Origin of the sequence: uncultured Marinobacter sp., assembly GCF_947259545.1 — a bacterium.
GTDB lineage: Bacteria > Pseudomonadota > Gammaproteobacteria > Pseudomonadales > Oleiphilaceae > Marinobacter.
Map to the genome: position 1 here is coordinate 229,059 of NZ_CAMYMK010000009.1, position 57,671 is coordinate 286,729.

The following is a 57,671-nucleotide window of genomic DNA, read 5'->3' on the forward strand; positions in this document are numbered from 1 at the left end:
CATCGCTGATGGCCTGGCGCAGGTCGTCGGCTGACAGCCGCGTGGGCTGATGGTCCACGGCTTCCAGGGCGTTATGCAGGGACTGGTTCAGGTACACCAGCATCAGTACCCCGATCTCCACGGCCACCCCGGCCAGGGCAATAAAGCCGACCGCCACGGCCACGGACAGGTTGTAGCCCAGCAGGTACATCAGCCAGATTCCGCCGATCATGCCGAATGGCAGTGTGCCGAGGATGATGCCCACCTCGGTCAGGTTACGGAAATTCAGGTACAGCAGGATGATGATAATGGCCAGGGTCAGTGGCACCACCATGGTCAGGCGTTCCTTGGCGCGCTGCATGTATTCGTACTGGCCGGACCAGGTCAGAGAATAGCCTGCTGGTAATTCGACCTTGTCCCGCACCCGTTCCTGGGCTTCGGCAACCCAACTGCCCAGGTCCCGACCCTCGATATCCACCAGGGTCCAACCATTGATGCGGGCGTTTTCCGACTTGATCATCGGGGGGCCCTGGTCGATCCCAATGTCCGCCACGTCCGCCAGGGCGATGCGTTGACCGTTGGGGGTCACCATGGGCAGCAGGCGCATCTGTTCCACCGAATCCCGGTAGCCCTGGGGGTAACGCAGGTTGATGGGGTAGCGTTCCAGGCCTTCCACGGTGCTGCCCACGTTCATGCCACCAATCGCGGTGCGAACCACCGACTGGATGTCTGCGATATTCAGTCCGAAACGGGCGGCAGCGTCCCGCTGTATATCCACCTTGATGTAGCGCCCGCCGGCCACCCGCTCGGAGAAGGCCGAGGCGGTGCCGGGTATGTCGGACAGCACCCGCTCCAGTTCTTCCCCTATGCCCTGGATCACCTCCAGGTCCGGGCCGGCCACCTTGATGCCGACCGGGGTCTTGATGCCGGTGGAGAGCATGTCGATGCGGGTCTTGATGGGCATCACCCAGGCGTTGGTCAGGCCGGGTAGTTTGACTGTTTCGTCCAGTTCCTGGCGCAGGGATTCCGGTGTCACGCCGGGCCGCCACTGATCCCGGGGTTTGAACTGGATAAAGGTCTCGATCATGGTCAGCGGGGCGGGATCGGTGGCAGTTTCGGCACGGCCAATCTTGCCGAACACGGTCTCCACTTCCGGAATACTGGCGATCAGCTTGTCGGTCTGCTGCAGAATCTGCCGCGCCTTGCCGATGGAGATACCGGGATAGGTGGTGGGCATGTACATCAGGTCGCCCTCGTCCAGGGGCGGCATGAATTCACTGCCCAGTTTGTTGGCCGGCCAGAAGCCGATCACCAGCACCACCAGGCCGCCAGCAAGCATCAGGGCTGGCCGCCGCAGGGCCCAGCCGATCACCGGCCGGTACAGGGTGATCAGCAGCCGATTGATGGGGTTGCGGTGTTCGGGCAACACCTTGCCGCGGATGAAATAACCCATCAGCACCGGCACCAGGGTAATGGCCAGCCCCGCGGCCGCTGCCATGGCATAGGTCTTGGTGAAGGCCAGGGGCGCGAAGAGCTTGCCTTCCTGGGCCTGCAGGGTGAATACCGGCAGAAAGCTCACGGTGATGATCATCAGGGAGAAGAACAGCGCCGGCCCGACCTCGCCAGCGGCCCGTGACATCACGGCCCACCGGTTTTCCGGTGTCAGCGGGGTTCGCTCCATGTGCTTATGGACGTTCTCCACCATCACAATGGCCCCGTCCACCATGGCACCGATGGCAATGGCAATGCCGCCAAGGGACATGATGTTGGCGTTGATGCCCTGGGCATGCATCACCACAAAGGCCGCGAGGATGCCCACCGGCAGGCTGACAATGACCACCAGCGAGGAGCGCAGGTGGAACAGGAACACCGCGCAGATCACGATGACCACCAGGAACTCCTGCAGCAGCTTGCCGTACAGGTTGTCCACCGCGTTGTTGATCAGTGTGGAACGATCGTAGGTGGGCACCACTTCCACACCGTCCGGCAGGCTGGTCTTGATGTCCTCCAGGCGTTGTTTGACGCCCTCGATGGTTTCCAGGGCGTTCTCACCGAAACGCATCACCACAATGCCGCCGGCCACTTCCCCTTCCCCGTTCAGTTCGGCGATACCCCGGCGGATCTGGGGGCCAAGCTGCACATCTGCCACGTCCTTCAGTAACAGGGGTTTGCCATTGTCATTGACCCCCAGGGGTACCTGGCGCAGGTCGACCTCGTTCTGCAGGTAACCGGTGACCCGCACCATGTATTCCGCCTCGGCCATCTCAACCACCGAGGCGCCGGTTTCCTGGTTGGCGTTGTTGATGGCGGCGTGAATGCGCTGCAGGGTAATGTCGTGAGCCCGCAGCCGGTCCGGGTCCACCACCACCTGGTACTGTTTGACCATGCCGCCCACGCTGGCCACTTCGGACACCCCGGGCACGGTTTGCAGTTCAAACTTCAGGAACCAGTCCTGAATGGCCCGCAGTTCCGACAGGTCATGCTGGCCACTGCGGTCCACCAGGGCGTAGGAATACACCCAGCCTACGCCGGTAGCATCGGGCCCCAGCTCCGGTTTGGCGGCATCGGGCAGTTGCCCGGCCACCTGGCTCAGGTATTCCAGCACCCGGGAGCGGGCCCAGTAGAGATCGGTGTCGTCATCGAAAATGACGTAAACAAAGGAATCGCCAAAGAAGGAATACCCCCGGACGGTCTTGGCGCCTGGCACCGACAGCATGGCGGTGGTGAGGGGGTAGGTCACCTGGTCCTCGACCACCTGTGGGGCCTGGCCCGGATAGGTGGTTTTGACGATTACCTGCACATCCGACAGGTCCGGTATGGCGTCAATGGGTGTTTCCCTGACGGAATAGAATCCCCACCCGGTCAGAATCAGGGTGGCAAGCAGCACAAAAAATCGATTATGAAGCGACCACTGGATAATGGCGTTAATCATGGGCTGAATCCGGTCTGGTGACAGTCGGGAGCGCGCTTACGGCAGCGCCCCCGGCGCTATCACTATTGTTTGCTGATGGCGGTCACTTGCTGTCCTTTCTCCGCCGGTCTCAGGGTGAAGGTAACGGAGTCATCTTTTTTCAGTCCGTTCATATCCACCTCGGGTGCCACGGAAAATCCCATGGTCATGCGCGGCCAGTTCAGCTCCGGAATGGGCTCGTGGTTCAGGGTGATCTTGCGTTTTTCGGTGTTGATCGCGGTGATCACGCCCCGGCTCTGGACCGGGCCTGTGGACTCTTTTGTGTCCATGCCGGACATGGATTTCATACCGGTTTCTGCCACTGCCAGCACAGGGCTCAGGGTTAATCCGAATACAGCAGCGATCATGAGGGTTTTCAGGTTCATGGTTTTCTCCAGTGGTTAATGCGCGTCTTGCGCAGGTTCAATACGTTCGATGAGATAGCCTTCCGGGGTTTCAAGGAATTCAAAGCGGACTGTCTGGTCGGGGGCCAGGGCACCGGTATCCACCGAGTCGGCAAGAGCAAACGCCATGGTCATGGCGGGCCAGCTCAGTTCCGGTATGGGGGCATGATCGAGGGTGATTGAGCTGCCTTCGCTATCCAGCTCGGTGATCCGGCCAACGCCTCCGATCAGTTCTGACGGCGAGCTGTCTGACCCGGTGTCACTGCTGCTTTGCTCATCCCCTTCAAGCCTTAACATGGCGGCTTCGAGGCTGGTTTCGGAGTCGATCAGGAATTGCGCGGACACCACCACCTGCTGACCCTCTGTCAGTCCCTCGCGAATGACCACCCTGTCCCCGGCTTCCTGGCCGGTTTTTACGGGCACCGGGCGGAAGTAGCCATCCTCTTCGGCCAACAGCACATGCTGGCTGTCGCTGCGCTGGATAAGTGCCGGGCGTGGGATGGTGATCAGGTCATCGCCGATGGGCGCGTCCATGGTGAGGTTCACGAACATGTTGGGACGTAGCCGGCCGTCGGCGTTGGGAACGCGCACCCGTGCCCGCAGGGTTCGCGTGCTGGCATCCAGCTCCGGGTAGACGTAATCAATGGTGCCCTGCCACTGGGTGCCCGGCATGGCGGGTGTAGTAAATTCGACCGCCTGGCCGGCCATGACCAGCCCCGCCTGACGCTCGAAAAACTCGGCGATCACCCAGACCGAATCGCGGCTGCCAATGGCCATGATCTCGGTATCCGGGCGCACATACATGCCGGTGCGGACTGGCAGAGCGGCCACGTAACCGGAGCCGGGGGCGAATACGGTGATGCGTTCCCGGACCTTGCCGGTTTTTCTCAGATTGGCAATCTGGCCATTGGTCATCCCCAACGCCCGCAGCTTTCCGCCTGTTGCCGTCGCCTCTGAGCCGCGCCTGAGACGTTCGGACATCAGGAATTCCTGCTGGGCGTTCACCAGCTCCGGCGAATAGATCTCATACAGCGGCTCGCCCCGGCTGACTTTCTCTCCCAGCGAACGAACGTGCAGCACCTCGACCCAACCGGCAATGCGGCTGTGCACGTGGATCAGCTCGTCCTCGTCGTCGGTGACATAGCCTACCGTGCGAACCGGAATGGTGACCGGCCCGCGGGAAACGGTCCGGGTTTTAACGCCCAGGTTGGCCCTGACTGCGGCGTTGATTTGCACCCCGCCATCGTCTCGCCCGGTGTCCTTTTCCTCATATACCGGCACCAGGTCCATGCCCATGGGGGACTTGCCGGGCTTGTCACGGCGGTAATCGGGGTCCATGGGGGCGACCCAGTACAGGGGGTCTTTCTGGGTCGAATCCTCAGCGGATGTGCTGGAGTCGTTGGATTGGGCCATTGGCATTGTTTGCTGACTTGTCAGCCAGCCAAGACCAAAGGCAATAGCGATCACTATCGCCACCAGGGCAATGCGCATTGATGTTTCCTCGTTTAAAGCTCATAAGCACCCATCCGTGGCTTTCCAGACGGGCGAATCCATTCAGAAGACTCGTATCAGGCTTGGGAGGAATTCGGGGGAGGCGTCAGGGTGTCCAGGACAATGCTGAGATAGCGATCGTGGGAAGGAAGGCTATTGAGCTCAGAGGATGATCGTGTGGGCACATTATCCTTTGCGGAGACCAGCGCCGAGATCATGGTGCTGCAACTGCCGAGGCTGGCCGCGAGGTTGCAACCTGCCGGTGTCATGTCGCCACAGGCCGTGCCCTGTTCAGAATGCATGGAAGCGTTGTGCTGCTCATTGGCACAACAGTCCATCATCGCCATGTGCATGGACCGGGCGGAGGGCTCGGTCATTTCTTGTGCAGATTGACCAAACGCGTGTACAGGCAGCATCACCATTGCCAGTAACAGCAGATTTATAACGGTTTTATGGAGTGCTGTGTGTGGCAAGTCAGGTTTTCCGGCTGCTTGAACAGAGTTTTAGTACGGACAGGGAATATAAAACCTGTGAGTTGCATACAGGTCAAGTGAATATTTATCTGTAACAACCCCGCATCCCCTGTGTCTCCCATAGGAACGGAAAGAAATTGCCATTGATGTGTAACGCCTTCCGATCTGGTGTGTCGATGTGGGAGTGCACTACAAATCAAGGCAAGTTCAGGGTGCAGAAGTTCACGGTACAGGAGCGTAATCCGATATGACTCGACACTACTGGATGGGTGGCAAGCGCACCTACGAGCAGGACCGTTTTTTCGAATCATCACTTGATAAAGCCCGCTGGCAGGCCGGGGATGATCCGCAGGAGTGGGATGCCTGTTGGTACACCGGTATGCCGGACCCGGAATACTTCGCGAAGGTCGGGCCTGACCGCAAGATCAATCACATTCCGGGAAACAACGCCCTGACGGTTAAGAGCCGGCTCTATCAGAGCCTGGTCACGCTTCGGGAGCGGGTGGCGGTTCAACAGCGCGGGGCGTCTCATCTGACAGACCGGCTGCAGTTCGTGCCCCGGGTTTTCTCCATGCCTGAGGATTACCATGAGTTTCAGCAGGAAGCTTTTGACAACCCGTCCAGTCGCTGGCTGCTCAAGCCCAAGAATGCGGCACGGGGCAAGGGCATTCAGCTGGTTCAGGATCCGGCGAACATTCCGCTGGATTCTTCTTGGATGGTCCAGGAGTACATCGGTAATCCCCACACCATGCGCGGGCGAAAATACGTACTGCGCCTGTACGTCGCCATCACTTCCGTCACGCCTTTGCGGGTTTATCTCTATCGTCAGGGATTTGCCAAGCTTGCCTCTGAACCCTATGACGAAGAAAACGCGGACAATCCTTACAGTTACCTCACCAATCCGGATATTAACGCCCTGAACCTCGATGCCGAGGTACCGGTGGAGTTTGTAGATCTGGCGCGATACCGGGAGTGGCTGAGGGAGGAGGGTCACGACGATGACGTTCTGTTTGCCCAAATTGAAGACCTGGTCGCCCTGACCTGCCTCTCCGCAGTGGAGGCCATGCGGGAGAGATCGAGGGCAATCGGCGCGGATACCCGGGGGTGCTACGAACTGCTTGGTATTGATTGTCTGGTTGATGACCAGCTCAAACCCTGGATTTGTGAATGCAACCTCAGCCCGTCGCTGGAAGTCTGCGCCGGTCCCGAAAGTGGTGGCGAGATCGAAGAGGATATCAAAGGTTCACTGGTGGCGGATCTGGTCAGCCTGGTGGGATTGAACGGCAAGACTGAACCCGATCGTGCAGACACCCCCGAGCAACAACTGATCGCGGAAACCGGGGCAGAGCTGTCGCGGGCGGGGAATTTCAAGCGTCTGCTGCCCTCGGACACCCCGGCTCGTTACCTGCCTTTTTACACCCTGCCGCGCATGGAAGACTGGGTTCTGGCAAAGGCCATCTCCGGTGAGCCGCTCACGCAACCGACGCTCAGGCGGCGTTACGCCGAGGACATGATCAGCGACGATTGTGTGTACGTTTATGACACCCGTCTTGGCCATCTCAGCGCCCTGAATGAGACCGGTTCTCTGATCTGGCTGATGGCGACAGACGGCGCCGCGCCAGATGACATAGCGGATGCCCTGAATGACTCGATTGATCCCGGAGCGGCGGACCGACCCGATATCTGGGCCATTCGCCGGGACGTCTGGAATTCGCTGGCGGACTGGGCCGCCAATCAACTTCTGGTGCAGGATGCCCCCTCTGTTTTTTCCGTCAGTACTGTCCCGCGCGCTGTCGAAGCGCGAGTCCCTGGCAAGACTGTGCAATTTTCACGGGTCCTTGAGTGCGGGGCCTTCCGGATCGAACTCTGCACAGACAGCGAGCCCCTGGTTGACCGGATAGAGCCCCTGCTTACGCCGATGGTGAGCGAATCGCCGCAGGGGGCTGAATCCCGATTGGAAATCGTCCGTGATACACCGGGATACACGCTGATTCTGGACGGTAAGGTCGTTCAGTCACGGTTGGCACTCTCCCGGGTGGCACTGGCGGTGATGGTGTGTCTGACCCGACAGGCAGCGGATAACGGCGAGATTGTTCTCGATGCTGGCCTGATTGCCTCCCCGGATGACCCCGACAATGCCGTCCTGGTGGCCAACAGCGACCGGGAGCTGGGTGATCTGCCTGCGCTTGAGATGGCGAGCCGTCTCGACGCCGGGTTCAGTCGTGCCATCAGAATTCCGGAGGATGTAGGCGGGCTTTGTTCAGTGCTGGGACTACCGGCCCAGGTGCCCGAGTTAAAAGCGGATGCTGCCGGCAAACCGTACGCATCGCCGATTCATCACCTGGCAGACGGTAGCGGCATGATGCTGCAGGCAGCCTCTTCCGGACTGGCCGGAGAAACGCGCCGGATTCAGACAGTGCTTATCCCCAGCCACGTCTCCCTGCGGGAGAAGACGGGTATCCGAAAACTCTCTGTGAGTGAGGCCATGCGCCATCTTATTCCCGGCTGCTGTGGGGCTGACGGGCAGCCTTTGGGATCTGCGGGATTCTCACGTCTGGCGGACTGGCTGGCGGGCATCGATCGATATCTGGTGGATGCCAATCACCTGGAAACCGCAGTGGCGAATTTGCCACTGGAACAGGAAACGCAGGGAGTGAGTCACTCTGCCTGAAAAGAATCCGGGCAAATTGCCCGGTGTTAACCACCGAAACGGATAGAGAGGAAAGACTATGTCCAGAGATATCCAGAAAAGACAGTTGTTGCGAAAACTCGCCAAGGGGATCAGCTACACGGGCCCGATCCTTGCGGTAGTTGTTGGTGCGTCGGCTTTCAGTGCCTCGGCCGCTGACGTCAATGCGGAAAGTGAATACCTGATGCTGGCCGCCGGAGAAGCCGAGGCTGAAGGGAAAGCCCACGGCGAAGGTGAAGGCGAAGCCAAGAAAGGCTACGGCGAGGGCGAAGGTGAGGCCGAAGGAGAAGGAGAAGGAGAAGGCGAGGGAGAAGGCGAAGGTGAAGGTGAAGGTGAAGCGGAAGGTGAGGCCGAGGGCTGACCCGGACTGCTTTCACCGGATCAACAGGCAGTGGCCCGGGCAGGGAATGCCTTCCTTGCACCGGGGCCCACTGGCCCTCCCCGGATATGACGTTGTCGAGATACGAATCAACCCAGATGATGCGGGTGAACAAAAATGCTGAATTCAAGTTCCGAATCCATCAATTGCGACGATCTTGTTGCTGAGAATGCATACGCGATCCGTCAGCTAACGGACTTTCTCGCGGTGTTGCCCGGACAGGTGTACCGACAAACCTTCGGGGCGAAGAAGCAGCACGTGATTGGCAAGCACGTACGTCACATCATTGACCATTACATGGCTCTTCTGAGAACTGTGGATGAGCAATCTCCCGGGTCACTTGATTACGAAAACCGACAACGGGAAGAGCCTCTCGAACTGGACAAACATGCGGCCTGTAACAGGCTCCTGGCGATTGCTAGCTCGCTCGGCCAGTTGATGGCCGCCCGGCACCGAACGTCGGTCCTGATGCGCCATGTCAGCGATGACCATGATCGTCTGGTATCCACCAGTATTGATCGGGAGCTGGTGTTCCTTGCCAGCCACACCGTTCACCATATGGCCATTATTGCCATGCTGGCGGAACAGGAGGGTGTTGAAGTCAGCGAAGAATTCGGGGTGCACCCATCGACATTGCGACATTTGCAGAAATTGAATATGGCGAAGAGTGCGTGACCAGGTAGGACCAACAAACGATAACGACCGGAGGGTGATCAAATGTCGACTGATACAAATCGTACGGAGCTCCTGCGAAAGCTTTCCCGAAACCTGATGGTGTCGGTACCGGTGATGACAGTTGTAGCGATGGCCGGTGCGACGGCGGTATCAGATAACGGATTCAGCTTGATTCCGTCAGCTGAAGCCGCACAGGGAGAAGCCGAAAGTGAAGCAAAAGGCGAGGCTGAGGGTGAAGCCAAAGGTGAAGCTGAGGGCGAAGGAGAGGCCAAGGGAGAAGCAGAAGGCGAGGGTGAGGCAGAAGGTGAAGGAGAAGCGGAGGGGGAAGCTGAAGGTGAGGGAGAGGCCGAAGGCGAAGGTGTCTCGGAAGCCATGAAGCAAGCTGTGCGGCGGCCCGAGGGTTACCAGCCTTATGAGGGTGATGCCGATTCACTGGCTAAAAAGGGTGAAACCCTGTTCAACGACACTACCCTGTCGTCCAACGGGTTGGCCTGCGCTACCTGCCACACCAACGGTGCCGGCTACGCCGATACTTTCTCGAACGACTACCCCCATTTTGTGGCAATGGGAAAATCCGACTTCGGCATGGACATGGTCCATCTCGATGAAATGGTCCAGATCTGCATGGTGGCGCCGATGGCTTCGCAGCCGCTGGATTGGGCGTCAGAGGAACTGGCTGCGCTCACCGAGTACATGCGGATTGAGCAGGAAAAGTTCAGAAATAAGTAGAGCCACAATTTGTTGTTGGTCGGGAACCAACCTTTCGGGTGGAGCTAGTCTCCACCCCTTTTTCTGATCTCGTCTTCGATCAGCCACAAACGGTCCTGGCCCCAACAGCTGACGCTGCCATAATGGAAGCTCGGAACCCCCCAAAGCCCGTGGCTGTACATCGCCTTGCGGTTATCTTCCGCCCAGTCGCGCCAACTCTGATCGGTGAGTATGGGGCGGGCCTTGTGCCAGTCCAGTCCCGAGCGTTCGACAATGATTTGAAGGCCACGATCGGTTTCAGAGCGGATGCCCTCTGCGTTAACTGCCCGGGCATAAGTGCGCATGTACTCGACTTCCCGTCCCTCAGCACGGGCGTACTCAAAAAGCGCATAGCATCGTTCAACTCCGGTCCCTAATGGATCGGCAACGAATCCGTAGGGTATGCCCAGTTTGGTTGCTTCGCGTTTGGTGTCCTGAAAGATGTACCACTTCTTGGCGTCGGGTACCGCCTGTCCGCGCATTAGCATGGGCAGAACCGGGCGTAATTCAAGGGGAAGATTCCAGGCCTTTGCCAGCGTAATGGCCCTTTCCAGGCCAAGGTATGAGTATGGGCTGCGGATAGAGAAGAATACTTCCAGCGCGTCGTTCCGGGCGGGGTGTGACTGATCCAGAGGCTTTGCGTTCTCTCCGAGATCCGTCCAGGTTCGGGTCCAGGAAGGGCCTGGTGTGGAAGAGCGTGAGAGGCCTTCAACGATCAGCAGGTTTTCCAGGTGGTCGAGCCGGTCAATACCCCAGAACCATTCACCCCGAAAATGCAGCATGCTGCCCTGGTAGTGACCAAGAGCGCTCAGTCGCTGCTCATTGATCTGCAGTCTCTCTGCCAGATCTGGCTGTGATAATGAAGATTCTCTGGCTATCTCGATCGCTTCTCCTCTCCAGAGAGCACGCAAGGCATCGCGGGCAGGCGTCAGGTATTCCCCCCTGTCTTCCAGGTTCAGTAACTGATCCCGGCAGGCGGTGAAATCTTCCTCTGTAGGGTGCTTCGACAGGTTCGGGCCTTCCAAACCGTAGAGGGAAGCGACTCTGCTTGCGTCCGTGATCGCCCAGTCCGCCCACATGGCCGGCTCCGGGAACATCTCCTGTGGTTGATGCCAGACCGTCTGGAATCGAAACCGAATATCGTACCGCTGTTTCAGGTCGGGCAGGGCCTGCAGTAAAACGAAACTGAAAGGATCCCGGGGATTGATGAAAACATCGACGACCTCCCCTTCCTTTTTTCGGAGCGCGTTCAGGCGGTGCACCCGCTGACGGAGCCCACGGGTTGTCGGGCTGGAGAGAATGCGCGCTATCCACGGCACGATGTCGGCTTTTTCGGGAGCTCTCATGTCAGTTTCTTTTATCGTTATTGTTGAGTGGTAACAAGAATACGGGTTTCTGGTCTGTAACAACCCTATTCCCGGAGTGTCGATAGTACGTGGGTCGGGTTTATTCTCCAAACGGGGGGCGTGCGATGAAATCGCAGGGAGGGACTGAGTCAGGTGTCGAACTCAGCAATGGTGCCATCTCCCGTCGGCGCGATGATTATTGGCATTCAATCCTGGAGTGGGGACATCAGCTGATTGCCTGTCGCCTGTGCCGGAATCTCACCATGGCGGCGTTTGTTGCCATCCTGGTCATTGAATCCATCATCCTCGTTCCCTCCTACCGTAACCACGAGGAAAATCTCCTGCGTCAACATGCCACGCTGGCAAGTCAGGCCCTTACCACCTTTCTGGCAACCAAGTCTGGCGAAGTGACGACGGGCTCCTTGAGTCTGCTGCTTGAAAGTTCCCGGATTACAGGTATTGAGTTAATGGTTGGTGAGCACTGGCTAACGACTGGCGAGCCTGTGATAGAGCCAGGGGATGCCGCGGGAAGGTTGAGGGACCTCTCCCGCGCCGACGCAAACCGACTGGATCTTGCCTGGGAGTCAGGGCAATGGCTGGGGGATTATCCGGTCAGGGCTCGAATCAATATTACTGGAGTTTCCGGGGAGCTGACATCATTTGTCCTGCGAATACTGGGACTTTCCCTACTTATCGCCGTCTTTGTGACAGTAGTGACCATGGCCGTCGTTGACCGCATGATGTTGTCCCCGTTGTTACGGTTGCGCAGCCGTATCGTCAGAGCCGGTGCGGATGCAGAACATCCGCTTATGTACGTCCGAAAGCCGGAGCGCTGCGACGAATTTGGTGAAGTGGAGGCGACCTTCAATCGCATGCTGAAACAGAATGCCTCATACCTGAACCGATTGACGGCCCTGAACCAGCGTCTGGATCAGCTGTTGACGGAGCGCACGCGTTCGCTCAGACGGACAGAGCAGGAACTGCACATCCGCAGTCTGTATGACCAGCTGACGGGGCTGGCCAACCGCTCCCTGTTCGAAGAATGTCTGACCCGGTCTTTGGTAGAGCCGACTATGGCGGATGCCAGGCCGTCTGCCTTGGTTGTCCTCGGTCTTGATGACTTCCAGGCATTGAACGGTCTGGCGGGGCACGAAATCGGGGACCGGGTACTGCAGGAGATTGCCCGTAGACTGGCCAGGTTCAACAGTGAACCTGGTTGTGTGGCTCGTCTTGGCGGGGACGTGTTCGGGTTGTTACTGACGCCTGAACAAGGTCCGGAATACGATCAGCTAGAAGCGGAGATTGCTGCCGTTATTCGTAGCTGTATGGCTCCTGTGTGTGTCGCGGGCATGAAATACGAATGCGATGTCAGTGCCGGTGTGGCAGTGACGCCCGTTGACGGTATGGATGCCGGAACTTTGCTGGGCCATGCCGAGATTGCCATGCACCGGGCAAAGAAATCGGCAGATCTCAAGATTCAGTTTTTCGCGTCGGACCTGGGCGAGCAGGTTCAGCATCGGCAGGATATGGTCAAAGACTTACGCGGTGCCCTGGAAAACGAGCAGTTTGCACTCCACTACCAGCCACAGTTTGATTGTGCGGGGCAATGTGTTGGCTATGAAGCGCTTTTACGCTGGTATCACCCGTTGCGCGGTATCGTGTCTCCTGACGAGTTTGTGCCGCTTGCGGAAGAAATCGGCCTGGTTGTCCCGGTGGGGCGGTGGGTTATAGAGCAGGCCATCGGGACCATGAAACGTTGGGTAGACGATGGCTTCCAGGGCCGGATGGCGGTGAATGTTTCGGCTCGTCAGCTTACGGATCGATCCCTCGTCGAACATATCGCCAGTGTGCTTGAATTCCACAATCTGGCTTCCGATTATCTGGAAGTGGAAATCACGGAAACCGCACTCATGAAAGACGTTTCCCTGGCCCTGGAGATTCTGGAAGGATTTCGCTCGCTGGGAATTCAGCTGGCGGTGGATGACTTTGGTACCGGCTACTCTTCCCTTGCCTACCTTAAGGCGTTACCCGTCAAACGCATCAAGATTGATCGGGCATTTGTTACCGGATTACCGGATAACGAGCAGGACGAGGTGTTGTGCCGGACCATGATTTCCATGGCGCATAGCCTGGGATGCCAGGTGATTGCAGAAGGTGTGGAAACCCGGGCGCAGGCGGACTGGTTGATCGCCTCAGGGTGTGATGAGCTTCAAGGCTTTTTGCTGGGTAAGCCGGAGCCGGAATTCTATTGGTCCTCCCAGTCGATGGTCCTGTAGTCAAAGTCGGTTTCAATGGTGGGTTTGATGATCCGGAAATAGGGAGAGGCGTCGAAATCCCTGGGTGTGAACAGGGAATGGTGACGGATACGGAAGCGCTCTATAACGCAATCCTCACAGTCCGGGTCGTCTGCGGGGAGCGTTCTTACAATCGGCAGGATCGGGTATCTCAGGAGCTGAAACCCTTCCGCAATAAAGGTTGAGCAGATGGCCCGCGTCGGGTCGCCACTCCCGAACGCCAGGAGTCTGAGCCTGATACGTGAGGGTACCGGAGGCGTCGGAAACAGGTAGCGCGCCAGGTCAAACACGTTTTTCATGTCGTACTGGTGCCCCATGCGACTGATGGCATAATCGGTCAATCGACGAATGTCATTGTCACTGAGTCCGACCGGTCGGCAGACCCGGATGTGGGCATGGCGGTAGAACGACAGTGGAATCGCCCGAATGCCTTCCTGAAGATCCGCTTCAACAAGTACGCGTGGCCCACCTTCTGCTTCTCCCAGGCCCGCATCCGGACCCAGGTACAGGGCCGCGTGTGACCAGGTGGACTGGGTAAGGTACTTGATCGCGACACTGATCCGCGTATTCCCCTCGACCAGAAGCACGTCTCCCGGTAGTAAAGCCCCCTGCAGAGCCTCCCAGGTCGATGTCCTGATGGAGTGACGGGTGATCTGCTTGGACAGGTAGGCGGCAAGGCGCCGCGATAGCCAGTTCAGGAACATCTTTAATCCCGGTTGTTGTTACTGGGTTTCTAGCACAGACAAAAAACCGGGGGCACTGTTACAGCTATTCTAAGCTGTCGCGGGAGCCGGCTGCCTGGAGAGCGTCAATGTATCGTAGTCACGCAGCAGGAACAAAGCTGCACAGGCTGCGAGCATGGGCCAGGCAGCGAAGAACAGAAGGTTATCGAAGGGTTGCAGATACTTGGCAAATGCCGAGAGTGTGGAGACCCCATGGAAGATCAATATTGCGCCGTAGGTCCAGGTTTTCATCATGCCTGCGACGAACATCAGAATCAGTACCAACTGTGCGCAGCCGATAGCATAAAATGCGGCTTCGCCTAGACCTCCGAGCCCATAGAAAGCGGCGAATACCTTCGCTGCATGCTCGGGCTGGACCAGTTTATCCAGGGTCCAGAATAGAAAAACGACAAAAACACCAAGTCGAAGCAATAACAGGGCTAGTGGTAGCTGCTTGGGCATCCGAATTCTCCTTGTTGATTTTGAGCGATCGTTCCAAATACGTGGGGGACTTGCAAGAGTTCCATGAAAATATTCAAATTTGTAACGTTGTCACATGAAAAGTGTCAGTTAGCAGAAGATCCGTTGCCATGCGAGAGGCACTCATGCCGCTTTCCCGATTTGCACACTCTGTTCGCCGCTGTAGCGAGGCATGCGAGCTGGCTGTCAGTCGTGGCACGCCAAGGCGAGCGGCGAAACTGGCTCTGGTGGTGGGTACCCTGCTTGTTTTGATCAATCAGTGGGAAGCCGTTACTGGCGAAGCGACCCTGGATTGGCTGAAGGTGTTGCTGACGTATTGTGTCCCCTATCTGGTGTCCACCTATACCAGTGTCAGCAAAGACCTGTATCTGATGAGGCAGTCCCGTAAAGCACAGCAGGAGATCCACCGGGAAGCGGAGAAATCATGATTCCAGAAGTCCGCGCTGTAACACTCGCGATGCCGGGGTGTCAGTGTTTTAGTGGTCTCCACTGAATCGCTGTCGTCGATCGGTGTTCTGGAGGAAAACCGATGAGGTTACAAAATCGTGTCGTATTACTGCTATGTGCGTTGATTATGGTGGTTACCCGCCCGGCTCTGGCCCAGGAAAAAAACGGGTTTGATCTGAGCAACGCTTTGATACCGATCGATGAGATTCTCAGTGGCGGACCACCCCGTGATGGTATTCCCTCAATCAACAACCCGAAATTTGAGCGCGCAGATGACTCCTTGCCCTGGCGGGAGGACGATCTGGTCATGACCTATGATCATGACCAGGCACGGTATGCGTTTCCGGTTGGTATTCTGAACTGGCACGAGATCGTCAATCACCAGTCAGACGGAAAGCCTGTTCTCATTACGTTCTGCCCGCTTTGTGGCACCGGCATGGCCTTTGACCCGGTGGTGAACGGCCGTCACTTAACTTTCGGGGTGTCTGGCCTGCTCTACAACAGTGACCTGCTGATGTACGACCATCAGACTGAATCGCTCTGGTCACAGATTGAACGCCGGGCAATAGCCGGCCCTCTGGCCGGTAAGGAGCTGGAGTCGGTCGCCGTTCGCCATGAGCTATGGCAGAAATGGCGGGAGCGGGTAGGGTCCAGGGGACTCGTACTGTCCACTGACACCGGCCACCGCCGTGATTACCGAAAGTCCCCCTACGGTGACTACGACCATTCAGATCGGATGTACTTCCCGGTTTCTCACACTAGTCGTAAATATCACCCAAAGACCTGGGTGCTGGGCTGGACTCACAATGGTGAGAGCAAGGCCTGGCCATTCCCGGAACTTGCGAATCACGATGGCGTGCTGGAAGATCGGATTGGGGGAAAGGCCGTTCGTGTTCACTACGATCCGAGCGTACCGTCCGCCGAACTGCGAGACGAGACGGGTAAGCTTCTACCGGCAACCCGGGCTTTCTGGTTTGCCTGGTATACCTTCCATCCGGACACCGGCGTGTTTGAAGCTGAGTAGCACTACGTGTTGCCCTTGCCCCGTTCTTTCGCTTCAAGCGCTTCAGCGACACGCTCATCAATTCGGCGAACGAATTCTTCGTCCACGGTACCTGAGGTATGGGCTTTCATAAGCTCCGTGCTGGCGCGCAGGTTGCCGATAAAGGTGCGGCAATTTCCGCACATCATCAGATGCATTTTTACGGACAGTTTCCCGGCGGTGCCAAGTTCGCCATCAATGTAATCACTGGCAATCATGGCCAGATCCCTGCACATCAACATTCGCCCGTCTCCTGGAACGTCTCTACCATGAGAAATATCTTCTGTCGTGCACGGTGTAAAAGTACACGAAGGTTAGAGGCACTGACGTCCAGAATGTTACACACATCGTCGGATTTGTGCTGGTGGGCTTCGTAAAGCATCAGGGCGGAACGTTGGGTTTCAGGCAGCGCCGAGAGGTGTTTGTCCAGGCAGTCGCTGAGCGCGCCGTTCTCCATCAAGGTATCCGCGGATTCGTCAAATCGCAGTTTGGGCGGTATTTCCCAGCGGCCGGATGCATTGAACCGGCTGTCCAGATCCGGGTCGAGGCCATCGGAAAAGTCCATCGGGACTTCACGTTTGGCAGATCTGAGTCTGTTTTTGCAGCGGTTGGCCACGATGCGGTGAAGCCAGGTTTTGAGTCCCGAGCGGCCTTCGAACGTTTGAATCGCGTCAATGACTGTTACCCAGCAATCCTGAACAATGTCTTCAGCACTAGAGCGATCAAGGTAGAAGCGCGCGACGGCAAGCATGCCGGGGCTGTATGCTCGCACCGCTTCATGGTATGACTGCTGATCGCCCGACTTCATTCGTGAAATCAGTGTGTTCTCGTCGGGATCGTCCGTGTCAGTCATGCGCTGTCCTTTTGTGAATAAGTATTCAAGAATAGCAGTGAGTTCGTTGATTTCCCAAAAAGTTCCCGGCGATTATCGGCCCACGTCGTGATCAATTCGTTAAACATTTATGAGCGCAGGTTGACACATTGGATGCTTTCTTCGCGTAAAACGAAATAAAGCTCAACAGTTGCAGTGCAGACGATTTCAGTTTTTCTGTAACACTTCCACGAATCGCGTGTCTTAGCGGCATCAGATTGCAGGCAACAAGGATTACTTCATGACATCGAAAAAATGGATGCTGATCGCATTGATCGCGGCGGTGGTCATCGGATTTATCGTCAGTGGCGGTAATGAACTGCTGACGTTGCAGAATCTCAAGGACAACCAGCAGCTTCTGGAGAACTGGATTGCCCGGAACCTGGTGGTTGCGGTGCTTGGTTTTATGGCCATTTATGTGGTGGTTACGGCGCTGTCTTTACCCGGGGCTGCCATCATGACACTGGCTGGGGGAGCGTTTTTCGGCAATATCTACGGCCTGGCGGCGGTGCCTGTAGCCTCTACCATCGGTGCTTCCCTCGCCTTTCTTGTCGCCCGTTTTCTGGCCCGTGACACCTTGCGTGAACGTTACAGGGACACCGTCGCCAAGATGGATCGCGGTATTAAGAAGGATGGTGCCTTTTATCTGGCGACCCTGCGGCTGGTGCCGGTGTTTCCATTCTTCCTGATCAACCTCGCCATGGGGCTGACGGCCATGAAACTGCGCACCTACGCATTGGTGAGCTGGGCGGCAATGCTGCCGGGCACCTTTGTGTACGTGAACGCCGGCACCCAGTTGGGTCAGGTCGAGTCCACCGGGGATATCCTGTCGGCCGAACTTTTGTTGTCCTTTGCGTTACTGGGTCTGTTTCCGCTGATTGCGAAATTTGTGGTGGGCTTCATCCGCCGTCGCCGGGTGTACGCCGGCTGGAAAAAGCCCGAATCCTATGACTACAACCTGCTGGTGATCGGCGGCGGCTCCGCCGGACTGGTCTCGGCCTATATTGCTGCCGCCGTGAAGGCAAAGGTGGCTCTGATCGAAAAGCACAAAATGGGTGGTGACTGCCTGAACACCGGATGTGTGCCCTCCAAGGCATTGATTCGCAGTGCCAAGGCGGCGGATACCATGCGCCAGGGCAATCGTTATGGTCTGGAATCGGTGCCGGTGAAGGGCTCGTTCAGGAACATCATGAACCGGGTGCAGGAGGTAATTGCCAAAGTGGAGCCCCACGACTCCCCCGAGCGCTATCGGAAATTGGGTGTGGAATGCATCTTTGGCGAGGCAACGTTCGTATCTCCATGGGAGCTGGAAGTAAAGCACAACGACGGTCGGACTGAACGGCTGACAGCACGGAGTATTGTGGTCGCCACGGGCGGCAAGCCGGCCATGCCACCGATACCGGGGCTTGATGATATGAACCCGTTGAACTCAGACAACCTGTGGCAATTGCAGGAACAGCCGGAGCGTTTGCTGGTGCTGGGCGGCGGGCCTATTGGTTCTGAGCTGGCCCATGCCTTTGGTCGTCTGGGTAGCAAGGTCACCCAGGTGGAGATGGGGGAGCGCCTGCTGGTGAAAGAAGACGTTGAGGTCTCCGAGCTGATCCGGAAACAGTTCGAGCGTGATGGCATCGACCTGAGGCTGAACCACGCTGCCAAAGAGTTCTCGATTGAGGACGGGGAGAAAGTGGTGTACTGCGAGCATCAGGGCGAACGCGTCCGGATTGCCTTTGATGAGGTACTGGTGGCCGTCGGCCGCGCGGCGAACACCGAAGGCCTGGGCCTCAGTAACATCGGCGTCGAGACCCTGCCCAATGGCACCGTGCCGGTAGAGGAAGACATGAGCCTGCGCTTCCCCAACGTATTTGCCTGTGGTGATGTGGCGGGCCCCTACCAGTTTACCCATGCGGCAGCCCATCAGGCCTGGTACGCGGCGGTGAACGGCCTGTTTGGCCAGTTCAAGCGTTTCAGGGTGGATTACCGTGTCATGCCCTGGGTGACCTTCACCTCACCGGAAGTGGCCCGGGTCGGCCTCAGCGAGGCCGAGGCAAAGGAGCAAGGGATAGATTACGAGGTCACCCGTTATGAGTTGGACGATCTGGACCGTGCCATTACCGAAAGTGAGGACTATGGCTTCATCAAAGTGCTGACACCGCCGGGCAAGGACAAGATCCTCGGGGCGGTGGTGGTCGGTTCCCACGCCGGGGAAATCCTCGCCGAGTTTACCCTGGCGATGAAGCACGGCCTGGGCCTGAACAAGATCCTGGGAACGATTCACCCGTACCCGACCTGGAACGAATCGGCCAAATACGCCGCCGGCGAGTGGAAGCGTGCCCACGCACCCCAGGGCGTTCTGAACCTGCTGGAAAAGCTGCACGGCTGGCGCCGTGGCAAAAACACGAAAACACCGAGGAGCACCTATGCCCCTGACCGAAACCCGACCGGCCCGCAGTAAACGAATCCCGGCCGTGGAAGTCCTGGAGCCCAGGGCGCTTGACAGTTGGACCCATACCCGCAACGGCGATCCGCGCGGGTATATCGACGCGGACAAGCTGAAGGAGCTGTGGATTCACACCGGCACCGCCTGCAACCTGGCCTGCCCGTTCTGCCTCGAAGGCTCTCACCCCGGTGATGGTCGGATTCCGGGCATGAAACTGAGCGATGTGAAGCCCTTTATCCACGAAGCCATCGACATGGGCGTGGAGCAGTTTTCCTTCACCGGCGGCGAGCCGTTCGTGATCCGGGACTTCGTCAACATCCTCGATTATGCCAGCCAGCACCGGCCCTGTTTCGTTCTGACCAACGCCACCGAGCCGTTGTTAAAGCGTCGCCACCAGGTGTTGCCGTTGCTGGATAACCCCTACGAGATCCACTTCCGGGTCAGCCTGGACTTCCCGGACCGGGCACGTCACGACAAGGATCGCGGCGAAGGCAGTTTCGACCAGGCGTTGGAGGGTATCCACTGGTTGATCGAACAGGGCTTCCAGGTGTCCATCGCGCGTCAGACCGATCCCGAGGAAATTCCCGCCGACGTCGAAGCGGCGTTCCGCGAGATTTTCCGTGAATGGCGTATTCCCGAGAACCTGGCGTTCACCGCCTTCCCGGATCTGGGTACACCGGGTTCCGAAGATGGCAGCCCGGAGATCACCGAAACCTGCATGGAGAAGTACCCGACCAAGGAAAGCCGGGCTCATTTCATGTGCACCTACACACGGATGCTGGTGAAAAAAGGCGATCAGGTTCGGGTGTACGCCTGCACGCTGGTGGACGATGATCCCCAGTACGACCTGGGCGGGTCGCTGGCGGAGAGCATGGATGAACGCATCATGTTGCGGCATCACCGGTGTTTTGCCTGTTATCGGTTTGGTGCCAGTTGTTCGGAGCCTGGTTGATTTTCCGGGCTTCGGTTTAGCCTGAGAACTTGGAGTTGCGGCCTTTGGGGTTGGGGAGACCTTCCAAAACGAGAACCGTGGCTTCTCTGACTGTTTTTGAAGGTCTCCCCAACCCCAAAGGCCTTGTTCTGACTGAAGAGGTTTATCAGACGGCAATTGCCAAAGACGGTGGCCGGTGAGGGGTGGGAATGTTTTTCCAAAACATTCAAAGAAGCCACGCTTCTCCGTTTTGGAAAAACATTCCCACCCCTGACTGGCCGGCCCCCAAACCAAAAACAACGAACCGGAAATGAACAATGAACTTCACTGAAGCCTCCCTGTTCTGGGGATTCCTGTTGGTATACGGCGTGGTCATGTACGCCCTCTCGCCTAAAAGCAAGAACGCGAATTCGTTCTACAAAGGCGCTGATGATCACGGTAACCCGGTGGGTCAGTGGTCACTCACTGCGAGTATTTTTATCAGTTGGATCTTTGCCAAGTCGGTGACCAACGCCGCCAACCTGGGTGCGGCCTATGGTGTGGTCGGTGGCCTGGCCTATGCCAGTTACTGGTTGTCGATTCCGGTGGCCGGTTACGTGATCTATCTGATTCGTACTCAGACCGGAGCCCGTAGCCTGCAGGACTTTCTGACCTCCCGCTTTGGGCGGCTGGCCAGTCTGGCGTTTGCGGCGGCGATTCTGATTCGGTTGTATAACGAGGTCTGGAGTAACACAGCCGTGGTGGGCGGTTACTTCGGGTTGCCGGGTGAGTGGGAATACTATGCGGCAGCAATGTTGTTCACCGTGTTTACCCTGGCCTACAGCCTTAAAGGTGGGTTGCGCTCATCGATCTTCACCGATGTGATTCAGGCGTTTGTGTTCGTCTTCTTTGTTGGGGCGGTATTGTTCCTGATCATTCCGGCCAACGATACCAGTGCCCTGCTGAGTAATGGCGAGTTCAAGCTTAACGCCGGCTTTGATCTGCTGCTGGTGGCCCTGCTGCAGTTGTTCAGCTACCCGTTCCACGATCCGGTGCTGACCGACCGGGGCTTTGTGAACAAGGAAAAGACCATGCTCAAGAGCTTTGTGGTGGCCGGGCTGCTGGGCTTTGTGGCGGTGTTTATCTTCAGTCTGGTGGGTGTCCACGCTCGCCTGAACGGTATCGACGCCATGGGCAATGCCCCGGCGGCTGTCGGGCAGTCATTGGGGCTGGCGGCGTTGTTCTTCATGAGCGTGGTGATGATGACCTCGGCAGGTTCAACACTGGATTCCACCTTCACCTCGCTGGCGAAATCCCTGGCCGTGGACCTGCCGCGACTGGCGCAGCGCGCAACGGATAAGCTGCCGAGTATGCGTGTTGGCGCGGTGGTGATGATCGTGTTCGCCTTCCTGGGTAACCTGCCGATGTTTGCCGGTACCGATATCCTCAAGGCCACCACCATCTCGGGCACCATGGTCATGGGGCTGGCTCCGGTGTTCCTGTTCTATGGCTTTACCCGCTGGTCACCCTGGAGTTTTCACCTGAGTTTCTGGACCGGTCTGGGGCTGGGGGTTCTGCTGGCTACCGGGTTGATTCCATCAAGCTGGGCCATTGGTGACGGCAAGTACGCCATGCTGCTGGGCGTGAATGCCTACGGCTTCCTTATCTGTTCCGCCGGGTTCTTCCTGCCGCTGGTGTTAAGGCGCCTGGCCGGCAAGTCTCTGGCCGCCAGTGGTGTCGGGCATGGCTGACCTTGAAGGTCGTAGTTGCCCATTGGCGTATCGCTACCATCCTGCTTCTCTTTGTCAGAACGAGAGCCAGGTGTCCGAGGATGTTCTGTTTGTCATTGGTGGGCTTTACGGCAACCCCTATGCCCTGGATGAGATTGAACAGATGGCGCTGGCAGAGGAACGCCAGGGCCATCGGGTCAAGCTGGTCTTCAATGGCGACTTCAACTGGTTCAATGCCAGCGACACGCTGTTCCGGCAGATCAATAACCGGGTGCTGGATCATACGGTTATCCTGGGCAATGTTGATTTTGAACTGGCGACGCCCAGCGTCGGAGCCGGTTGTGGTTGTGCCTATCCCGATTATGTCGATCAGGGGGTGGTTGAGCGTTCCAATCGAATAATGGAACGGCTTCAGGCGCTGGCCTGTGAGCACCCGGATATCCAAAAACGGCTGTCTGGCTTGCCGAGGTATCGGTGCCTGATGTTTGGAGGCCTAAAGATTCTGGTGCTGCACGGTGACCCGGAGTCACTGGCGGGTTGGGGGCTGGCACATGAATCTTTTTCAGCGGGCAATGAGCTGTCATTGGATAAATGGTTGAGGGCTTCGGGAGCGGACGTGATTACGTCCACCCACACCTGCCTTCCCGCTTTATGGTCGGGGATGGTCGATGAGCGGTTTCGTGTGGTGGCCAATAATGGCTCTGCGGGCATGGGCAACCTGCTGTCGGACCCCCGTGGGCTGATCACCCGGTTGGGCTTTACAAGCCCTCTGGCAGAGCCTGTGGCAGGCATTGAGCATTTTGGCCTGAACGTATCGCTTATGCCTGTTTCCTATGATCTCGATGCCTGGCTGTCGCAGTTTGACCGGCTCTGGCCTGCAGGTTCGCCGGCCGCGGTTTCCTATCGTAACCGTCTTGTTTCGGGCACCTCCCTGAGCCAGGACCATGTTGTTTTTCCTTCCAGTTCGTAATCAAGTTGTCACTGGCGATTGCTTCAATCCGGTCTATTCTAATAGGACGCACGCTGCCTGTTTGGCGCGGGTCATTTAGGCCCAACTTGAAATATATTTTGTGGTCTATATAATTTAACCCTAATTTTTTGACGCGAATTGATTACGCTATGACATCAGAAGGCTCGAATACCACCGCCATCACCCTTCGCACACCCGTGAAAGATGATGGCTACAGGCTCCACCAGCTGGTGGCTGAATGCCCTCCGCTGGACCCCAACTCGATTTACTGCAACCTGTTGCAGTGCAGCCACTTTGCCGAGACCGGCGTGGCCGCGGAGAAGGACGGCGATCTGGTCGGCTTTATCTCCGGATACATCCCTCCCCAACAGCCCGAAACCGTGTTTGTCTGGCAAGTGGCCGTTCACGAGAAAGGTCGTGGACAGGGTCTGGCCAAGCGGATGCTGAAAGAGATTGTGGCCCGGGACGCGTGTAAGAACGTGACGCATCTGGAAACCACCATCACCGAGGACAATGAAGCGTCCTGGGCTCTGTTTCGTTCGTTTGCCCGTGACCTGGGAGCCGAGCTCACCTTCCACGAGCACTTCGAGAAAGAGACCCATTTCGGCGGCAAGCACGATTCTGAATTCCTGCTGCGCATCGGGCCCTTTACCAAGCCAGTCTGAGAGTCTGTTACTGACCAGGCGTTATTGACCGCTATCTGGAGTAGCCGGCAGACCACTGAGGTAGGTCTGCCAGAAGGCTTTAACCAACGTGTGGCTGGCTGATCGCGACGTAACCGATGGGCTGTCCCACTTCTACCTCGAACCTGACATGCTAAGAGGCAAGACAATGGAACTTTTCAAGTCGACCGAATCTGAAGTACGCGTTTATTCACGCGCCTTTCCGGTGATTTTTAACCGCGCCAAGAATGCGCATCTTTACACCGAAGATGGCAAAGAGTACCTGGATTTTCTCGCCGGTGCCGGTTCCCTGAACTACGGCCACAACAACGATATCCTCAAGAAGGCGCTTCTGGAATACATTGAGGCCGACGGTGTCAGCCAGGGTCTGGACCTGTTCACCACTGCCAAGCACGACTTTATTGAATCGTACAAGAAGCACATCCTCGATCCCCGTGGCCTGGATTACAAAATGCAGTTTACCGGTCCCACCGGTACCAACTGTGTGGAAGCAGCCATGAAACTGGCGCGCAAGGTCAAAGGTCGTAGCGGTATTATCTCTTTCACCAACGGTTTTCACGGCGTGACCATGGGCGCCGTTGCCGCCACCGGTAACAAGCACCACCGGGGTGGTGTGGGTACACCGCTGGGCAACGTCGATTTTATGTTTTATGACGGTTACCTGGGTGACGACGTGGACACCCTGGAGATCATGGACAAGGTTCTGTCTGACAGCTCCTCCGGTGTTGAGCTGCCGGCAGCCGTGATCGTTGAGGCGGTTCAGGGCGAAGGCGGTCTGAACGTCGCCCGTGCGGAGTGGCTCAAAGGCCTGTCCGAGCTGTGCAAGAAGCACGATATCCTGCTGATCCTGGACGACATCCAGGCGGGTAACGGTCGTACCGGCGAGTTCTTCAGCTTTGAATTTGCCGGCATCAAGCCGGACATTGTGACGGTCTCCAAGTCTCTCAGTGGCTACGGCCTGCCGATGGCCCTGGTTCTGTTCAAGCCTGAGCTGGACGTTTGGGAATCCGGTGAGCATAACGGTACCTTCCGCGGCAATAACATGGCCTTTGTAACGGCTCGTGCAGCGGTGGAGACCTACTGGAAGGACGACGCGTTCGCCAGCGAAGTAAAGGCCAAGACCAAGGTACTGGGCGACGCCCTGCAGGCGATTTGCGACAAGTACCCGGGTGAGTTCAAAATGAAGGGACGCGGTTTGATGCGTGGTATTGAAGCCACACATGCCGATATTACGGGTCCGATTACCAAGCGTGCCTTTGAGCATGGCCTGATTATCGAAACCAGTGGTCCCAACGATGAAGTGATCAAGTGCCTGATGCCGTTGACTACGAGCGAGGAAGACCTGAAAAAAGGTGCCGAGCTGCTGGCAAAAAGTGTGGACGAAATCATGCAGGAAGGGATCAGCGAGGCGTCGTAAGGCGCCTCCCACATCCGGACATTCATTCTGCAGGATAGCGAAGGCAACACTATGACTACCCAACAACATACCGTAGAAAAGATCGGCGGCACCTCGATGAGCAACTACGAGGCCGTCCGTGACAACATCATCATCGGTGGACGCAGCAAGGAAGATCTGTACCAGCGCATTTTCGTGGTGTCCGCCTACGGTGGCGTCACTAACGAGCTGCTGGAGCACAAGAAGACCGGTGAGCCGGGCGTGTATGCCCTGTTTGCCGATGCCGAGTCTGACTGGGCCTGGGGTGACGACCTCACCAAGCTGGTGAAGTTCCTGACCGATATCAACGGTGAACTGTTTGAAGATCCCATGCTCAAGCAGCAGGCGGACCAGTTCATCACCGACCGTATTGAGGGTGTGCGCGGTTGCCTTATTGACCTGCAGCGTCTGTGTTCCTACGGCCAGTTCCAGCTGGAAGAACATCTGCTGACCGTGCGCGAAATGCTTGCCGGTATCGGTGAAGCGCACAGTGCCTTCAACACCGCTTTGAAGCTTCAGCAAGAAGGCATCAACGCCCGTTTCGTGGATCTCACCGGTTGGCGCGACAATGAGTTGCTGCCCCTGGACGAGAAGCTGAAGCAGGCGTTCGACGCGGTCGACCTGACCCGCGAACTGCCCATCGTGACCGGGTATGCCCAGTGCAAGGAAGGTCTGATGCGGACTTTCGATCGTGGCTACAGCGAGATGACCTTCAGCCGGGTGGCGGTGATCACTGAAGCCCGTGAAGCGATTATCCACAAGGAATACCACCTCAGTTCCGCCGACCCCAACATTGTTGGAGCTGACAAGGTGGTCCCCCTGGGCCGGACCAACTATGACGTCGCCGACCAGCTGGCCAACCTGGGTATGGAAGCGATCCACCCCCGTGCTGGCAAGGGTATGCGCCAGAATGAAATCCCGCTGCGGGTGATGAACACCTTTGAGCCGGAGCACACCGGTACGCTGATCACCGGCGATTACGTCAGTGAGAAGCCTCAGGTGGAAATCGTTGCTGGCGCCAAGGGCGTGTTTGCCATTGAGGTGTTCGACCAGGACATGCAGGGTGAGCCGGGCTCCGATCGTCGCATCCTCGATGTGCTGAGCCGCTTCAAGGTGCGTTTCATGTCCAAGGACACCAACGCCAACACCATCACCCACTATGTCGGCAGCACGCTGAAGCACGTCAAGCGGGTGGTCAAGGCGCTGAAGGAAGAGTTCCCGAATGCGGAGATCAATACCCGCAAGGTAGCTGTGGTTTCCGCCATCGGCAGTGACATGAAAGTGCCTGGCATCCTGGCCCGTTCAGTGAAGGCGCTGGCGGACGAGGACATCAGTGTTCTTGCCCTGCACCAGTGCATGCGCCAGGTGGACATTCAGTTTGTGGTGGACGAGGACAACTACGAGAAGGCCATCGTTGCCCTTCACGGTGTTCTTATCGAACCGCACAACCACGAGTACGCCATCGTCGCGGCCTGATACCTGGCCTGAATCAGCCCCGGCCGGAAGGCAATATTCCGTCCGGGGCTGCGTTGTTTGTCCCGCCTCTCCGGGGAAATCCACACCCCGCCCTCAGTCGTATTCTTCAGTACATTTTTTGAACGGTACCAAAGCCATGACCAAGTCTGTAAGGCTGGGACCGTCCCCGACCATAACCCCAAATGGTGAAACGGATTCTCTGGTGGGGCTGTACTTCAGGGATGCGTCCCGGTATGAACTTCTGGGAGACAAAGGCGAGCAACGCCTTGTTCGTCAACTGACGCGGTGCTATCAGGTGATTGGCCAGGAACTGGCTTTGCCTGATGACTCTCCGCAGACCTACCGCGACATCGTGGGCAGTCTCGGTGATGCCTGTGCTTTCTCGACCCGATGTCGCCGCGCCTACCATCTTGCCCGTGCATGCCGCAGCAGGCTGGTCGAGAGCAATCTGCGTCTGGCGGTTCACATCGCCCGCCGTTACAGCCAGTACGGTATTCCGATGGCCGACCTGATCCAGGATGCGAACGTGGGGCTGATCAAGGCGGTGGAACGTTTTGACCCGACCAGGGGCTTCCGTTTCTCCACTTACGCCTACTGGTGGATTAGCGAAGAGGTGAAGCGTTGTCTGCAGCGTGGCACCCGCCTGGTTCACACCCCGGAAAACGTGGTGGATGAGATCCGTCAGCTGCGTCGGGTGTCCATGCGGTTACATCAGGCCCTCGGGCGGGCGCCGCTTCAGAGCGAGCTGGCGCGGGAAATGGAAGCGTCCCCTTCCCGGATTGGTGAGCTTCGGGCACTGGCGAGTCGGGAGCTGTCCGTCGATACACCGGTCTCTGATTCTGGCGGCCTCACTCTGGGTGACAGTTTGAGTGCCAATGACCAGTTGGCGCCTGAGCACTCGATGGAGCAGCGTGACCGGAAGAAGACTCTGGCGGAGATCCTGGGGGAGTTGACGGAGCGGGAGCGCTCAGTGCTATCTCGTCGGTTCGGGCTGGGAATGCCAGAGCCGGACACCCTCCAGGTCATTTCAGACGACCTGGGCATCAGTCGCGAGCGAGTGCGACAGATTGAGAAGGGTGCTATCCGGAAAATCCAGTCAAAGCTGGGGGTGGAGCCCCTCAGTGGGTCGTGAAAAACCAGGTGCCGGCGGCGACCTGACAGGCGACAACAACGGCAGTGAGCACCAGCCGGAGTTTCAGGTACCACGCCGGCCAAAAGGCCTTCATCCATCGGGCGTCGACAAAGTAAAGAGCCAGATAGGCGGTGGTATACAACGCGATCTGCCACGCTGTTGTTAGCAACAGGCCAAGACCGGCGGACAGAAAGAAAACCTGGCTGAGCAGCATGGTCACCAGGGGTGAGAGCGGGTAGCAGCGGTTTTCCAGCTGCATAGCAATGGGCCAGTAAACGCCGCCCATGAAGGCCAGAACGCCCGCGCTGTAGAGATAGAACCAGCCGATGATTGCCACGCTGTGCGCCGGGATGAGAAACAGCGAAACAATGGCTGCAACGAAGGGCAGCAGGCCCAGAAGGCCAACGAGAATCGCAAGGCGGGCTACTGCAATCACGATGTTTGCCCCTGTACCCTGATTCTCATCGGACTGATGTCCGCAGGCTCCATCCCGACCATCTCGTGGTATGCCGACGGATAGACGATGTCTGTCCTGGCGATAACGTAGCCTCCCAGTATGTCCTGAATTTGCCAGCTGCCCCGAAACAGCAGGGTTTTACCCTCTTTATCGGAGAGAATGAGCAGCCGATTGCCAAGATGGAGTCTCGCCATGTATTGCTGGCCCTCGATGGAGATGATCTCCAGCAGATCAATGGCGTTGTCGTCGCGATTACTGAGTTCGTCGAATGTTATTCTCACCGTGGTGCTCCGGGGTGACGTGGTACGCCAATACTTACGCTCCCCGGTAGCAATAGGATCAATTCCCCAGAGCCTGACATTCCCTGTGTTGTGGGCAGCTGACCAGGTGATCATTGACCATGCCGGTCGCCTGCATGAAGGCGTAGACAATGGTCGGCCCCACGAAGTTGAAGCCGGCTTTTTTGAGCGCGCGGGACATGGCTTCAGCCTCAGCGGTGGTCACCGGTACCTCTGACAGGCTCTGCCAGTGATTCTGAATCGGTGCGCCATCCACGAACGACCACAGGAAGTCACTGAAATCGACGCCCCGTTCTTTCAGGTCCAGATAGCTTCGGGCGTTGCGGATAATTGATTTTACTTTCAGTCGATTGCGGATGATGCCGGGATTGCCCAGCAATTCCTCCACTTTCTCGTCGTTGTAGCGGGCAATCCTTTCCGGATTGAAGTCGTCGTAGGCGGACCGGTAGCTGTGCTGCTTGCGCAGGATGGTAATCCAGCTCAGACCGGCCTGCTGACCGTCCAGGCAAAGCTTCTCGAAGAGCGCGAGTTCATCGTACTCGGGGCGCCCCCATACCGTGTCATGGTATGCGGTATAGAGGGGATCGGTGCCACACCAGGGGCAACGGTTGTTCTCATCCATAAGGGCTCCTTATCGGGTCAGGCTGGGCGCGATGGGCCGGTGCCAACTGAAGCGTAACGGGCTGTCCAGTGGAATCGGTCTGTCGAGGTCCAGGTCGACGTCTGGTCCGGACAAAAGCCCTCCGCAAGGCAGCGTCTGGCGGTCATGCCGGTAAACCAGGGTCACCAGGAAGCCTCCCAGTTCGCCGCTGGCGGCTTGCCATCCGGCGTCGTGACGGTCACCGGACAGGCTGAAGTCCGGCCGTACTTCCAGTGTCTGCAGGTTGCCGGCTATGCCCCGCCCCGTGGCTTTCAGCCAGGCTTCCTTGAGCGTCCACACCCGCAGGAAGTCCTCCTGGCTGTCGTTGGCGAGTAGCCAGTTCTGTTCTGTCGGGGTGAACCACCGCTGCACGATTTTTTGCCAGTGGGGATGTCGGTGGAGTGGTTCCAGATCCAGGCCGATACCCGGTTGGTCACTGACAGCACAGCCTGACAAGCCACCACTGTGGCTCAGGGACAGGTGCCAGCCATCCGGCCGGGCTGAAGCGACAGGGCGACCGCTGACCGGTTCGCATTCCCGTGGGGGGCATTGCGAGCGGCGTCCGATTGCCTGTCGAATCAGCCAGCGGCTGCTGAGGTACTCCCGCTGTCTGGGGCCGGAGAACTGCGCCACCGTGGCTCGTTCGTACTCGGTCAGCCAGTGTGGACAGGACAGAGCCCCGGCCTCGGGCTCCCGGCACAGCCAGACCGTGGCTGCCGTCTCAGGGTTGCAGTCGCTGGATGTGCCAGCCATCACTTTGCCTCACGTATTCAAAACGATCATGCAGACGGCTGGGCCGGCCCTGCCAGAACTCAATCCGTTCCGGTATTACCCGGTATCCTCCCCAGAAACTGGGCAGCGGGATTTCCCCCTCACTGAACTTACGCTTGATTTCAGCCACCTTCTGCTCAAGCAGACCGCGGGAGGTAATGGCCTTGCTCTGCTCCGAGACCCAGGCGCCAATCTGGCTGCCCCGTGGACGGGAGGAGAAATAACGCAGCGATTCCGCCTTGCTCACTTTTTCCACGGTGCCCTGGATCTTTACCTGGCGATTCAGCGCAATCCACGGGAACAACAGCGCCGCTTTCGGGTTCTGTGCCAATTCCCTGGCCTTGCGGCTTTCGTAGTTGGTATAGAATACGAAACCCTGATCGTCGTAATACTTCAGCAACACAGTCCGTAGATCTGGCATGGAGTCGCTGCCGGTGGTGGCCAGAGACATGGCGTTGGGCTCCAGAATGCCCGCCGCCCGTGCGTCGTCAAACCAGCTATGGAACTGCTTTATCGGGTTGTCATCCAGCGCGTCCCGTTCCAGGCCTTCGCTCTCGAAGTCGCGTCGCATGTCACTGATATCCATTCGATGGATCCTGTCGTAAAAGGTGAGTCTTCAGTACTATTGAACGCATTAACATACGGTGGTCTATTCTTTCAGGATTGAAGAGTGATGGAAACTGACGCGCAACAAACGGGGAGCTCTGGAGTGTCCAAGGCGCAAACGCGAAAACCTGTCTACAGGAAGGTCTGGTTCTGGTTGGTGTTGCTGCTGTTGGCATACACGTTAGCCGGCTTTTTTCTGTTGCCCTGGTGGCTGCAGCGGTTTGTCCCGGAACAACTTGAGCAGCGAATGGGCTGGCAGGCGCAGGTCGAGGAGATCAGGACCAATCCTTTCAGCATGAACCTGGATATCCGCGCCCTGACCGCGGATGACGCCGATGGCGAAAAAGTGATCGGGTTCGATCGTCTGTTTGTCGATCTGGGGTTCTGGAAACTGTTCACCGGTGTGGTTGGGCTGCAGGCCATTGCGCTCGAGGAGCCATTTATCCGCCTGGACCTGCTGAATGATTACAGCGTGAATTTTGCCAGGGACTGGAACGAGGCCAACCCTGCCGCCACTGAGCCGGAGCCGGCAGAGGACGATACGTCCGAACCGCCGAAACTGTATTTTCAGCAGATTACCGTTAATGGTGGTGAGCTGTTGTTCCGGGATTTCAGCAAGGAGGAGCCTGCCGACTTCCGGATTTCCCCCCTCGACCTGACCCTTAACGATCTTGCCACCTGGCAGCGAGAGGGATCCCAGAGCAATTACTATCTGCTGGCGGCGCTCGGTAGCCAGACCATCGAGTGGGAAGGCGACCTGAGCATTAACCCACTTTACTCAAAGGGCTTTCTGCGAGTTGCCAATGTGGATCACGCAACGCTGAAGCATTTTCTGAAGCCGTATCTACCCTATGAGCTGAGAGGCGGGAACGTCACCGTCAGTACCGGTTATGAATTGAGTGTGGCAGAACAGTTGCACCTGACCACCTCGGATGGCTTGCTGGAGCTGGAGGAGCTGGCATTGGCGCTGGACGAGGATCAGAAAGACGCCGCTCTGACAAATGGACGCCTTGCTGTAGACCAGATTGGTTTCAGCCTGACGGGGCGCCGTGCCGATATCGGCACGATTACTGTGGATGCTCTGGATCTGTCCCTGGCGCGCAGTGCCGAAGGCGAGATAGACCTGCTGGTTCCATTGCAGCAAGGCTCAAAAGACGAGACCGACACGGATGCCTCGGAAACCGGAAATGAGGGATTTCTGTGGTCGATCGCCGAGGTAGAGCTGAGCAATAGCCGGGTGCAATGGCGGGATCGCCAACCGGAAACGCCGGCGGATATCACGGTTGAGGACCTGGCCCTGACCCTGGGTGGTATCAGCCACAAGTTAGAGGACCCCGTTCGTTACCGACTGCAAGGGACGCTTGCCAAAGGTGGTTCGCTGGGATTGGAGGGGCAGGCGACGTTACAGCCATTTACCCTGGAGGCCGGTGTGACCGGTTCCGGAGTGCAACTGGCGCCCTTTGAACCCTATATCCTTGAGGCGGCGAACCTGAACGTGCGAAGCGGACAGCTGGCTGTAGATGGAAACCTGGATCTGGATGGCCAGAAGGAGCCGCTAACGGGGACGTTCAGCGGCACAGCGGAAGTGTCTGCCCTCGACCTGACCCTGCCGGACTCAGATGAACCCTTGCTGGGCTGGCAAACGCTTCGCCTCGCACCGCTGGAGTACAACGTGCATCCGGCCCGCCTGGAAATCGGCACCATTACCCTGAGTCAGCCCGCGGTGAACGTCGTGCGCGGTGGTGATGGCCTGCATAATGTCGAGCGAATTATCCAGGAGATCGGGGCGCCAGCGGAGTCTGAGGCCGAGACTCGGAAGGAGGACAGTGAGGGTGAGCCAGATTTTATCTTCCGCATAGAGCAGTTGTTGCTGGAAGACGGCAAAGTGTCCTACACCGACCGAACCCTTGATCCGTCGTTTACGACCAGGTTCGATGAGCTGAAAGGCACGGTCACCGGGATCAGTAATATTGCGCCGCAACAGGGCAAGGTGTCGTTGCGAGGCCGGGTGGATGGCGTTTCCGACGTGAACTTTGAAGGCACCCTGGGAACCCTGGGCACTGATGACGTCAGCCAACTGAGTCTGGACATGAAGAACGCATCCCTGCCGAATCTGTCGCCTTATTTCGGGCGCTATCTCGGGTATGGAGTGGACAGCGGAAAACTCAATGTCGATATGACTTACGAAATCGCCGGCAGTCGTATCGACGCCACCAATATGATCGTGATGGACCGGCTGGAGCTGGGGCAGCCGGTGGAGAGTGAAGAGGCCGTCGGTGCGCCGGTGAAGCTGGGACTTGCGCTGTTGCGGGACCGCAAGGGCGTGATTGAACTTGATGTCCCGATCAGCGGCAACCTGGATGATCCCGATTTCAGTGTCGGAAAAGTGGTGATGCGGGCGTTTGTGAACATCCTTGCCAAGGCGGCAGCCTCCCCCTTCAGCGTTCTGGGATCGGTTGCAGAGTTGGCGGGTTTGTCCGGAGAGGAACTGAGCCAGGTCAACTTCCTGGCGGGCCAGGTCGCGTTGGCCGAGGGTGAGCAGGCGAAACTGGATGCCCTTGCGGATGCTCTGGCGGAGCGGCCGGCGCTGTTGCTCAATATCCGGGGTGTGGTCGCGCCGGAAGCGGATGGATTGGCGCTGTTGAAGCAACGGCTGGAGGAACAGAATGGCGGGGGGCTGAGCGATGAAGCCTGGGAGCAGGCGCGCCAGGAATACCTGGCCGGAGACCGCTCATTGCCCCCGGAAGCACTGGGTAATCTGGCCTCCGCGCGGGGCGTCTGGCTGCGGAAACAAATGCTGGAAGACTATGGCGTTGCATCCAAGCAGCTGTTTTTACTGGATCCGGTACGCAATGCCATGGCTGACGATCAGGGGCGGGTCGCCGTCGAGTTTGCGCTGGATGCCCGTTAGTCAGATTAAGGGAGTTGATAGGGAAAACTGGTCAGGAAACCCGACGGTAACTGCAGCCCCCACTGCTCAACGAGCTGCCGGTACTGCCCGCTTTCCATCAGCGGTTCAAACAGGCGAATCATGTCCTTGTCGTCGACTGGAGCGTCAGGGTGGGTAATGATTGACAGGCGGTAGGACTGGTCGGGAACCTCGGATACCAGAAAGGTATCCCAGTCTTCCGGGTGGCGCTCCAGATATTTCTGAAGGTAGGCGCGGCTGACAATCGCAACTTCCGCAACGGAAGGCCTGTCGGCCTTGATCAGGTTTATGTTGCGGCGGTGGCTGTCGGAAAACTCGATATCGAATCGTTTCTCCAGCTCCGCGTTGTTGGTCTCCAGATTGGCGAAACCGTAGTGGTACCCTGAAATGGCGACAATTCGCCGCTTGTTCACATCATCAAAGAAACTCGCGTCACGACCGGGTTTCTTAAGGGCCAGGTATACATCTTCATCGGTCAGGATGGGCATTGTGGCGTTGAAATCATGATTTTCCCAGCCCCACTCCGGACTCTCGAAGAAAATGACATCGTACAGACCCGCCTCGAAATCCAGGTGACGGCGCTGGGGTGAGGTGTGAATGATCCTGAACCGGATGTCCTGATGGGCCTTGGCAACGCGCTCCAGCGTGTCAGCCAGCAAACCCGTGACCTGATTGTCCTCGGTGATACTGGCAATGGGTGGGAAGTTATACACACCTACCCGGATCTCCGTCTCGGCACTTGCCACAGAGAACGTCAGCCCACTGGCGAAAAAGGCCGCTACAAGAATCGTATTTCTGAATAGTTGGACAGGTGACACAATAGCGATCCCGGGGTATAGGTGTAAGCGTCTTCCAGAGTACTGTTACAGTATTCTAGTCATAAAGGGTCAAGTATAGACACATGAGCAAAAGGAAGCAGTCATTGTGAGCCGTCCCCTGAGCCATTTTTTTGCCTATGTCTCCCGCTTGCGCTGGATCAAGCGCTGGGGATTGATGCGCAATGCGATCGAGGAGAACGTAGCGACCCATTCCTGGGAGGTCGCGACCCTTGCCCACGCACTGGCTCTGATTCGTAACCGGCATTTTAATGGTTCGGTGAACGCAGACCGGATTGCGGCGGCGGCACTGTATCACGATGCCACTGAGGTCATTACCGGTGATATGCCGACGCCGGTCAAATATCACTCGCGGGTCATGCGAGAGGCGTTCGGGGATATCGAACACAAGGCGGAGGCGGAACTGCTGGCGCTGTTGCCGGAGGACCTGAGGGAAGATTTCGCGCCCTATATAAGAGAGTCTCAGTTGTCGGCGGAGGAGCAGGAGCTGATCAAGGCCGCAGATCGTCTGTCAGCCTGGTTGAAATGTGAGGCTGAGATCCGCACCGGTAACAAGGAGTTTGAGCCAGCCGCCGAGCAGATCGCACGACGGCTGGAACAGGATGGGTTACCCGAGGTTGCCTACTTCATGGAGGTGTTTGCCCCCGGTTACCAGCAACCCCTGGACAACCTGCTGGGGTAATGCCCGTTCAGGAAGCGGCGCCGGAGGAGGCAACCATGCCGCCGCGCAGGCCATCACGCTGGACCGACTGGCGCACCACGTCTTCCGGGCTGCCCGCGAGTTCACGGAACATGCCCATGGAGCCCAGCAGTGCGGACGACTCATAGGGTACGAACACCCGCTCGCCGTCCTTGGCCATGTTCGGCAGCACCTTGATGTAGCTCTGCCCCAGAAGGTAGCCAATAACGGTCTGCTTGTTCTCTTCCGATTCGCCCATGGCGCTCAGTACCAGGCGAATGGATTCCTGCTCACCCTGGGCACGGAGGATGGCCGATTCCTTGTCACCCTGGGCGTTAAGAATGGCCGACTCGCGCTGGCCCTGGGCCATGGCAATGGCAGCGGACTTCTCACCTTCCGCTTCGGTCACGGTGGCGCGACGCTTCCGCTCTGCCGCCATCTGCAGGCGCATGGCTTCTTCCACTTCCTCGGGCATGCTGATGTCCTGCACTTCCACCCGCGTCAGTTTGACCCCCCACTTGGAGGCGGGTTCTTCCATTTCCGACTGGATGGCGTTGTTGACCTCACTGCGGGACTCGAACAGCTTGTCCAGCTCCATCTTGCCGACCACCGAGCGCAGGGTCGTTTTCGCCAGCACTTCCACCGCCTGGCTCATATTCGCCACTTCATACACGGCTCGCCGGGGATCAATGATCTGGTAATACAGGGCGCCATTGATCTTGACCGTGACGTTGTCGGTAGTAACCACGGGCTGGCCGGGAAAGTCCATCACGGTTTCACGGCGATCGATACGGGTCTCATCAGTCGTGACCGGGTGGTAGTCATCCCCCATGCGCATGTAGCGAATCATGGTGATCGGTCGGGGGCGTTCGATAAAAGGAATGATGATGTTTACGCCGCTCTCCAGTACCCGGTTGAAGGAACCCAGGCGCTCAATAACCATGACCTCGGACTGGCGCACGATCACCAGACCTTTGGCGATGATCGCGACACCGATGACAACCAGGACCAGGCTGATGATTAGCCCGGGTGACATAAATGCTTCCATACTCGTTACTCCGTGTGATTGACGCTGTGGACAACGGCGGTGGTGCCGTCGAATCGTTCAAAAATGACTTCTGTGCCTTCCGGTAATTCCGTAACCCCGGTATCACTGGTGCGAATCCGGTAGAAATCGCCATTGACCTTGATGCCGGAGGCGCCGTCAAAATCCCGCTGTTCGCAATGGTAGCGGCGGCCATACTCGACACCGGTGCCCGTGGTGCCATAAGCGATTCCCTTGGGTGAGAACCGGGGGCGAAGCCAGAGAATGGCGACAGGAACGAGAATGCCGGAAAACACCCCCATGCCCACAAGTTGCCATTCGAAAGACATACCAATGAATGCCAGTAATGCCGTCAGTGCGGCTGCAGCGCCGAGAGCCAGCAACACCAGGACACCGGAGGCAAGCTCCGCCAGGCTCAGGATCAGGGCCAGAATCAGCCAGAAATGCGTGAGACTCCATTCCATACAGGTCATGTCCGTCAGTGGTTGGTTTGGAAAGTCGCAGCGGATTGTAGCATGGCTCTCGCGGTTGGCCTGAGTGCCCGGTACCGGCGACCTCTTATGCCATGGTCTGGAACCGGACACCTGCTAGAGTAATTACTTTAAAACAATGAAGAGGCCCCGGCCATGAAAGATCTGAAGAACAAAGTTGCGGTTGTTACCGGTGCAGGTTCCGGCATTGGTCGCGCCCTCGCCAAGTCACTCGCTGCCCGTGGTTGTCGCCTCGCCCTGTCGGACGTGAATGAAACCGGCCTGGCGGAAACCGTGAAGGAGCTGGGTGGCGCGGACGTTAAAACCTACAAGCTGGATGTGTCCAGTCGTGACGCGATTTACGCCCATGCCGAAGAGGTCGCCAAGGATTTTGGTCAGGTAAACCTGGTGATCAACAACGCCGGTGTTGCCCTGTCTGCCACCGTTCGTGAAATGACCGATGACGATTTCAAATGGGTGATGGACATCGATTTCTGGGGTGTTGCCCACGGTACTCGTGCCTTCCTGCCCCATCTGATTGCCTCCGGTGACGGCCATGTCGTTAACGTATCCAGCGTGTTCGGCCTGATTGGTGTGCCCAAGCAAAGCGCCTACAATGCTGCCAAATTTGCCGTGCGTGGCTTTACTGAAGCTCTGCGTCAGGAAATGCAGCTGGAAAATCAGCCGGTGGCTGTCAGTTGTGTGCACCCCGGTGGCATTCGCACCAACATTGCCAACGCTGCCCGTATGGGCAAATCGGAAAATGCCGATGCCCAGCGTAAGGGTTTTGACAAGCTGGCGATGACCACACCTGAGAAGGCTGCTGAAATTATTGTAAAAGGTATTCTGAAGGACGAATCCCGCATTCTGGTGGGCCCGGATGCCTGGGGCATCGAAGCGATCAACCGTCTGCTGGGATCCGCTTATCAGCCACTGGTAGCGAGATTCTCCCGCAAGAACCTGTATGTCTGAGGCATGAATTAATGTGTAGCAGGTTGCGACTGGATCGCAATCTGCTGTACATTTTACATACAGAGTTTTACTTCTATACTTGCTGTTCATCTAGGGAAAGAGTCAGCATGAAAACGCCTCATCACTCCGATCTGGGGGCTACACTGGAACATAGCCGCTCGGGTCTTCGCGATAGCCATCGCCGTTCGTTAATGCGGCTGTTGTTTCTGATCACCGGTTTGTCACTGGTGGTTTTTGCCTTCCTGCAGTTGCTCAACGGTTTCTGGTGGGTCGCAACCATCGAGTTGTGTGCCAGTGCCCTGCTGCTTTTTGGCATGGTCCGCCTGCGCACCTCCCCCCACCTCCAGCAATGGATCTATGGGTACCTGGTAACCCTGTTTTCGTTTTTCCTGGTGATCATACTTTTACCGGAAGCGTCGGTGTCGGCGTTTGTCTGGGTGCTGATGATGCCAGTGCTGGCTTACCTGCTTCTTGGCAAGCATGAGGGGCTAATTCTGAGTGTGCCCTTCATGATTGTGGGCTGTGTAGTCTATTTTATTCACCTGGGATCCATTGGTAGTGCCCACGTGATGATCGACCTGCTCAATATGGTCTTTTGCGGTGCCCTGATGCTCACCTTCGTGCATATGTACGAGATTCGCCGGGAAGAGGCGGAACAGCGGCTTGTCACATTGGCGCAGACCGACGCCCTGACCGGGTTGGCAAATCGCAGCAGTTTTCAGCATAAGCTGAGCCGCACCATCGCCGAGTGTGAGCGCAGTGGTACCGGGTTTGCTCTGGTGATTATGGATATTGACCATTTTAAGATGGTGAACGACAGCATGGGGCATGACGCTGGCGATCATGTGTTGCGAAACCTTGGTCAGTGCCTGCTGGAACGCTTGCGGATGACGGATTCCGTTGGCCGTCTCGGTGGCGAGGAGTTCGGCCTGATCCTCAGAGATGTAAGGCCGGCCGATGCCTTTGAGTTGATGGATGCGCTGCGCCAGCGTATTGCTGACAGTGAGCTTGTCTATGGTGAGTCGCGGATACGCGTCACCGCCTCTTTCGGTATTGCCCAATGGCCGGATCATGGCCGGCAGGCGGAAGAACTGTTTCGCGTGGCCGACCGTTGCCTGTACAGTGGTAAGCGCGCTGGCCGCAACCGGGTGGCGCCCGTGGGACCGATAACACCGAGAGGTGAAATGCTTACTGGCTGAGGGGGTTGAACCGTGTGTGAATTACTGGCCATGAGCGCCAATACCCCGACCGACCTGTGTTTCAGCTTTACCGGTCTGACCCGCCGCGGCGGCGAAACCGGACCCCATAAAGACGGCTGGGGGGTGGCGTTCTATGAGGGCAAAGGCGTCAGGGCCTTTCATGAATCCGGTGCCAGTGCCAGTTCCCGTATCGCCGAAGTGGTCCAGACCCATCCGATCAAAAGCGAAGTGGCCATCTGCCACATCCGCCAGGCTAATGTTGGTGAGATCTGTCTGGCCAACACTCACCCTTTTATCCGTGAGCTGTGGGGGCGTTACTGGGTGTACGCCCATAACGGCCAGCTATCCTCGTTCCATGCGCCCCAGGGGTTTTACGAGCCGGTGGGCTCGACAGACAGCGAAGCCATGTTCTGCGATATCCTCAACGATCTTCGCCAGCACTGTGACCGTGAGACCCCGGTTGACGAGGTGCTGGATCGCCTTGTTGCGTTAGCCCGGAACTATGCCAGTGAGGGCGTGTTCAATCTGTTGTTAAGCAATGGCGACTGGCTGTTTACCTACTGTACGACCAAAATGGCCAGCATTACCCGCCGTGCGCCGTTTGGCCCCGCCCGACTCAAGGATGCCGATGTGACCGTGGACTTCGAGTCGGAGACCACGCCGGACGATATTGTCAGCGTCATCGTGACTGAGCCGTTGACGACGGACGAACAGTGGGACATCTACGCGCCTGGCGAGTGGCGGCTATGGCGGGGAGGAGAAGTGATCAGGTCAGGTTACGCGCTGGCATAACCTGACCTGAAAGCCGTGCTACCGACTGCAGTGAATACCGACTGCAGTGATTACTGGAGTGTACGGCGGTTGCCGTTCTGGTACTGGGGCGCGATGTGCTCGTTGATCTGCTCCTTGAAGCTGGCAATCAATTCGCTGTTGTCGTGGTCCCAGGGGTGGAAGCCCGGCTTGAAGTATTCCAGCCAGGTCGGGATCAGGCTGGAGAAGGTGCCGTTCTTGCCCCACATACGCCACAGCCCTTTGGCGGTGTCCTTCAGCGAGAAGTGCTTGGGATCCTTCAGCATCATTCGTGTCGTGAAGTAGCTTGCCATCACACCCAGCATGGCGGTACTGAACGTCAGGTAGAAGGCGCGTTCAGCATAGGTGCCGCCGACCTCCTGGAAGACATCGTAGGTTACGGCCTTGTGCTCGGTCTCTTCAATGGCGTGCCACATCCACAGCGGGCGCATGGTTTCGTGCATGTCCTCGCGGACGTCACTGCGCTCCAGCAGCATGTCGGCCATCATGGCGGTCAGGTGTTCAAGTCCGCAGGTAATGGCCAGCTGGTGCCGCTTGGGCAGCTTCTTGGCAATGCCGAGAACCACTTCCAGATGCTTTTCCAGCTCTTCCACGGGCATACCGCTATCCCGCACATGCTGGTTCATGGCATCGTGCTCCAGGGAGTGCATCGCTTCCTGGCCGATAAAACCACGCATCTCAGCCTTCAGCTTCGGGTCGTTAATCTGATCCCGGTAATAGCGCACGGAGTCCACAAAGAACTGCTCACCCTGGGGGAACAGAACCGACAGAGCGTTCATGGTGTGGCTCAGAATGTAGCTGTTATCGAGCCAGTAACGGGGGACCTGCTCGCCAAACTCGAAGCCCATACGCTGGGGCTTGATGGAGACGTTATCCGGCGTGTTGGAAACCGGTGCCCTGGACTCTGCAGTTTTTGTTCTCAGCATGTTCATACTCCTCTGCGACTGAACGCTTTGGCTGATGTCATGTCTGCAGTTTGGGCAAGTCAACGACAACTGTGAATGCGTGAAGGGGACGCCTGCCGTTCAGGTTGGGACAGTAATGGCGGTTTAAATTGACTATGATGACAGTATCACAGGTGCCTCCAGCCCCAGTGTTGCGGTCGCTGGCTTCTGTTAGCATCAGAGTAACTTTCCCACAACACCCAAAGGACAACCTATGGCAAACACCAGCCCGGACAAAGAACGGCAGATGCTGGGGTTTTTCCTGGTGCCTGGCGTGTATATGCGGGTCATGGCCGAAACCGTGCGGCAGCTTGGCTATAATGACCGCTCGTTGTACGAGGGGCTGAGCTTCTCACCAGAAGACCTGAAGGCGAATGACAGCCGGGTGTTCGTGACCGACGCGATCCTGATGACGCAGCGTGCATTGGATCTGGCGGGCAAGGACGGCTTGAGCTTCATGCTGGCGCGGGAACTCAGGCTGACCATCCATGGCACCCTGGGCTTTGCCGCTCTGACCAGCCCGACCTTTGCCGATGCCCTGGATTCCGTTCGCCGATACCTGCAGCTTCGCGCACCCTTCCTCAGCATGAGTCAGTCCGAGGCGGGTGAAAACGTCCTGGTCCAGCTCCGTACCGAGTTCGATGCACCCGGGCTGTATCCGTTCCTGGCAGAGACCGTGAGCGCCACGCTGATTATGTTGACCGAGCAACTGCTGGACCGCGAGGATGCCGAAAAGCGGGGCTTTGCGATGACCGACGGCAAGTTACCGGGAGTCACAGTGCATCTGAGCAAACCCGAACCGGATTATTACGCCCGCTTCGCCAATCAGTTGCCAGTACGCTTCGAGTACGGCAAGCCTGAGGAAATGATGGTGTTTCCAAAGGAGCTGCTGAACGTGCGCATGCGGCTGGCGGATGCGGATGCCTCCCGCATGGCCCGTGAACAGTGCGAATTCGAATTGCAGAAGGCGTTGAAGGATCAGGGCGATATTACCCTGGCGATTCGTAATATGCTGCGGATGACACCGGGACCGCTGCCTTCCCTGGAGGCCATGGCGGATCGCTTCTGTGTGTCGTCGCGGACACTCAAGCGCCGCCTGGCGGAGAAGGACACCACCTATCGCGAGATTCTGGAATCGGTGCTCAAGGACCGGGCGATTCAGCTACTGCGCTATACCAACCAGTCGGTGAGTGAGATTGCCTACGAGTTGGGTTACGCGGACCTGTCCAATTTCAGCCGGGCCTTCCGCAAGTGGACCGGGAAATCGGCCAGCGAGTTTCGTGAAGATGGGCCCGATCCGGCTCCCGAGCTGGGGCCCTGAAGCTTTGGCTTGGGGCCCACGGGCCTCTTGTTGGGGAGCGTGGTCGCAGGGTGGTGCCTTATTTTTCTGAGAAAAAGAACTCGCTTTGCTCAGACACCTTTGTTCTCAGAAAAATAAGGCACCACCCCACGCCCTGCTGACCGGGGAGAGGGCCGTCCAAACCAAATCACCCACTAATCCAGGAAACACCATGCCATCCGAAAAAGACACCCACAGCAAACTCTTTGGTTATCTCCTCTGGATCTTCGGCTTCCTCGGATCCCACCGTTTTTACTACGGCAAACCGATTACTGGCACCATCTGGTTCTTTACCCTGGGCTTGCTGTTTATCGGCTGGATCATCGACCTGTTCCTGATCCCGGCCATGGACCGGGAGGCGGATCTGAAGTTTCGGGAGGGCGAGGTCAGCTACAACATTGGCTGGCTTCTGCTGACCTTTACCGGCGTGTTTGGCCTGCACCGCATGTATATGGGCAAATGGATTACGGCAATTCTGTATCTGCTGACCGGCGGGCTGTTCCTCGTAGGCGTGCTGTACGATTTCTGGACTCTGAACGACCAGATTTCCGAGCGAAACCAGGAAGTTAAATTCGGCTGATTTCCTACGGAGAGCTTCGCCGGAGTCTGACGAGACTTTCTGCTGCCTTCTTCCAAAACCGTAGAGGGCCAGGGATGGCCCGATCCGAGCCCACAGGGAAGTGCTTGTAGGCGTGTTTTGGGAGAAGGCGGCAGAAGGTTTCAACCACCCCAAGTCAGCTTCCCCCAGCAATCTCTAGTTCCGCCAACCCCTCTTCCAGATAATCCAACATCCGTTGCAGGCTTGGCAGCGTGCGGCGGCAGCCGATGAGGCCGAATTCGATCTGGTCGCGGTAGCTGGTCAGGGTCATGTTCAGAGCAAGCCGGTCCATGGCGATGGATACCGGGTACATGCCTTCCATTCGGGCACCGTTCCAATAGCAGTCTTCCGAAGGCCCCGGCACGTTGGAAATCACCACATTGAAGGTCTGCCACTTCGGTGCCATACCTGTGAGCAGGTTGAACGCCGCCGGCGCGAGCGTCAGTGCGGTGTAGTTCAGGATCTCCTCGGAGGACATGGTCGAGTAGCGATCCTTGGCCATTTTGACATCGTGATGGATGTGCATCAGCCGGTCGGCGGGATCGCTCAGATGGGTGCCCAGGGACGCGAGTATGATCCCGACCTGATTGCCTTCCTCACTGTCATCCCGGCGCAGGGATACCGGCACCATGGCGATCAGCGGTTGCTCCGGGAGTTCATCCTGGTTCATCAGGTAGGTTCGCAGGGCACTGGCGCACATGGCCATGACCACATCGTTCACCGTCACCCCGTAGGCATGGCCGACCGCGCGAATACGTTTCAGGCAGTAGGACTGCGCCGCAAAGCGTCGGGAGCCGGTAATTTTCCGGTTCAGAATACTGCGGGGCGCGTGGAAAACCGAATGGTAGGCCGGATCCTTACGGGCCTGATTGATCGTTTTCAGTAGTTCCCGGGCCACCGTGGGCACAGTACCCAGCTGTTTGCCGGATTCCCCGATCAGCTGTCCGATGCTACGCCACAACGACATCCCACCCTCATCATCCGAGCGCCTGGCCCGGGGCGGCAATGCCCAGATCGGGGGCATATCGCGCTGTTCGGGATCATGGGACAGCATGCGCTGCGCCATGCGCATGGCGGAGACGCCATCCACCAGGGAGTGGTGAATCTTGGTGTACACCGCAAACTGGCGTTCCCTCAGACCCTCAATCAGGTGAAACTCCCACAGTGGCCGCTCGCGATCCATCAGGTGGGAATGCTCCGCCGACACAAACGACAGCAACTCCCTGACGCGACCCGGCGTCGGCAACGCCTCGAAGCGGAAGTGATGTTCCAGGTCCAGGTGCTCATCCTTCACCCACACCGGTTGAGCGAATCTGCTGTCCAGGCGGCGGTCAAACGGCGACGTGACCGTGGTGTGCTCACGGAGCTGGTCCGCCAGCTGCGCCACATAGTCATCCGGCGCATTCTCCGGGAAGGAGAACAGTTGGAGTCCGCCAACGTGCATGGGTTGCTGGCGTTTTTCCAGCCAGAGAAACATCTGGTCGGTAGGGCTGAGTGGCTTCACGAGGTCATCCTTGTTGTTGGATTTTCCCTGATCTTACCCTAGCCGTGGCGGGAGGCAATTGACCTCTGGTAAAACCCGGTCAGGAAAAATAGCAACCAGCGCTCCAACCCCTCTATCAGGCCGCAGCCGTTTCCGAGTGAGTCACTGGAACCTCCAGCCTGATCTGGTCGCCGTCTAACAGGACCGGGTAGGTTTCGATTTTGACATCTTCGTCTTCCAGACACTGACCCGTCACCAGGCTGAAGTGCTGCTTGTACAGTGGTGACGCCACCACCGGTTCGCCCTTGATATCACCGGTAATACCCCGGGCCAGCACGTTCGAGCCACTGAACGGATCGGTGTGGCTGACCGCAAACAGTGCAGGCAAACGGTGCGGCAGGTAAAACACCGCCACCGGCCCGTCTTCGGTCCAGACCGCAACACCGGATTCCGGCACCAGATCTTCCACCTTACAAACTACATCCCAGCTAGTGCGAGCTTTCATAACAGTCTCCAAAGCAATCTTATGATATCTCTGCATGGTCACGTGAGTGAGGGGTATGGGGGTGTTTTTCTGTCAGGAAAAAGGTGTCTGAGCGAAGCGAGTTCTTTTTCCAGAAGAAAAATACCCCCATACCCCTCGCTCCTCCCGCCAAGTCATCAGGCTACGCAGACTCGGTCTCCAAAACAGGCCGCCGCTGATCCCGCTCGGTAGTCCACTGCTGCACCGGATCCTTCTTCTCAGGCGCATTGACGAACTCGCGGAAGCGCTTGCGCTTCTCCGGATCTTCCACCGCGGTCTTCCACTCACACTGGTAGGTGCCAACAATACTTTCCATGTGCTCTTCCAGCTCCTTGCCGATACCCAGACTGTCTTCCAGCGCTACCTCTTTGAGATATTCCAGACCACCTTCCAGATTCTCCATCCACACACTTGTACGCTGCAGGCGATCGGCCGTGCGCACATAGAACATCAGCACCCGGTCAATGGTGCGGACCAGTTCCTCGTCGGAGAGATCAGTGGCAAACAGGTCGGCGTGGCGCGGGCGCATGCCGCCGTTACCGCAGACATACAGGTTCCAGCCATTCTCGGTGGCGATTACTCCGATATCCTTGCTCTGGGCTTCGGCACACTCCCGGGTACAGCCGGACACCGCCATCTTGATCTTGTGTGGCGAACGCAGGCCCTTGTAGCGATCCTCCAGGAAGATCGCCATGCCCACGCTGTCCTGCACGCCGTAGCGGCACCAGGTGCTGCCGACACAGGATTTCACCGTACGCAGGGATTTGCCGTAGGCGTGACCGGTTTCAAAACCGGCGGCAATGAGTTTTTCCCAGATCTCCGGCAGTTCGCTCAGAGTGGCACCGAACAGATCCACCCGCTGACCACCGGTGATCTTGGTGTAAAGGTTGTACTCCTTGGCCACCTCACCCAGCACGATCAGCTTGTCCGGAGTGATTTCACCGCCGGGTACACGGGGCACGATGGAATAGGTGCCGTTCTTCTGCATGTTGGCCATAAAGGTGTCGTTGGTGTCCTGCAGCGGCACGTGGTCGGTGGCCAGGATGTGCTCGTTCCAGCAGGTGGCAAGGATGGATGCCACCGCCGGTTTACAGATATCGCAGCCGTGGCCCTTGCCGTGCTCCTGGATCAGGGTCTGGAAGGTACGAATACCGTTGACCTTCACCAGGTGGAACAGCTCCTGGCGGCTGTACGGGAAGTGTTCACAGATATCCTTGCTCACTTCCACGCCGCGTTTTTCCAGTTCGCTGTCCACGACGTTCTTCAGCAGCGCCGCGCAGCCACCACAGCCGGTACTGGCCTTGGTTTCGCCTTTGACGCTGCCCAGGTCGCTGCAACCGGCGTCAATCGCGCCGCAGATGTCGCCCTTGGTGACGTTGTGGCAGGAACAGATGGAGGCTGTCTCCGGCAGGGCATCGGGCCCCAGGGCCGGCGCGCCGCCCTCGCTTTCCGGAAGAATCAGGGTTTCCGGGTTGTCCGGCAGGGTGATGCCATTGAGGGCATACTGCAGCAAGGTGTCGTAGGGACCGTTATCGCCCACCAGAATGGCACCGAGCAGGGTCTTGCCGTCCTCGCTGACCACCATGCGGCGGTAGTGACCGGCCTGCTCGTCGTTGAAACGGATGTTGCGGGCGCCGGGGGTCTGACCATGGGCATCACCAATGGAGCCCACGTCCACGCCCAGCAGTTTAAGCTTGGTGCTCATGTCGGCGCCGGTAAAGGCCGCTTCACTGTCTCCGTTGAGGGCGGATGCCAGGGTGCGGGCCATGGTGTAGCCGGGGGCGACCAGGCCGAAGATCTTGCCGCCCCACAGGGCGCATTCGCCGATGGCATGAATGTGCGGGTCGGAGGTGGTGCACTGATCGTTGATGACGATGCCGCCACGTTCGCCAATGTCCAGGCCGCTGTCGCGGGCCAGGGTGTCCTGAGGGCGGATGCCGGCGGAGAACACTATCAGGTCGGTTTCCAGATGGCTGTCGTCGCTGAAGTTCATCCGCAGGCGGCAATCTTCACCTTCGACAATCTCGGTGGTGGCCTTTTCGGTATGAACCTGAACGCCCAGCTCCTCAATCTTGTGTCTGAGCAGGGCACCACCGTCGGTGTCGAGCTGTACCGGCATCAGTCGCGGCGCGAACTCCACTACGTGGGCGTCCAGACCCAGGCTCTTGAGGGCATTGGCTGCTTCCAGACCCAGCAGGCCGCCGCCGACCACAACACCGGTTTTGACGCCTTGGGCGCTGGCGCGGATGCTGTCGAGGTCCTCCAGGGTGCGATACACCAGACAATGGGGGTGCTCGTTGCCCTTGATCGGTGGCACGAAGGGGTAGGAACCGGTTGCCAATACCAGTTCGTCATAACCGTAGCTGCCCTCGGAGGTGGTCACGGTCTTCTGGTCGCGATCAATGGCGGTGACCTGTTCGTTGAGGTGCAGGTCGATGTTGTTCTCTGCATACCAGTCGGCGGTGCCCATGGCCAGGTCGGCGTGTGTGGAGCCACCGAAGTACTCGGACAGGTGGACGCGGTCATAGGCCAGCAGTTTTTCTTCGCCGAACACCTTGATATCGAAGCGGTCAGCGGCAGCCGAACCGGTCAACTGCTCAAGAAAATGGTGACCCACCATGCCGTTACCGATCACGATCAGGGTTTGTTTGCTCATGGTATTTCCTCTCTCTTTCACTGACGGCATCACGCGGCGTCGCAGTAATGTTTGCCAAAGGCCAGGTGGGCCCGGATAGGGCTGATATCATCGGCCTGTTGAATGCGTTCGCTGTACCACAGGCCGTCCGTGGTCTCACCGAACAGGACCGCGCCGGTCAGGCGCTGGTTGCGGATCAGCAGGCGGCAATAGCGATTGGTTTCATAGTCCTGCCAGACCACCGACTCGGTGTCGCCGTCCGGCTGTGTCTGGCCACAGGAAAAAATGGGAATGCCACTGATCTTCAGTCGCGTGGGAATGACCGACGGCTCAAAAGTGGCATCGCTGTTGGCATCGCAGAGCACCTGGGCAAGCACCTCAGCCTGCTGGTAACCGGGCTCCACCAGCCCAAAGGTCTGCTTGCTGATCTGGCAGCACTCGCCAATGGCATGGATATTCGGATCACTGGTGCGCAGCCGGGTATCAACCTGAATGGCGCGATCACAGTCCAGGCCCGCATCCCGGGCCAGTTGGGCGTTGGGTGAAATGCCGGCGGCGATGACCACCAGGTCGGTGCTGATCAGGGTTTCATCGTCAAGCTGAACCGCACGGATGGTGTCCCTGCCCAACAGGGCAACCGGGGAAGTGCGGGTGCGGATGGTCAGGCCCCGGGCCGTCAGGGCGTCTTCCAGCAGGGCGCCACCGGTCGGATCCAACTGGCGGTTCAGCAGGTGGCTGCTTCGATGCAGGACAGTCACCGACATCCCGCGGCTACGCAGACCCTCTGCCGCCTCCAGACCCAGGAAGCCGCCGCCGATGACCACTGCCCGCCGGTGACGCTGGCTGATGTCAATCAGCCTGCGGGTGTCCCGCAGGTCACGGAATCCGACCACCCCTGCCATCTCCTCGCCTGCAATGCCGAGACTGGCTGACCGGGAGCCGGTGGCAATCACCAGGCGGTCGTATTCCTGTACCAGACCACTGGTGGTGGTAACGGTCTTTGCCGTCCGGTTAATGGCGGTGACGGGGTCACCCTGGTGGACCTCAATGTTGTGTTGCCGGAACCAGTCAGACTGTTTCAGGACCAGGCTGCCCTCGTTGGTATCACCGGCCAATAAGGCGGACAGCTGGATCCGGTTGTAAGCCGGGCTGGCTTCACCATTGAACACCACGATCCGGCTATAAGGCTGGTGCGGCTGTGCTACCAGCTTTTCCAGCAGCCGTTGGGCCACCATGCCGTGGCCACAGATAACGAGGGTTTGTTGTGCCCCGGTGTTCATGGTCGCTATCCCTTTTTAACCAAACAAAAAAAGCCGAAGCATCTCATCCCCGGAGGAACTCGATGGTTCGGCGCCAATGCCAACAACAATGATCTGATGGTCCGGCCGATCCTTAGCCGGGATATTCATCCTTGAGAAGGTAAAAGCGAACTCCGTGCCAACATTATTAGTTTAATTTAAACAGCGAGTTAGGCGTTTTCCTCCAGTTCCGTCTGGGCACGCGTGCGCCCAGACGGGGCGGCGTGCACCGCGAAGGTGCTTGAGGGCTGGTCCGGACTCTCATCGATTGATTCTGCCTCTGGCTCGTCCGCAGGCGCACCCTGTTTGCCCGGGAAGCTCTGTTTTTCATACAAAAAGGACAGCACGGCCTGACGGTAACGCACATACTCCGGATGATCCGCCAGGGTGACCCGGTTACGTGGCCGTGGCAGTTCAATGTAGAGTTCCTCCCCCACCGTGGCGGCCGGGCCGTTGGTCATCATCACGATGCGGTCGGACAGCAGAACAGCTTCGTCCACATCGTGGGTGATCATGATCACGGTGCTGTTCAGATCCTGCTGGATCTCCATCAACGAATCCTGCAGGTGTGCCCGGGTCAGGGCGTCCAGTGCCCCGAAGGGTTCATCCATCAGCAGCACGCTGGGCTTCATCGCCAGCGCCCGGGCAATACCCACCCGCTGGGCCATGCCCCCGGAAATCTCCCCGGGGCGCTTATCGAGGGCGTGTCCCATATTCACCAGGTTCAGATTGTGCAATATCCAGTCGCGTCGCTCGGCCTTACTCATGGTCTTGCGGAACACCTGCTGAACGGCCAGCTCGACGTTTTCATACACCGTCAGCCAGGGCATCAGCGAATGATTCTGGAACACCACCGCCCGTTCCGGGCCCGGCGTATCCACCTCATGCCCGTCCAGCACGCAGCCGCCGCGGGTGGCCTGCAACAGCCCGGCGACGATATTCAACACCGTGGATTTGCCGCAGCCGGAGTGACCAATCAGGGAGACGAATTCCCCTTTGCGGATCTTGAGATCCACGTTTTCCAGGGCGACAAACGGCCCCGTGGGTGTATCGAAGGCCATTTGGACATTGGTTAATTCAAGATGTGGCTTGCTCATAGCGATATCCTCAAATGTCAGCGGAGCCCCGGGCAAGGATGGCCTCACGGGACCGTCAAAAACATGGATGTTTTTGTCGAGCGTACAGGGACGTATCCACCGCGTGTCCCGTGAGGCCATCCTTGCTCGGGGCGGCATGCACCATTCCCGGAAGTTACTCGTTCCAGGCAACCTTCTTCTGAATCAGCAGCATGATGCGGTCCAGCAGGAAGCCGATGAAACCGATGGCCAATACCGCCACCATGATCCGGCTCAGCGACTGACTGCTGCCATTCTGGAACTCATCCCAGACAAACTTGCCCAGCCCCGGGCTCTGGGCCAGCATCTCGGCGGCAATCAGCACCATCCAGGCGATACCCAGAGAGACCCGCAGGCCGGTGAAGATCATCGGCACCGAAGACGGCAGCACAACCTTGCGAACGTGGGTCCAGAACGACAGCCGCAGGACTTTCGAGACATTCAGCAGGTCCGGATTGACCGCTGCCACCCCGACACTGGTATTGATCAGCGTTGGCCACAGGCTGCACAGGGTGACGGTGATCATCGAAGTCACGAACGACTTCTCGAACATTGGATCGTCACTGACGTAAGTTGCTGACACCACCATGGTGACCAGTGGCAGCCAGGCCAGCGGCGAGACCGGTTTGAAGATCTGGATCAGTGGGTTCACCGCCGCCGAAAAGTGGCGGTTGAGCCCGATCACGATACCCAGGGGAACCGCAATCAGTGTTGCCAGTACAAAGCCGGCCAGGACCGTGCCCAGGCTGGTTACCACCTGGTCAAGAAACGTGGGGGCGCCCGGATAGGAGCGAATTCTCACCTCTGCGTCCGGATTCTCTGCGAGAATGCGCTCGTTACGCTGTTCCTGCATGGTGATGAACTGTGCCGCGCGTTCCCGCTGGTCGCTGTGTTCCTGCCACAGCTGGCCCGACTGTTCCAGAACCGCTCCCGGTCCCGGAAACGCCCCAAGGGAGGTCTGTACCTGCGGCGCGGCAAGGTGCCAGAACCCCAGGAACAGGAGGATGCCGATGATGGGCAGCAACAGCTGGCGACCGGAGTCGGCCAGGTTTGGCCGGGGCAGTTTTTCGGTCAGTGCACGGAGCCAGTGTGTGGCAGCCGGTGTCTGATCGGTCTGGCTGAGTGTGGTCATGGGATCTCTCCTGACAATCACGTGATTAAGGGGTTTGCGACCCTTTCAGGCCAATGTCGAAACTGTCGATATAGGCGTTCGGTTCTCTCGGGGTAAAAGCGACGCCGTCGATCAGTTCACCCTGATAGGGGCGGGCGAAGTTTTCCGCGTCCAGGTCCGGGAAGTCTTCGGCGCTGAGGGTGCCGTCCTCGATCAGTGAGCGGGCTGCTTCCTTGTAGATGTCCGCGCGGTAAACCTTGGCGGCGGTTTCCATATACCAATCGTCGGACCTGGGTTCCGGAATCTGGCCCCAGCGGCGCATCTGGCTCAGGTACCAGATGGCGTCCGAGGGGTACGGATAGGTGGCGTAGTGACGGAAGAACACGTTGAAGTCAGGTACCTCACGCACGTCGCCTTTCTCATACTCAAAGGTGCCGGTCATGGAGTTGGCGATGACTTCCTCATCGGCGCCGACGTAATTTGAGCGGGCGAGAATCTTCACCGCCTGTTCCCGGTTGGCGTTGTCGTTCTCATCCAGCCAGTGAGCGGCACGAATCAATGCACGCAGCAGGCGAAGGTGGGTGTTGGGGTATTGCTCGGCCCAGGCTTCGGTTACCCCGAACACTTTTTCCGGGTTGTTGGGCCAGATCTCGTAATCGGTAATCACCGGCACGCCGATGCCCTTGAACACCGCCTGCTGGTTCCAGGGTTCGCCCACGCAATAGCCCTGGATGGTGCCGGCTTCCATGGTGGCCGGCATTTGCGGTGGCGGCGTCACTGACAGGTGAACGTCTGCTTCCAGTGTGCCGCTGGTGTCACCACGCTGGGGAGCGTAGTAGCCGGGGTTCAGGCCACCGGCCGCCAGCCAGTAACGCAGTTCATAGTTGTGGGTGGATACTGGAAACACCATACCCATACGAAAGCGCTCACCTTCGTTGCGGTACTGTTCAATGACCGGTTTGAGGGCGGATGCACTGATCGGATGCGCCGGCTGGCCGTCGTCGTTATCACCGATGTGCGGACGCATCTGTTCCCAGACATCGTTGGAGACGGTAATGCCGTTGCCGTTCAGATCCATGCTGAAGGCGGTGATGATGTCGGCCTGGGTGCCGTAGCCGATGGTAGCCCCCAGCGGCTGTCCGGCCAGCATGTGGGCGCCGTCCAGTGAACCGGTCACCACGCCATCGAGCAGCACTTTCCAGTTGGCCTGCGCTTCCAACTCCACAAACAGGCCTTCGTCCATAAAGAAGCCCTGTTCCCAGGCGACGGCCAGCGGCGCCATGTCGGTGAGCTTGATGAAGCCCAGTTTCAGGTCCGGCTTCTCCGCCGGTCCGATGTCGGCCTGAACCGTGCCGGTTCCACTCAGGATCAGTAGTGATATTGCCAGTGTCTTCAGCTTCATGGGTCTCTCCCGCAGTTTGCTTTTCCCCAAACAAAAAACGCCCGCTCCCCACTGATGGGAAACAGGCGTCGATGCCCGGGAAACCTGGTTGGTTATCGGTAAACTATTATCTGCAGTAGTCTCTGCAGGCCTCGTGCCAGGTTCTTAAAATGTTGAAATTAAAGTATTTATCATGTTTCTTGGAGGCTGGGAGGGGCTGTTCGCCCGATAGAGGGGAACGTTATTGGTGCGTCAGGCTTCGTTTGCGGGCACAGGCGGGTTGGATTGCCAGTCGTGAAGTTGCTCTCCCAGCAGTGAATCGCTGGAGACATTAACCGGGCCGAACTGGCCGTTCAGTGTGAAAGCGCGGGGATGTTGTCCTTCGGTTTTGCTGTCGATGACCGGGGCATCGATGCCAAGGGAGCCGGCGGCGTCCCGGAAGATATCGGGACGGAATATACGCCGTATCGAAGGCATATCGATATGGGCCAGTTGCTGCTGGTGGGCAATCAGGCGTGTAGCCAGCCAGTGGGCCTGGGAAAGCCAGGGAAAGTTGGCTGAGTTACGAAAGAAATGTTGGTGCAGTTTGGGGTGGAACGGGTTGTTACCGCCGCTTGGATGCAAGGGAAACTGTTCACCAATGTTGCGATTGAAATATTCCCCAAGATATTCCGGGCGGGCAAGGATCCGCGCCAGCATGGCGTGATTGTTCGGGTTGTCGAGCCAGCGGCAGGCGCCAAGGAGGGCGCGAATCAGGTGGCGATGCATTTCCTGGTGTTGTTCGGCCCAGTCGGCCCGAAGCCCCATGACCTTCTCCGGCGCATTCTGCCAGATCTGGTGCCCGGAATGCAGGATACGACCAAGCTGACGCCGCTCAAGGACACTGTTCCAGGGTTCTCCTACGCAACAGCCTTCGATGGCGCCGCTCTGAAGGGCATCCATCATCTGTACCGGTGACACCGGGATGATGTGGAAATCCTCGCCGTTAATGGCTCCGGCGGAATCCAGCCAGTCACGGAGTTGCAGGTCATGGCTTGACCACGGCGCCACCGAAGCAAGCCTGACGGGCTTCTGGCGCTTTCTCGCGAGCTGCGTCAATGCACGAGCGGTTTCAATCGGTTGCCTCAGGTCAGCACCGGAGAGAACCATCCTGTCAAACAGCTCATTGCCCAGGGTGATGCCATTGCCATTGCGGCTCAATACCATGCCGGTGGTTACCGGTACCCGGGGACGGTCTGTCGCCAGGGACATGCTCAGTGGCATGGGAGCAAGCATGTGTCCGCCTTCCAGAAGGCCGAAACTGATTTTGTCCCGGAGGGAGGCCCACGAACTCTCTCGAACCAGTTCGACCCGCAGCCCTTCGGCCTCGAACAGCCCCATCTCCTGGGCGATGATCAGCGGGGCGCTGTCCAGCAGCGGTACAAATCCGAGCCTGAGGTGAAAGGCCGTGCGGCGACGGATAGGAGTGGGGTTGGCCATGGGATCAGATTCGCCTCGGATCGATCAGGATGCCTTTTTGACTGCCGGGGCAGCGGATTGCCCTTCCAGCAGGGTGATGATCCGGCGTGCCATATCCGGCAGACGTTCACTGTGGTCCATGGCGGCAGACCGCAGCATCTGGAACGCGCTGTCTTCGTCGCAATTCTCGTGTTTCATGATCAGGCCCTTGGCCTTTTCAATGTATTTCCGGTCCTCGAGGGCACCACGGGTTTCCGCCAGTTCCGTTCGCAGGGCCTGGAAGGATTCGAACTGGGCAATGGCGGAATCGATGATTGAGCGGACACTCTGGGGCTTGATGCCGTCGACCACGTAGGCGCTGACGCCTGCTCGAACCGCGGCCTGAATGGTGGCGCGATCTCCGGGCTCGTCCGCGGAAAACACGATGGGTCGGGGGGCGTGGTCGTTCAGCGTACTCATGTTCTCCAGAGTATCGCGGTCCGGAGAGTCCATATCGATGATCACCATGTCCGGTTGATCACGGGCGACTGCTGCCGTCAGCCCGGTGGCGTCGGGGCGCTGGCGAATGACTTCATGGCCGCTGTGGGTCAGGGCCGCACATACCTTGCTCGCGCGCTCCGGATTGTTGTCGATCAGTAGAATTCGCAAAGACTCTGATGACTGCATGACGTTTCCTCGATGTTCTCAACGCGGAATGATCGGCACTCCGCGGCTTGGCGTTTGGTTTGAGTCCGTTATCGGACGTTCACACCACGGATACAGCAATTTATCTGCCATGCATGGGGAGTGGCGTGAAAACAGGAAGTTAGAACGTTTTCGGAGAGAAACAGCCGGCCCGGAATAATCGCCCAGTGCCTCTCACCTGTGCATGGCGATGCGAATCTGCACCACAATGTGGCCGCCAGGGGCCGTTATGCGGGCCACTTTTCTGCCAACCCCTTGGTTATCAGGCACTTTGCTGGCCTGGCCCCTGATTTGCTACTTACTCTGCACAAACAGAGAGTATTGAGCAGGCACAGGCAACGAGGCCCATCACGATTCCAGCGTCAGTCGGCGTGGGATCGTGATGGGCTTTTTTGTTTGGCCTTTCATCAGTGGAGCAGACATGTTGGTGCCTCTGAGTGACCAGGAAAACGAGATAAAAACCACCTGCCCCTATTGTGGTGTGGGTTGTGGCGTGGTGGCGTCTGTTGCTGGAAAGCCGGAAGTGGCTGGTGACGAGACACATCCTGCGAACGGTGGACGCCTGTGTGTCAAAGGCGCCAGCCTCGGAGAAACACTGGGCGACGATGGCCGGCTGCTGACACCGAAAGTGGCCGGAACCACTGTGACCTGGCCGGAGGCGATCGATACGGTCGCCGACGCCATCCGCACAGCGGTCGAGACTCATGGCCCCTCCTCGGTTGCCTTTTACCTGTCGGGCCAGCTGCTGACTGAAGACTATTACGTGGCCAACAAGCTGGCGAAAGGGTTCATCGGCACCCCGAATGTGGACACCAATTCCCGGCTTTGCATGTCATCGGCGGTGGCGGCTCACAAACGGGCCTTTGGCGGCGACCTGGTTCCCGGCTGTTATGAGGATCTGGAACTGGCGGACCTGCTGGTCCTTACTGGCAGCAACGCGGCCTGGGCCCATCCGGTGCTTTACCAGCGCATGAAAGCCTCGGCCCGTCCGGGCAGGAAGGTGGTGGTCATTGACCCCCGTCGGACCGCCACCAGTGATCTGGCGGATCTTCATCTGGCCCTGAAGCCGGGGACCGACACCCTCCTGTTTAACGGCCTGCTGGTGTGGCTGGCGGCATCCGGAGCGATTGATGAGGCATTCGTTGCTGACCATTGCAGCGGGTTTGAAGAAACGCTGGCGGAAGCAAAGGCCGCTGCGCCTTCGGTGGAAGCGGTTGCCAGGGTTTGTGACCTGTCCCGAGATGACGTGGAGACCTTCTATCGCTGGTTCGCCGAGGAGCAGCGGACGGTGACTGCGTTTTCCCAGGGGGTCAACCAGTCTGTCGCCGGTGCCGATAAATGCAATACCATCATCAACTGCCATCTGGCTACCGGCCGTATTGGCAAGCCCGGTGCCTGCCCCTTTTCTCTCACCGGCCAGCCCAACGCCATGGGCGGCCGGGAAGTCGGTGGCCTGGCCAATACGCTGGCCGCCCACATGGACTACGACACGCCAGGTGCGAAGGACCGTGTCGCCCGCTTCTGGCAGTGCGATGCCGTCGCCGATGGGCCAGGGCTCAAGGCCGTTGACCTGTTTGATGCCGTCGAGCGGGGCGACATCAAGGTGTTGTGGATTCTGGCGACCAACCCGGCGGTGAGCCTTCCGGAATCCGCCCGGGTCCGCAGGGCGCTGGAGAAATGCCCAACGGTGATTGTATCCGACTGCATCCGTCACACGGATACAACCGACTACGCCAATATCCTGTTGCCCGCCGCGGGGTGGGGAGAGAAAGACGGCACGGTCACCAACTCTGAGCGTCGCATTTCGCGCCAACGTCGATTCCTGCCCCTGGCGGGAGAGGCGAAGCCGGACTGGTGGATTCTTTCCGCTGTCGCCGGACGCCTGGGTCATCGGGGATGCTTCGACTATTCCGGCCCCGCGGATATCTTTCGCGAGCACGCGGCACTCTCCGGCTTCGAGAATGACGGTCGCCGCGCCTTTGATATTTCCGGTCTCTCCGGCTTGAGCGACAGCGCCTACGACTCGCTGCAACCGGCCCAATGGCCGGTACGGGAACATCCGGATAATTCGACCTCGAGGCTGTTCACTGACGGTCGTTTTGCCACCGTCGATGGACGTGCCCGACTGGTACCGGTCCAGACCCGGTTGCCGGAAGTGCAGCCTGATGACAGATTTCCGTTGATTATCAACACCGGGCGGATTCGCGACCAGTGGCACACCATGACCCGGACGGCGCGGGCATCCCGCCTGCTGGCTCACCGTTCCGAACCCTTTATGGATGTTCACCCGAAGGATGCGGAAACGTTGGGTGTGGAGGCGAATGGACTGGCCACCCTGGAAGGCGATCAGGGGCAGTTTGTTGGCAGGGTCCACATCAACCCGGGTCAGCGCCAGGGTGAGGTTTTCCTGCCGATTCACTGGAATCGACAGTTTACCGGAGAGGGAGTTGCCACCGCCCTGACCCGAAGCATTACCGATCCGCTTTCCGGTCAGCCCGAGGCCAAACATGGACGGGGCAGACTGACCCGCTGGCCCGCTCGTTGGCATGGCCGGTTGTTGGTACGTAAGCACCGGCCCCGGCGCTGGCGGGCTGATTATTGGGCAATGCAGCCCCTGGAGACCTGTGATAGCTGGTGGCTGGCCGGTCGCACCAACGTTGACTGGCCGCACATGGTTCAGGAGTGGCTGGGCGGGCAGCCACAGCTGATAATGCAGGACCAGCGCCAGGGCCGGTTCCGGGCCGCCCGATTGTCACACGGCAAACTGGAGGCGGTGCTGATGGTGGAGCGGGATCCCGCGCTTCTACCTGCCGTGGACTGGCTCGCCGACTGTTTTACGATGGAGGAGCTGGACGAAGCCACACGTCGTTGTCTGCTTGCGGCCCGCTCGGTCGACACCGAAGATATCGGTGCACTGGTGTGCAGCTGTTACCAGGTCGGAGAAAAGCAGATTTGTCGTGCCATCGAGGAAGGTGCTGACAGTGTCGATCTGTTGGGCGAGCAACTGCAGTGCGGTACTGGTTGTGGCTCCTGCATACCGGAATTGACGGGACTGGTTGAACAACAGAAATCCACCCCAACCGCAAACCGGGTCGAGGAACATACCGGTTAACTGTCCGGCGTGCCCAACAACGACACCGGCACCCGGTAGCGAACTCCCCGCGAAGGGCCCGTGCCCGCCACGGTACAGGTCTTCCGGTTCACCCGGATGATCTTGCCATGGTGCTGGGTTTGGCCATGGCCAAAACGGACCGCATCCCCCACCTGCCAGTTAGCAGCCAGTTGCTGGGGTTGGACGATCTCAAATGGCTCGTGGGGCAATGGAAGCCCTTGTTGGCGTGCCAGTTCGGTCAGGTAATCCCTCGCGGCTTCTGCGCCCCCGCTTGCATGAAGCTGATCGAGAATCTCGTAGAAATGACGGTTGTGCACTGATCCGTGAAAGCGTTTGCCCGCGCTGTGTTGCAACAGATGGGCGAACTCATGGCAACAGGTGTGGGCCAGCAGGTTGAGTGTTGTCAGTTCACCACCGAAATACCGCCGTTGCAGGATTTCCCGGCTGGAGAGCCAGCCCGTGGCAGTCTCGGCCTGCTGTTTGGCCATAATCATGCGAACACCATAAGTGATCTG

At 58.3% G+C, this 57,671-nt stretch carries 51 protein-coding genes (2 of these 51 cut by a window edge); 23 read left to right on the forward strand and 28 right to left on the reverse strand.

Annotated elements, in window-relative coordinates; all coding sequences use genetic code 11:
- The 4 genes from Q0Y21_RS15765 to Q0Y21_RS15780 form a co-directional block, all read right to left on the reverse strand.
- Positions 1-2,911 carry the 5' portion of an efflux RND transporter permease subunit gene (locus Q0Y21_RS15765; protein WP_297797526.1) on the reverse strand. 233 nt of this gene lie to the left of the window's left edge, so only the first 2,911 of its 3,144 coding nucleotides appear in the window; it begins with the start codon at positions 2,909-2,911; the stop codon falls past the left edge of the window.
- A gap of 62 nt (positions 2,912-2,973) precedes the next feature.
- Positions 2,974-3,315 carry a copper-binding protein gene (locus tag Q0Y21_RS15770; protein WP_297797528.1) on the reverse strand — a complete coding sequence of 114 codons (342 nt, stop codon included), beginning with the start codon at positions 3,313-3,315 and terminating at the stop codon, positions 2,974-2,976.
- Between the two features lie 15 nt (positions 3,316-3,330).
- The gene (locus Q0Y21_RS15775) at positions 3,331-4,824 is read right to left on the reverse strand and encodes an efflux RND transporter periplasmic adaptor subunit (RefSeq protein WP_297797529.1); all 1,494 of its coding nucleotides are present in this window, start codon (positions 4,822-4,824) and stop codon (positions 3,331-3,333) included.
- A gap of 77 nt (positions 4,825-4,901) precedes the next feature.
- Complete coding sequence (locus Q0Y21_RS15780; RefSeq protein ID WP_297797531.1) at positions 4,902-5,297, reverse strand: hypothetical protein; 396 nt, start codon at positions 5,295-5,297, stop codon at positions 4,902-4,904.
- 247 nt (positions 5,298-5,544) lie between these two features.
- On the opposite strand from Q0Y21_RS15780, the gene Q0Y21_RS15785 reads away from it, so the two are divergent.
- The 4 genes from Q0Y21_RS15785 to Q0Y21_RS15800 all read left to right on the forward strand — a co-directional run bounded on the left by Q0Y21_RS15785 (position 5,545) and on the right by Q0Y21_RS15800 (position 9,769).
- Positions 5,545-7,968: an amylase gene (locus tag Q0Y21_RS15785; RefSeq protein ID WP_297797533.1), complete on the forward strand. Its 2,424-nt coding sequence runs from the start codon at positions 5,545-5,547 to the stop codon at positions 7,966-7,968.
- A gap of 58 nt (positions 7,969-8,026) precedes the next feature.
- On the forward strand, positions 8,027-8,347 hold the full coding sequence (locus Q0Y21_RS15790; protein WP_297797534.1) for a hypothetical protein: 321 nt from the start codon (positions 8,027-8,029) through the stop codon (positions 8,345-8,347).
- A gap of 135 nt (positions 8,348-8,482) precedes the next feature.
- A complete protein-coding gene (locus Q0Y21_RS15795; protein ID WP_297797535.1) occupies positions 8,483-9,040 on the forward strand; it encodes a DinB family protein in 558 nt (185 codons plus the stop codon).
- A gap of 42 nt (positions 9,041-9,082) precedes the next feature.
- Positions 9,083-9,769 (forward strand): hypothetical protein, encoded by a 687-nt coding sequence (locus tag Q0Y21_RS15800; protein ID WP_297797537.1) that lies wholly within the window; start codon positions 9,083-9,085, stop codon positions 9,767-9,769.
- A 44-nt stretch (positions 9,770-9,813) separates the two neighbouring features.
- Here Q0Y21_RS15800 and Q0Y21_RS15805 read toward each other — a convergent pair whose 3' ends face one another.
- Entirely contained in the window at positions 9,814-11,133 is a 1,320-nt protein-coding gene (locus Q0Y21_RS15805; RefSeq protein WP_297797539.1) for a DsbA family protein, read from the reverse strand.
- Positions 11,134-11,258: 125 nt separating this feature from the next.
- Here Q0Y21_RS15805 and Q0Y21_RS15810 point away from each other — a divergent pair, with 125 nt between their 5' ends.
- The gene (locus Q0Y21_RS15810; protein ID WP_297797541.1) at positions 11,259-13,409 is read left to right on the forward strand and encodes a GGDEF domain-containing phosphodiesterase; all 2,151 of its coding nucleotides are present in this window, start codon (positions 11,259-11,261) and stop codon (positions 13,407-13,409) included.
- Here the strand turns inward: Q0Y21_RS15810 and Q0Y21_RS15815 are convergent.
- Complete coding sequence (locus Q0Y21_RS15815) at positions 13,379-14,131, reverse strand: YiiX/YebB-like N1pC/P60 family cysteine hydrolase (protein ID WP_297797543.1); 753 nt, start codon at positions 14,129-14,131, stop codon at positions 13,379-13,381. The two genes, Q0Y21_RS15810 and Q0Y21_RS15815, sit on opposite strands and share 31 nt — an antisense overlap.
- A gap of 69 nt (positions 14,132-14,200) precedes the next feature.
- A complete protein-coding gene (locus tag Q0Y21_RS15820) occupies positions 14,201-14,611 on the reverse strand; it encodes a hypothetical protein (RefSeq protein ID WP_297797545.1) in 411 nt (136 codons plus the stop codon).
- 143 nt (positions 14,612-14,754) lie between these two features.
- On the opposite strand from Q0Y21_RS15820, the gene nrtS reads away from it, so the two are divergent.
- The gene (nrtS, locus tag Q0Y21_RS15825) at positions 14,755-15,057 is read left to right on the forward strand and encodes a nitrate/nitrite transporter NrtS (RefSeq protein ID WP_297797547.1); all 303 of its coding nucleotides are present in this window, start codon (positions 14,755-14,757) and stop codon (positions 15,055-15,057) included.
- Positions 15,058-15,158: 101 nt separating this feature from the next.
- Positions 15,159-16,100 carry a DUF3179 domain-containing protein gene (locus tag Q0Y21_RS15830; RefSeq protein ID WP_297797548.1) on the forward strand — a complete coding sequence of 314 codons (942 nt, stop codon included), beginning with the start codon at positions 15,159-15,161 and terminating at the stop codon, positions 16,098-16,100.
- A 2-nt stretch (positions 16,101-16,102) separates the two neighbouring features.
- Here Q0Y21_RS15830 and Q0Y21_RS15835 read toward each other — a convergent pair whose 3' ends face one another.
- Positions 16,103-16,360 carry a zf-HC2 domain-containing protein gene (locus Q0Y21_RS15835; protein WP_297797550.1) on the reverse strand — a complete coding sequence of 86 codons (258 nt, stop codon included), beginning with the start codon at positions 16,358-16,360 and terminating at the stop codon, positions 16,103-16,105.
- A complete protein-coding gene (locus Q0Y21_RS15840) occupies positions 16,354-16,971 on the reverse strand; it encodes an RNA polymerase sigma factor (protein ID WP_297797552.1) in 618 nt (205 codons plus the stop codon). Before Q0Y21_RS15840 ends, Q0Y21_RS15835 begins: the two co-directional genes overlap by 7 nt.
- Positions 16,972-17,230: 259 nt before the next feature.
- Here Q0Y21_RS15840 and Q0Y21_RS15845 point away from each other — a divergent pair, with 259 nt between their 5' ends.
- The 8 genes from Q0Y21_RS15845 (at position 17,231) to Q0Y21_RS15880 (ending at position 27,762) form a co-directional block, all read left to right on the forward strand.
- A complete protein-coding gene (locus Q0Y21_RS15845; RefSeq protein ID WP_297797554.1) occupies positions 17,231-19,441 on the forward strand; it encodes a bifunctional TVP38/TMEM64 family protein/FAD-dependent oxidoreductase in 2,211 nt (736 codons plus the stop codon).
- A complete protein-coding gene (locus Q0Y21_RS15850) occupies positions 19,407-20,378 on the forward strand; it encodes a radical SAM protein (RefSeq protein WP_297797556.1) in 972 nt (323 codons plus the stop codon). Before Q0Y21_RS15845 ends, Q0Y21_RS15850 begins: the two co-directional genes overlap by 35 nt.
- Positions 20,379-20,674: 296 nt before the next feature.
- Entirely contained in the window at positions 20,675-22,087 is a 1,413-nt protein-coding gene (locus tag Q0Y21_RS15855) for a sodium:solute symporter (protein ID WP_297797558.1), read from the forward strand.
- Positions 22,080-23,036 (forward strand): hypothetical protein, encoded by a 957-nt coding sequence (locus tag Q0Y21_RS15860; protein WP_297797560.1) that lies wholly within the window; start codon positions 22,080-22,082, stop codon positions 23,034-23,036. Before Q0Y21_RS15855 ends, Q0Y21_RS15860 begins: the two co-directional genes overlap by 8 nt.
- 149 nt (positions 23,037-23,185) lie before the next feature.
- Positions 23,186-23,701, forward strand: a complete 516-nt coding sequence (ectA, locus tag Q0Y21_RS15865) for a diaminobutyrate acetyltransferase (protein ID WP_297797562.1) — start codon at positions 23,186-23,188, stop codon at positions 23,699-23,701.
- A 166-nt stretch (positions 23,702-23,867) separates the two neighbouring features.
- A complete protein-coding gene (ectB, locus tag Q0Y21_RS15870) occupies positions 23,868-25,136 on the forward strand; it encodes a diaminobutyrate--2-oxoglutarate transaminase (RefSeq protein WP_297797564.1) in 1,269 nt (422 codons plus the stop codon).
- Positions 25,137-25,187: 51 nt separating this feature from the next.
- Positions 25,188-26,630, forward strand: a complete 1,443-nt coding sequence (locus Q0Y21_RS15875) for an aspartate kinase (protein ID WP_297797566.1) — start codon at positions 25,188-25,190, stop codon at positions 26,628-26,630.
- Positions 26,631-26,766: 136 nt separating this feature from the next.
- On the forward strand, positions 26,767-27,762 hold the full coding sequence (locus Q0Y21_RS15880) for an RNA polymerase sigma factor RpoD/SigA (protein ID WP_297797567.1): 996 nt from the start codon (positions 26,767-26,769) through the stop codon (positions 27,760-27,762).
- Here the strand turns inward: Q0Y21_RS15880 and Q0Y21_RS15885 are convergent.
- Genes Q0Y21_RS15885 through pdxH form a run of 5 tightly spaced genes read right to left on the reverse strand, consistent with a single transcriptional unit; the run spans position 27,749 to position 30,515 of the window.
- Positions 27,749-28,198 carry a DUF3429 domain-containing protein gene (locus Q0Y21_RS15885; RefSeq protein WP_297797569.1) on the reverse strand — a complete coding sequence of 150 codons (450 nt, stop codon included), beginning with the start codon at positions 28,196-28,198 and terminating at the stop codon, positions 27,749-27,751. The two genes, Q0Y21_RS15880 and Q0Y21_RS15885, sit on opposite strands and share 14 nt — an antisense overlap.
- A complete protein-coding gene (locus Q0Y21_RS15890; RefSeq protein ID WP_297797571.1) occupies positions 28,195-28,500 on the reverse strand; it encodes a DUF6482 family protein in 306 nt (101 codons plus the stop codon). Before Q0Y21_RS15890 ends, Q0Y21_RS15885 begins: the two co-directional genes overlap by 4 nt.
- 58 nt (positions 28,501-28,558) lie before the next feature.
- Positions 28,559-29,140: a DNA-3-methyladenine glycosylase I gene (locus tag Q0Y21_RS15895; protein WP_297797573.1), complete on the reverse strand. Its 582-nt coding sequence runs from the start codon at positions 29,138-29,140 to the stop codon at positions 28,559-28,561.
- Between the two features lie 9 nt (positions 29,141-29,149).
- Entirely contained in the window at positions 29,150-29,911 is a 762-nt protein-coding gene (locus Q0Y21_RS15900; RefSeq protein ID WP_297797575.1) for a 4'-phosphopantetheinyl transferase superfamily protein, read from the reverse strand.
- Positions 29,880-30,515 carry a pyridoxamine 5'-phosphate oxidase gene (pdxH, locus tag Q0Y21_RS15905; protein WP_297797577.1) on the reverse strand — a complete coding sequence of 212 codons (636 nt, stop codon included), beginning with the start codon at positions 30,513-30,515 and terminating at the stop codon, positions 29,880-29,882. Before pdxH ends, Q0Y21_RS15900 begins: the two co-directional genes overlap by 32 nt.
- A 123-nt stretch (positions 30,516-30,638) precedes the next feature.
- Here pdxH and Q0Y21_RS15910 point away from each other — a divergent pair, with 123 nt between their 5' ends.
- Complete coding sequence (locus tag Q0Y21_RS15910) at positions 30,639-33,446, forward strand: DUF748 domain-containing protein (protein WP_297797579.1); 2,808 nt, start codon at positions 30,639-30,641, stop codon at positions 33,444-33,446.
- A 5-nt stretch (positions 33,447-33,451) separates the two neighbouring features.
- Here the strand turns inward: Q0Y21_RS15910 and Q0Y21_RS15915 are convergent, their stop codons facing one another.
- Positions 33,452-34,282: a transporter substrate-binding domain-containing protein gene (locus tag Q0Y21_RS15915; RefSeq protein WP_297797581.1), complete on the reverse strand. Its 831-nt coding sequence runs from the start codon at positions 34,280-34,282 to the stop codon at positions 33,452-33,454.
- A 106-nt stretch (positions 34,283-34,388) separates the two neighbouring features.
- On the opposite strand from Q0Y21_RS15915, the gene yfbR reads away from it, so the two are divergent.
- Positions 34,389-34,982, forward strand: coding sequence for a 5'-deoxynucleotidase (gene yfbR, locus Q0Y21_RS15920; protein WP_297797583.1), 594 nt, complete (start codon positions 34,389-34,391; stop codon positions 34,980-34,982).
- A gap of 7 nt (positions 34,983-34,989) precedes the next feature.
- Here yfbR and Q0Y21_RS15925 read toward each other — a convergent pair whose 3' ends face one another.
- Together Q0Y21_RS15925 and Q0Y21_RS15930 are read right to left on the reverse strand one after the other, a co-directional pair.
- Positions 34,990-36,027 carry an SPFH domain-containing protein gene (locus Q0Y21_RS15925; RefSeq protein ID WP_297797585.1) on the reverse strand — a complete coding sequence of 346 codons (1,038 nt, stop codon included), beginning with the start codon at positions 36,025-36,027 and terminating at the stop codon, positions 34,990-34,992.
- Between the two features lie 5 nt (positions 36,028-36,032).
- The gene (locus Q0Y21_RS15930; RefSeq protein WP_297797587.1) at positions 36,033-36,488 is read right to left on the reverse strand and encodes an NfeD family protein; all 456 of its coding nucleotides are present in this window, start codon (positions 36,486-36,488) and stop codon (positions 36,033-36,035) included.
- Positions 36,489-36,650: 162 nt separating this feature from the next.
- On the opposite strand from Q0Y21_RS15930, the gene Q0Y21_RS15935 reads away from it, so the two are divergent.
- From Q0Y21_RS15935 to Q0Y21_RS15945, 3 genes are all read left to right on the forward strand, one after another.
- Positions 36,651-37,466: an SDR family oxidoreductase gene (locus tag Q0Y21_RS15935; protein ID WP_297797589.1), complete on the forward strand. Its 816-nt coding sequence runs from the start codon at positions 36,651-36,653 to the stop codon at positions 37,464-37,466.
- Between the two features lie 107 nt (positions 37,467-37,573).
- A complete protein-coding gene (locus tag Q0Y21_RS15940; RefSeq protein ID WP_297797591.1) occupies positions 37,574-38,665 on the forward strand; it encodes a sensor domain-containing diguanylate cyclase in 1,092 nt (363 codons plus the stop codon).
- 12 nt (positions 38,666-38,677) lie between these two features.
- Complete coding sequence (locus Q0Y21_RS15945) at positions 38,678-39,457, forward strand: class II glutamine amidotransferase (RefSeq protein WP_297797593.1); 780 nt, start codon at positions 38,678-38,680, stop codon at positions 39,455-39,457.
- Between the two features lie 50 nt (positions 39,458-39,507).
- On the opposite strand, the gene Q0Y21_RS15950 is transcribed toward Q0Y21_RS15945, so the two are convergent.
- Positions 39,508-40,401 (reverse strand): metal-dependent hydrolase, encoded by an 894-nt coding sequence (locus Q0Y21_RS15950; RefSeq protein WP_297797595.1) that lies wholly within the window; start codon positions 40,399-40,401, stop codon positions 39,508-39,510.
- A 232-nt stretch (positions 40,402-40,633) separates the two neighbouring features.
- On the opposite strand from Q0Y21_RS15950, the gene Q0Y21_RS15955 reads away from it, so the two are divergent.
- Both Q0Y21_RS15955 and Q0Y21_RS15960 read left to right on the forward strand, forming a co-directional pair.
- On the forward strand, positions 40,634-41,740 hold the full coding sequence (locus tag Q0Y21_RS15955; RefSeq protein WP_297797597.1) for an AraC family transcriptional regulator: 1,107 nt from the start codon (positions 40,634-40,636) through the stop codon (positions 41,738-41,740).
- Between the two features lie 190 nt (positions 41,741-41,930).
- Positions 41,931-42,338, forward strand: a complete 408-nt coding sequence (locus Q0Y21_RS15960; RefSeq protein WP_297797599.1) for a TM2 domain-containing protein — start codon at positions 41,931-41,933, stop codon at positions 42,336-42,338.
- 154 nt (positions 42,339-42,492) lie between these two features.
- On the opposite strand, the gene Q0Y21_RS15965 is transcribed toward Q0Y21_RS15960, so the two are convergent.
- The 9 genes from Q0Y21_RS15965 to Q0Y21_RS16005 form a co-directional block, all read right to left on the reverse strand.
- Complete coding sequence (locus tag Q0Y21_RS15965; RefSeq protein WP_297797601.1) at positions 42,493-43,860, reverse strand: wax ester/triacylglycerol synthase family O-acyltransferase; 1,368 nt, start codon at positions 43,858-43,860, stop codon at positions 42,493-42,495.
- Between the two features lie 115 nt (positions 43,861-43,975).
- Positions 43,976-44,344 (reverse strand): nitrite reductase small subunit NirD, encoded by a 369-nt coding sequence (nirD, locus tag Q0Y21_RS15970; RefSeq protein WP_297797603.1) that lies wholly within the window; start codon positions 44,342-44,344, stop codon positions 43,976-43,978.
- Positions 44,345-44,504: 160 nt separating this feature from the next.
- Entirely contained in the window at positions 44,505-47,018 is a 2,514-nt protein-coding gene (nirB, locus tag Q0Y21_RS15975; RefSeq protein ID WP_297797605.1) for a nitrite reductase large subunit NirB, read from the reverse strand.
- A 29-nt stretch (positions 47,019-47,047) separates the two neighbouring features.
- Entirely contained in the window at positions 47,048-48,277 is a 1,230-nt protein-coding gene (locus Q0Y21_RS15980; RefSeq protein WP_297797607.1) for an FAD-dependent oxidoreductase, read from the reverse strand.
- Positions 48,278-48,465: 188 nt separating this feature from the next.
- The gene (locus Q0Y21_RS15985; RefSeq protein WP_366517693.1) at positions 48,466-49,392 is read right to left on the reverse strand and encodes an ABC transporter ATP-binding protein; all 927 of its coding nucleotides are present in this window, start codon (positions 49,390-49,392) and stop codon (positions 48,466-48,468) included.
- Between the two features lie 154 nt (positions 49,393-49,546).
- On the reverse strand, positions 49,547-50,542 hold the full coding sequence (locus Q0Y21_RS15990; protein WP_297797609.1) for an ABC transporter permease: 996 nt from the start codon (positions 50,540-50,542) through the stop codon (positions 49,547-49,549).
- Between the two features lie 25 nt (positions 50,543-50,567).
- The gene (locus tag Q0Y21_RS15995) at positions 50,568-51,923 is read right to left on the reverse strand and encodes a CmpA/NrtA family ABC transporter substrate-binding protein (RefSeq protein WP_297797610.1); all 1,356 of its coding nucleotides are present in this window, start codon (positions 51,921-51,923) and stop codon (positions 50,568-50,570) included.
- Positions 51,924-52,154: 231 nt separating this feature from the next.
- The gene (locus Q0Y21_RS16000; protein WP_297797612.1) at positions 52,155-53,381 is read right to left on the reverse strand and encodes a CmpA/NrtA family ABC transporter substrate-binding protein; all 1,227 of its coding nucleotides are present in this window, start codon (positions 53,379-53,381) and stop codon (positions 52,155-52,157) included.
- Between the two features lie 24 nt (positions 53,382-53,405).
- The gene (locus Q0Y21_RS16005) at positions 53,406-54,026 is read right to left on the reverse strand and encodes an ANTAR domain-containing protein (RefSeq protein ID WP_297797614.1); all 621 of its coding nucleotides are present in this window, start codon (positions 54,024-54,026) and stop codon (positions 53,406-53,408) included.
- Between the two features lie 439 nt (positions 54,027-54,465).
- On the opposite strand from Q0Y21_RS16005, the gene Q0Y21_RS16010 reads away from it, so the two are divergent.
- Positions 54,466-57,156: a nitrate reductase gene (locus Q0Y21_RS16010; RefSeq protein WP_297797616.1), complete on the forward strand. Its 2,691-nt coding sequence runs from the start codon at positions 54,466-54,468 to the stop codon at positions 57,154-57,156.
- Here Q0Y21_RS16010 and Q0Y21_RS16015 read toward each other — a convergent pair.
- Positions 57,153-57,671: the 3' portion of a hypothetical protein gene (locus Q0Y21_RS16015; protein ID WP_297797618.1), read on the reverse strand. The gene runs 183 nt beyond the window's last position; only the last 519 of its 702 coding nucleotides appear in the window; the start codon falls outside the window, past its right edge; the stop codon is at positions 57,153-57,155. The two genes, Q0Y21_RS16010 and Q0Y21_RS16015, sit on opposite strands and share 4 nt — an antisense overlap.

Coding starts and splice junctions, on each gene's coding strand:
- Q0Y21_RS15770 (WP_297797528.1), bottom strand. CDS start 3,315: ATGAACCTGAAAACCCTCATGATCGCTGCTGTATTCGGATTAACCCTG.
- Q0Y21_RS15775 (WP_297797529.1), bottom strand. CDS start 4,824: ATGCGCATTGCCCTGGTGGCGATAGTGATCGCTATTGCCTTTGGTCTT.
- Q0Y21_RS15785 (WP_297797533.1), top strand. CDS start 5,545: ATGACTCGACACTACTGGATGGGTGGCAAGCGCACCTACGAGCAGGAC.
- Q0Y21_RS15790 (WP_297797534.1), top strand. CDS start 8,027: ATGTCCAGAGATATCCAGAAAAGACAGTTGTTGCGAAAACTCGCCAAG.
- Q0Y21_RS15795 (WP_297797535.1), top strand. CDS start 8,483: ATGCTGAATTCAAGTTCCGAATCCATCAATTGCGACGATCTTGTTGCT.
- Q0Y21_RS15800 (WP_297797537.1), top strand. CDS start 9,083: ATGTCGACTGATACAAATCGTACGGAGCTCCTGCGAAAGCTTTCCCGA.
- Q0Y21_RS15805 (WP_297797539.1), bottom strand. CDS start 11,133: ATGAGAGCTCCCGAAAAAGCCGACATCGTGCCGTGGATAGCGCGCATT.
- Q0Y21_RS15810 (WP_297797541.1), top strand. CDS start 11,259: ATGAAATCGCAGGGAGGGACTGAGTCAGGTGTCGAACTCAGCAATGGT.
- Q0Y21_RS15815 (WP_297797543.1), bottom strand. CDS start 14,131: ATGTTCCTGAACTGGCTATCGCGGCGCCTTGCCGCCTACCTGTCCAAG.
- Q0Y21_RS15820 (WP_297797545.1), bottom strand. CDS start 14,611: ATGCCCAAGCAGCTACCACTAGCCCTGTTATTGCTTCGACTTGGTGTT.
- nrtS (WP_297797547.1), top strand. CDS start 14,755: ATGCCGCTTTCCCGATTTGCACACTCTGTTCGCCGCTGTAGCGAGGCA.
- Q0Y21_RS15830 (WP_297797548.1), top strand. CDS start 15,159: ATGAGGTTACAAAATCGTGTCGTATTACTGCTATGTGCGTTGATTATG.
- Q0Y21_RS15835 (WP_297797550.1), bottom strand. CDS start 16,360: ATGTTGATGTGCAGGGATCTGGCCATGATTGCCAGTGATTACATTGAT.
- Q0Y21_RS15840 (WP_297797552.1), bottom strand. CDS start 16,971: ATGACTGACACGGACGATCCCGACGAGAACACACTGATTTCACGAATG.
- Q0Y21_RS15845 (WP_297797554.1), top strand. CDS start 17,231: ATGACATCGAAAAAATGGATGCTGATCGCATTGATCGCGGCGGTGGTC.
- Q0Y21_RS15850 (WP_297797556.1), top strand. CDS start 19,407: ATGCCCCTGACCGAAACCCGACCGGCCCGCAGTAAACGAATCCCGGCC.
- Q0Y21_RS15855 (WP_297797558.1), top strand. CDS start 20,675: ATGAACTTCACTGAAGCCTCCCTGTTCTGGGGATTCCTGTTGGTATAC.
- Q0Y21_RS15860 (WP_297797560.1), top strand. CDS start 22,080: ATGGCTGACCTTGAAGGTCGTAGTTGCCCATTGGCGTATCGCTACCAT.
- ectA (WP_297797562.1), top strand. CDS start 23,186: ATGACATCAGAAGGCTCGAATACCACCGCCATCACCCTTCGCACACCC.
- ectB (WP_297797564.1), top strand. CDS start 23,868: ATGGAACTTTTCAAGTCGACCGAATCTGAAGTACGCGTTTATTCACGC.
- Q0Y21_RS15875 (WP_297797566.1), top strand. CDS start 25,188: ATGACTACCCAACAACATACCGTAGAAAAGATCGGCGGCACCTCGATG.
- Q0Y21_RS15880 (WP_297797567.1), top strand. CDS start 26,767: ATGACCAAGTCTGTAAGGCTGGGACCGTCCCCGACCATAACCCCAAAT.
- Q0Y21_RS15895 (WP_297797573.1), bottom strand. CDS start 29,140: ATGGATGAGAACAACCGTTGCCCCTGGTGTGGCACCGATCCCCTCTAT.
- Q0Y21_RS15900 (WP_297797575.1), bottom strand. CDS start 29,911: ATGGCTGGCACATCCAGCGACTGCAACCCTGAGACGGCAGCCACGGTC.
- pdxH (WP_297797577.1), bottom strand. CDS start 30,515: ATGGATATCAGTGACATGCGACGCGACTTCGAGAGCGAAGGCCTGGAA.
- Q0Y21_RS15925 (WP_297797585.1), bottom strand. CDS start 36,027: ATGGAAGCATTTATGTCACCCGGGCTAATCATCAGCCTGGTCCTGGTT.
- Q0Y21_RS15930 (WP_297797587.1), bottom strand. CDS start 36,488: ATGGAATGGAGTCTCACGCATTTCTGGCTGATTCTGGCCCTGATCCTG.
- Q0Y21_RS15935 (WP_297797589.1), top strand. CDS start 36,651: ATGAAAGATCTGAAGAACAAAGTTGCGGTTGTTACCGGTGCAGGTTCC.
- Q0Y21_RS15940 (WP_297797591.1), top strand. CDS start 37,574: ATGAAAACGCCTCATCACTCCGATCTGGGGGCTACACTGGAACATAGC.
- Q0Y21_RS15950 (WP_297797595.1), bottom strand. CDS start 40,401: ATGCTGAGAACAAAAACTGCAGAGTCCAGGGCACCGGTTTCCAACACG.
- Q0Y21_RS15955 (WP_297797597.1), top strand. CDS start 40,634: ATGGCAAACACCAGCCCGGACAAAGAACGGCAGATGCTGGGGTTTTTC.
- Q0Y21_RS15960 (WP_297797599.1), top strand. CDS start 41,931: ATGCCATCCGAAAAAGACACCCACAGCAAACTCTTTGGTTATCTCCTC.
- nirD (WP_297797603.1), bottom strand. CDS start 44,344: ATGAAAGCTCGCACTAGCTGGGATGTAGTTTGTAAGGTGGAAGATCTG.
- nirB (WP_297797605.1), bottom strand. CDS start 47,018: ATGAGCAAACAAACCCTGATCGTGATCGGTAACGGCATGGTGGGTCAC.
- Q0Y21_RS15980 (WP_297797607.1), bottom strand. CDS start 48,277: ATGAACACCGGGGCACAACAAACCCTCGTTATCTGTGGCCACGGCATG.
- Q0Y21_RS15985 (WP_366517693.1), bottom strand. CDS start 49,392: ATGAGCAAGCCACATCTTGAATTAACCAATGTCCAAATGGCCTTCGAT.
- Q0Y21_RS15990 (WP_297797609.1), bottom strand. CDS start 50,542: ATGACCACACTCAGCCAGACCGATCAGACACCGGCTGCCACACACTGG.
- Q0Y21_RS15995 (WP_297797610.1), bottom strand. CDS start 51,923: ATGAAGCTGAAGACACTGGCAATATCACTACTGATCCTGAGTGGAACC.
- Q0Y21_RS16000 (WP_297797612.1), bottom strand. CDS start 53,381: ATGGCCAACCCCACTCCTATCCGTCGCCGCACGGCCTTTCACCTCAGG.
- Q0Y21_RS16005 (WP_297797614.1), bottom strand. CDS start 54,026: ATGCAGTCATCAGAGTCTTTGCGAATTCTACTGATCGACAACAATCCG.
- Q0Y21_RS16010 (WP_297797616.1), top strand. CDS start 54,466: ATGTTGGTGCCTCTGAGTGACCAGGAAAACGAGATAAAAACCACCTGC.